This window comes from Nonomuraea endophytica, assembly GCF_014203235.1.
Classification (GTDB): Bacteria; Actinomycetota; Actinomycetes; order Streptosporangiales; family Streptosporangiaceae; genus Nonomuraea; species Nonomuraea endophytica.
Map to the genome: position 1 here is coordinate 1 of NZ_JACHIN010000002.1, position 55,146 is coordinate 55,146.

General features: G+C 70.9%; 56 protein-coding genes. 31 read left to right on the plus strand and 25 right to left on the minus strand.

Annotation, left to right across the window (positions count from 1 at the left end; translation table 11 throughout):
- Positions 1–170: 170 nt before the first annotated feature.
- Complete coding sequence (locus HNR40_RS08045) at positions 171–884, minus strand: FHA domain-containing protein (RefSeq protein WP_184959525.1); 714 nt, start codon at positions 882–884, stop codon at positions 171–173.
- Between the two features lie 124 nt (positions 885–1,008).
- Here HNR40_RS08045 and HNR40_RS08050 point away from each other — a divergent pair, with 124 nt between their 5' ends.
- The 8 genes from HNR40_RS08050 to HNR40_RS08085 are packed head-to-tail and all read left to right on the plus strand — an operon-like array spanning position 1,009 to position 9,058.
- Complete coding sequence (locus tag HNR40_RS08050; protein WP_184959528.1) at positions 1,009–2,127, plus strand: hypothetical protein; 1,119 nt, start codon at positions 1,009–1,011, stop codon at positions 2,125–2,127.
- The gene (locus tag HNR40_RS08055; RefSeq protein ID WP_184959531.1) at positions 2,127–3,629 is read left to right on the plus strand and encodes an Hsp70 family protein; all 1,503 of its coding nucleotides are present in this window, start codon (positions 2,127–2,129) and stop codon (positions 3,627–3,629) included. Before HNR40_RS08050 ends, HNR40_RS08055 begins: the two co-directional genes overlap by 1 nt.
- A complete protein-coding gene (locus tag HNR40_RS08060) occupies positions 3,626–4,060 on the plus strand; it encodes a nucleotide exchange factor GrpE (RefSeq protein ID WP_184959533.1) in 435 nt (144 codons plus the stop codon). The genes HNR40_RS08055 and HNR40_RS08060 overlap by 4 nt, the downstream gene beginning before the upstream one ends.
- Positions 4,057–6,555, plus strand: coding sequence for an FtsK/SpoIIIE domain-containing protein (locus HNR40_RS08065; RefSeq protein WP_184959536.1), 2,499 nt, complete (start codon positions 4,057–4,059; stop codon positions 6,553–6,555). Before HNR40_RS08060 ends, HNR40_RS08065 begins: the two co-directional genes overlap by 4 nt.
- Positions 6,552–7,043: a hypothetical protein gene (locus HNR40_RS08070; protein WP_184959539.1), complete on the plus strand. Its 492-nt coding sequence runs from the start codon at positions 6,552–6,554 to the stop codon at positions 7,041–7,043. Before HNR40_RS08065 ends, HNR40_RS08070 begins: the two co-directional genes overlap by 4 nt.
- Entirely contained in the window at positions 7,044–7,304 is a 261-nt protein-coding gene (locus HNR40_RS08075; protein WP_184959541.1) for a hypothetical protein, read from the plus strand. It abuts the gene before it with no gap.
- Between the two features lies 1 nt (position 7,305).
- Complete coding sequence (locus HNR40_RS08080) at positions 7,306–7,575, plus strand: hypothetical protein (RefSeq protein ID WP_184959543.1); 270 nt, start codon at positions 7,306–7,308, stop codon at positions 7,573–7,575.
- The gene (locus tag HNR40_RS08085; RefSeq protein WP_184959545.1) at positions 7,565–9,058 is read left to right on the plus strand and encodes a protein kinase domain-containing protein; all 1,494 of its coding nucleotides are present in this window, start codon (positions 7,565–7,567) and stop codon (positions 9,056–9,058) included. The genes HNR40_RS08080 and HNR40_RS08085 overlap by 11 nt, the downstream gene beginning before the upstream one ends.
- Here HNR40_RS08085 and ilvD read toward each other — a convergent pair.
- Positions 9,038–10,891, minus strand: a complete 1,854-nt coding sequence (gene ilvD, locus HNR40_RS08090; RefSeq protein ID WP_184959548.1) for a dihydroxy-acid dehydratase — start codon at positions 10,889–10,891, stop codon at positions 9,038–9,040. The genes HNR40_RS08085 and ilvD overlap by 21 nt on opposite strands.
- 119 nt (positions 10,892–11,010) lie before the next feature.
- Here ilvD and HNR40_RS08095 point away from each other — a divergent pair, with 119 nt between their 5' ends.
- Positions 11,011–13,740, plus strand: a complete 2,730-nt coding sequence (locus HNR40_RS08095) for a type 1 periplasmic-binding domain-containing protein (protein ID WP_184959549.1) — start codon at positions 11,011–11,013, stop codon at positions 13,738–13,740.
- Here HNR40_RS08095 and HNR40_RS08100 read toward each other — a convergent pair whose 3' ends face one another.
- Complete coding sequence (locus tag HNR40_RS08100; protein WP_184959551.1) at positions 13,741–14,544, minus strand: thioesterase family protein; 804 nt, start codon at positions 14,542–14,544, stop codon at positions 13,741–13,743.
- A 46-nt stretch (positions 14,545–14,590) separates the two neighbouring features.
- Between HNR40_RS08100 and HNR40_RS08105 the strand changes: the two genes are divergently transcribed.
- Positions 14,591–15,391 (plus strand): TetR/AcrR family transcriptional regulator, encoded by an 801-nt coding sequence (locus HNR40_RS08105; RefSeq protein WP_184959553.1) that lies wholly within the window; start codon positions 14,591–14,593, stop codon positions 15,389–15,391.
- On the opposite strand, the gene HNR40_RS08110 is transcribed toward HNR40_RS08105, so the two are convergent.
- Positions 15,318–16,151, minus strand: coding sequence for a nuclease-related domain-containing protein (locus tag HNR40_RS08110; RefSeq protein ID WP_184959554.1), 834 nt, complete (start codon positions 16,149–16,151; stop codon positions 15,318–15,320). The genes HNR40_RS08105 and HNR40_RS08110 overlap by 74 nt on opposite strands.
- A 140-nt stretch (positions 16,152–16,291) precedes the next feature.
- Here HNR40_RS08110 and HNR40_RS08115 point away from each other — a divergent pair, with 140 nt between their 5' ends.
- Positions 16,292–17,698, plus strand: a complete 1,407-nt coding sequence (locus tag HNR40_RS08115; RefSeq protein ID WP_184959556.1) for an amidase — start codon at positions 16,292–16,294, stop codon at positions 17,696–17,698.
- Between the two features lie 56 nt (positions 17,699–17,754).
- Positions 17,755–18,450 carry an FHA domain-containing protein gene (locus HNR40_RS08120; protein WP_184959558.1) on the plus strand — a complete coding sequence of 232 codons (696 nt, stop codon included), beginning with the start codon at positions 17,755–17,757 and terminating at the stop codon, positions 18,448–18,450.
- On the opposite strand, the gene HNR40_RS08125 is transcribed toward HNR40_RS08120, so the two are convergent.
- Positions 18,447–20,000 (minus strand): serine/threonine-protein kinase, encoded by a 1,554-nt coding sequence (locus tag HNR40_RS08125; RefSeq protein ID WP_281395104.1) that lies wholly within the window; start codon positions 19,998–20,000, stop codon positions 18,447–18,449. The two genes, HNR40_RS08120 and HNR40_RS08125, sit on opposite strands and share 4 nt — an antisense overlap.
- A 3-nt stretch (positions 20,001–20,003) precedes the next feature.
- Here HNR40_RS08125 and HNR40_RS08130 point away from each other — a divergent pair, with 3 nt between their 5' ends.
- The 6 genes from HNR40_RS08130 to HNR40_RS08155 all read left to right on the plus strand — a co-directional run bounded on the left by HNR40_RS08130 (position 20,004) and on the right by HNR40_RS08155 (position 27,087).
- Positions 20,004–20,294, plus strand: coding sequence for a hypothetical protein (locus tag HNR40_RS08130; RefSeq protein ID WP_184959562.1), 291 nt, complete (start codon positions 20,004–20,006; stop codon positions 20,292–20,294).
- A 4-nt stretch (positions 20,295–20,298) separates the two neighbouring features.
- Positions 20,299–20,661, plus strand: coding sequence for a TPM domain-containing protein (locus HNR40_RS08135; protein ID WP_184959564.1), 363 nt, complete (start codon positions 20,299–20,301; stop codon positions 20,659–20,661).
- A 162-nt stretch (positions 20,662–20,823) separates the two neighbouring features.
- Positions 20,824–21,777 carry a response regulator transcription factor gene (locus HNR40_RS08140; protein ID WP_184959566.1) on the plus strand — a complete coding sequence of 318 codons (954 nt, stop codon included), beginning with the start codon at positions 20,824–20,826 and terminating at the stop codon, positions 21,775–21,777.
- Between the two features lie 196 nt (positions 21,778–21,973).
- Positions 21,974–22,447, plus strand: a complete 474-nt coding sequence (locus HNR40_RS08145) for a helix-turn-helix transcriptional regulator (RefSeq protein WP_312896236.1) — start codon at positions 21,974–21,976, stop codon at positions 22,445–22,447.
- Positions 22,448–22,572: 125 nt separating this feature from the next.
- On the plus strand, positions 22,573–23,745 hold the full coding sequence (locus HNR40_RS08150; RefSeq protein WP_184959571.1) for a serine hydrolase: 1,173 nt from the start codon (positions 22,573–22,575) through the stop codon (positions 23,743–23,745).
- A 246-nt stretch (positions 23,746–23,991) separates the two neighbouring features.
- Positions 23,992–27,087 (plus strand): AfsR/SARP family transcriptional regulator, encoded by a 3,096-nt coding sequence (locus HNR40_RS08155; protein ID WP_246508765.1) that lies wholly within the window; start codon positions 23,992–23,994, stop codon positions 27,085–27,087.
- On the opposite strand, the gene HNR40_RS08160 is transcribed toward HNR40_RS08155, so the two are convergent.
- From HNR40_RS08160 to HNR40_RS08180, 6 genes are all read right to left on the minus strand, one after another.
- Positions 27,071–27,580: an ABC transporter permease gene (locus tag HNR40_RS08160; protein ID WP_221340166.1), complete on the minus strand. Its 510-nt coding sequence runs from the start codon at positions 27,578–27,580 to the stop codon at positions 27,071–27,073. The two genes, HNR40_RS08155 and HNR40_RS08160, sit on opposite strands and share 17 nt — an antisense overlap.
- A gap of 8 nt (positions 27,581–27,588) precedes the next feature.
- A complete protein-coding gene (locus tag HNR40_RS53505) occupies positions 27,589–27,831 on the minus strand; it encodes a hypothetical protein (protein ID WP_221340167.1) in 243 nt (80 codons plus the stop codon).
- Positions 27,828–28,772 (minus strand): ATP-binding cassette domain-containing protein, encoded by a 945-nt coding sequence (locus HNR40_RS08165; RefSeq protein WP_184959576.1) that lies wholly within the window; start codon positions 28,770–28,772, stop codon positions 27,828–27,830. The genes HNR40_RS53505 and HNR40_RS08165 overlap by 4 nt, the downstream gene beginning before the upstream one ends.
- Before the next feature lie 83 nt (positions 28,773–28,855).
- Positions 28,856–29,068, minus strand: coding sequence for an FmdB family zinc ribbon protein (locus HNR40_RS08170; protein WP_184959578.1), 213 nt, complete (start codon positions 29,066–29,068; stop codon positions 28,856–28,858).
- 9 nt (positions 29,069–29,077) lie between these two features.
- A complete protein-coding gene (locus HNR40_RS08175; RefSeq protein WP_184959582.1) occupies positions 29,078–29,890 on the minus strand; it encodes a GNAT family N-acetyltransferase in 813 nt (270 codons plus the stop codon).
- A gap of 47 nt (positions 29,891–29,937) precedes the next feature.
- Positions 29,938–30,444 (minus strand): HNH endonuclease, encoded by a 507-nt coding sequence (locus HNR40_RS08180; RefSeq protein WP_184959584.1) that lies wholly within the window; start codon positions 30,442–30,444, stop codon positions 29,938–29,940.
- Between the two features lie 265 nt (positions 30,445–30,709).
- On the opposite strand from HNR40_RS08180, the gene HNR40_RS08185 reads away from it, so the two are divergent.
- From HNR40_RS08185 to HNR40_RS08200, 4 genes are read left to right on the plus strand one after another with little or no spacing between them, the layout of a single operon-like run.
- Positions 30,710–32,746 carry a prolyl oligopeptidase family serine peptidase gene (locus HNR40_RS08185; RefSeq protein ID WP_184959587.1) on the plus strand — a complete coding sequence of 679 codons (2,037 nt, stop codon included), beginning with the start codon at positions 30,710–30,712 and terminating at the stop codon, positions 32,744–32,746.
- Positions 32,743–33,156 (plus strand): NUDIX hydrolase, encoded by a 414-nt coding sequence (locus HNR40_RS08190; RefSeq protein ID WP_312896237.1) that lies wholly within the window; start codon positions 32,743–32,745, stop codon positions 33,154–33,156. The genes HNR40_RS08185 and HNR40_RS08190 overlap by 4 nt, the downstream gene beginning before the upstream one ends.
- Before the next feature lie 7 nt (positions 33,157–33,163).
- Positions 33,164–33,946 (plus strand): AraC family transcriptional regulator, encoded by a 783-nt coding sequence (locus HNR40_RS08195; RefSeq protein ID WP_184959589.1) that lies wholly within the window; start codon positions 33,164–33,166, stop codon positions 33,944–33,946.
- The gene (locus tag HNR40_RS08200; RefSeq protein WP_184959592.1) at positions 33,943–34,293 is read left to right on the plus strand and encodes a VOC family protein; all 351 of its coding nucleotides are present in this window, start codon (positions 33,943–33,945) and stop codon (positions 34,291–34,293) included. The genes HNR40_RS08195 and HNR40_RS08200 overlap by 4 nt, the downstream gene beginning before the upstream one ends.
- 6 nt (positions 34,294–34,299) lie before the next feature.
- Here the strand turns inward: HNR40_RS08200 and purU are convergent, their stop codons facing one another.
- Genes purU through HNR40_RS08220 form a run of 4 tightly spaced genes read right to left on the minus strand, consistent with a single transcriptional unit; the run spans position 34,300 to position 39,528 of the window.
- Positions 34,300–35,139: a formyltetrahydrofolate deformylase gene (gene purU / locus HNR40_RS08205; RefSeq protein WP_184959595.1), complete on the minus strand. Its 840-nt coding sequence runs from the start codon at positions 35,137–35,139 to the stop codon at positions 34,300–34,302.
- Positions 35,136–37,502, minus strand: coding sequence for a GcvT family protein (locus HNR40_RS08210; protein WP_221340168.1), 2,367 nt, complete (start codon positions 37,500–37,502; stop codon positions 35,136–35,138). The genes purU and HNR40_RS08210 overlap by 4 nt, the downstream gene beginning before the upstream one ends.
- The gene (locus HNR40_RS08215) at positions 37,499–38,422 is read right to left on the minus strand and encodes a LysR family transcriptional regulator (RefSeq protein ID WP_184959597.1); all 924 of its coding nucleotides are present in this window, start codon (positions 38,420–38,422) and stop codon (positions 37,499–37,501) included. The genes HNR40_RS08210 and HNR40_RS08215 overlap by 4 nt, the downstream gene beginning before the upstream one ends.
- 5 nt (positions 38,423–38,427) lie before the next feature.
- Positions 38,428–39,528, minus strand: a complete 1,101-nt coding sequence (locus tag HNR40_RS08220; protein ID WP_184959599.1) for a pyridoxal-phosphate-dependent aminotransferase family protein — start codon at positions 39,526–39,528, stop codon at positions 38,428–38,430.
- A 267-nt stretch (positions 39,529–39,795) separates the two neighbouring features.
- Between HNR40_RS08220 and HNR40_RS08225 the strand changes: the two genes are divergently transcribed.
- A complete protein-coding gene (locus HNR40_RS08225; RefSeq protein ID WP_246508767.1) occupies positions 39,796–40,740 on the plus strand; it encodes an inorganic phosphate transporter in 945 nt (314 codons plus the stop codon).
- 343 nt (positions 40,741–41,083) lie between these two features.
- The gene (locus HNR40_RS08230; RefSeq protein WP_246508769.1) at positions 41,084–41,650 is read left to right on the plus strand and encodes a DUF47 domain-containing protein; all 567 of its coding nucleotides are present in this window, start codon (positions 41,084–41,086) and stop codon (positions 41,648–41,650) included.
- A gap of 5 nt (positions 41,651–41,655) precedes the next feature.
- On the opposite strand, the gene HNR40_RS08235 is transcribed toward HNR40_RS08230, so the two are convergent.
- Complete coding sequence (locus HNR40_RS08235; RefSeq protein WP_184959603.1) at positions 41,656–42,546, minus strand: LLM class F420-dependent oxidoreductase; 891 nt, start codon at positions 42,544–42,546, stop codon at positions 41,656–41,658.
- A gap of 37 nt (positions 42,547–42,583) precedes the next feature.
- On the opposite strand from HNR40_RS08235, the gene HNR40_RS08240 reads away from it, so the two are divergent.
- The gene (locus tag HNR40_RS08240) at positions 42,584–42,949 is read left to right on the plus strand and encodes an ArsR/SmtB family transcription factor (protein ID WP_184959605.1); all 366 of its coding nucleotides are present in this window, start codon (positions 42,584–42,586) and stop codon (positions 42,947–42,949) included.
- A 417-nt stretch (positions 42,950–43,366) separates the two neighbouring features.
- Here the strand turns inward: HNR40_RS08240 and HNR40_RS08245 are convergent, their stop codons facing one another.
- Positions 43,367–44,929 (minus strand): alkaline phosphatase family protein, encoded by a 1,563-nt coding sequence (locus tag HNR40_RS08245; protein WP_312896238.1) that lies wholly within the window; start codon positions 44,927–44,929, stop codon positions 43,367–43,369.
- 227 nt (positions 44,930–45,156) lie between these two features.
- Here HNR40_RS08245 and HNR40_RS08250 point away from each other — a divergent pair, with 227 nt between their 5' ends.
- Positions 45,157–45,591 (plus strand): NUDIX domain-containing protein, encoded by a 435-nt coding sequence (locus HNR40_RS08250; RefSeq protein ID WP_184959606.1) that lies wholly within the window; start codon positions 45,157–45,159, stop codon positions 45,589–45,591.
- Here HNR40_RS08250 and HNR40_RS08255 read toward each other — a convergent pair.
- Entirely contained in the window at positions 45,510–45,854 is a 345-nt protein-coding gene (locus tag HNR40_RS08255; protein ID WP_184959609.1) for a hypothetical protein, read from the minus strand. The two genes, HNR40_RS08250 and HNR40_RS08255, sit on opposite strands and share 82 nt — an antisense overlap.
- Positions 45,855–45,993: 139 nt before the next feature.
- Here HNR40_RS08255 and HNR40_RS08260 point away from each other — a divergent pair, with 139 nt between their 5' ends.
- The 3 genes from HNR40_RS08260 to HNR40_RS08270 all read left to right on the plus strand — a co-directional run bounded on the left by HNR40_RS08260 (position 45,994) and on the right by HNR40_RS08270 (position 47,864).
- On the plus strand, positions 45,994–46,812 hold the full coding sequence (locus HNR40_RS08260) for a helix-turn-helix domain-containing protein (RefSeq protein ID WP_281395106.1): 819 nt from the start codon (positions 45,994–45,996) through the stop codon (positions 46,810–46,812).
- Positions 46,809–47,057 carry a DUF397 domain-containing protein gene (locus HNR40_RS08265; RefSeq protein ID WP_184959616.1) on the plus strand — a complete coding sequence of 83 codons (249 nt, stop codon included), beginning with the start codon at positions 46,809–46,811 and terminating at the stop codon, positions 47,055–47,057. Before HNR40_RS08260 ends, HNR40_RS08265 begins: the two co-directional genes overlap by 4 nt.
- Positions 47,058–47,132: 75 nt before the next feature.
- Positions 47,133–47,864: an MBL fold metallo-hydrolase gene (locus HNR40_RS08270; RefSeq protein ID WP_184959619.1), complete on the plus strand. Its 732-nt coding sequence runs from the start codon at positions 47,133–47,135 to the stop codon at positions 47,862–47,864.
- Here the strand turns inward: HNR40_RS08270 and HNR40_RS08275 are convergent.
- Complete coding sequence (locus tag HNR40_RS08275; protein ID WP_184959620.1) at positions 47,861–48,649, minus strand: hypothetical protein; 789 nt, start codon at positions 48,647–48,649, stop codon at positions 47,861–47,863. The two genes, HNR40_RS08270 and HNR40_RS08275, sit on opposite strands and share 4 nt — an antisense overlap.
- A gap of 5 nt (positions 48,650–48,654) precedes the next feature.
- On the minus strand, positions 48,655–49,263 hold the full coding sequence (locus HNR40_RS08280) for a TetR/AcrR family transcriptional regulator (protein ID WP_184959622.1): 609 nt from the start codon (positions 49,261–49,263) through the stop codon (positions 48,655–48,657).
- A 90-nt stretch (positions 49,264–49,353) separates the two neighbouring features.
- Between HNR40_RS08280 and HNR40_RS08285 the strand changes: the two genes are divergently transcribed.
- Positions 49,354–50,274 (plus strand): zinc-binding dehydrogenase, encoded by a 921-nt coding sequence (locus HNR40_RS08285; RefSeq protein ID WP_184959624.1) that lies wholly within the window; start codon positions 49,354–49,356, stop codon positions 50,272–50,274.
- Here the strand turns inward: HNR40_RS08285 and HNR40_RS08290 are convergent.
- Positions 50,271–51,416, minus strand: a complete 1,146-nt coding sequence (locus HNR40_RS08290) for a pyridoxal phosphate-dependent aminotransferase (RefSeq protein ID WP_184959626.1) — start codon at positions 51,414–51,416, stop codon at positions 50,271–50,273. The two genes, HNR40_RS08285 and HNR40_RS08290, sit on opposite strands and share 4 nt — an antisense overlap.
- 46 nt (positions 51,417–51,462) lie before the next feature.
- On the opposite strand from HNR40_RS08290, the gene HNR40_RS08295 reads away from it, so the two are divergent.
- Positions 51,463–51,963 carry a GNAT family N-acetyltransferase gene (locus HNR40_RS08295; RefSeq protein ID WP_184959628.1) on the plus strand — a complete coding sequence of 167 codons (501 nt, stop codon included), beginning with the start codon at positions 51,463–51,465 and terminating at the stop codon, positions 51,961–51,963.
- A gap of 6 nt (positions 51,964–51,969) precedes the next feature.
- Here the strand turns inward: HNR40_RS08295 and HNR40_RS08300 are convergent, their stop codons facing one another.
- The 4 genes from HNR40_RS08300 to HNR40_RS08315 form a co-directional block, all read right to left on the minus strand.
- Positions 51,970–52,575 (minus strand): hypothetical protein, encoded by a 606-nt coding sequence (locus HNR40_RS08300; RefSeq protein WP_184959630.1) that lies wholly within the window; start codon positions 52,573–52,575, stop codon positions 51,970–51,972.
- A gap of 124 nt (positions 52,576–52,699) precedes the next feature.
- On the minus strand, positions 52,700–53,518 hold the full coding sequence (locus HNR40_RS08305; RefSeq protein ID WP_221340169.1) for a citrate/2-methylcitrate synthase: 819 nt from the start codon (positions 53,516–53,518) through the stop codon (positions 52,700–52,702).
- Positions 53,515–54,312 carry a CoA-transferase subunit beta gene (locus HNR40_RS08310; protein ID WP_221340170.1) on the minus strand — a complete coding sequence of 266 codons (798 nt, stop codon included), beginning with the start codon at positions 54,310–54,312 and terminating at the stop codon, positions 53,515–53,517. Before HNR40_RS08310 ends, HNR40_RS08305 begins: the two co-directional genes overlap by 4 nt.
- The coding region (locus HNR40_RS08315; RefSeq protein WP_184959634.1) for a CoA transferase subunit A at positions 54,309–55,146 on the minus strand (838 nt) is incomplete at its 5' end. The genes HNR40_RS08315 and HNR40_RS08310, both read right to left, overlap by 4 nt.

Sequence of the window (55,146 nt, forward strand, 5' to 3'; positions counted from 1 at the left end):
GTGCGCGGGGGTGATCAAGCCGGGGGTAGCAGGGATCAGGTGCGCGGGGGTGATCAGGCCGGGGGTAGCAGGGATCAGGTGCGCGGGGGTGATCAAGCCGGGGGTAGCAGGGATCAGGTGCGCGGGGGTGATCAGGCCGGGGGTAGCAGGGATCAGGTGCGCGGGGGTGATCAGGCTGGGGGTAGCAGGACCAGGTGCGCGGGGGTGATCAGGCCGAAGCGCAGCGCGTGCTTGACGATCGAGCGGGGTTTCCAGTCGACCCCGGCCCCCTGGCCCGGCGGCTGGAGCCGGAACTTCGTGCCGGCCAGGAAGTCCACGTGGTAGTTGACGGCCGAGCGGCTCAGTCCGAGCGCGGCCAGCCGCTGGCGTACCTCGGGGACGCTCGGCACGCGGTCGCGGGCGGGGTCGCGCAGCTGGGGCTCGCACAGTGCGGCGAGCACGAGGAAGTACTTGGCCGCGGGGTCGAGCGGGTAGGGCTGCGGGGTGCTGGTGGCGCCGCCGGGGTCGTGCTCGGTGGCCAGGCGGCGTTTGAGCGGCGCCAGCACGAGGAAGGTCAGCTGGTCCTGGCGGCCCGGCACGCGGACCCTGGCGGTCTCGAACGGGATCGGGGCGTCGACCGTGCCCGGTGACAGCCGGACGAATCCGCCGCCTTCCAGGTTCTCCACGACGTAGGCGTAGCGGCGCGACAGGTTGGAGATCTCCCAGTAGTCCTTGACCGCCCGCAGCTGCCCCGCCTTGCGTGAGACGGCCGGGTCGTCGAGCCGCAGGTCGACCGGGGTGTCGGCGGTGCCTCGGCCGAAGGTGATGGACTCTCCGGGCCGCAGGTGCCGGGTCTCGACGGCCGTGCTGCCCTGAAAGTCGCGCTGGACCGTGATCACTTCCACGACCGGAGCATAGGCCGCCGTCGCGCGTGACATAACGTCATCTTCTTGCCATTGGCCGTAACAGCACTGGCGGGCCGCGATCGGGCTTCCGAGCATGGAGATCCCTCGGTCATGGAGACGCGGCATGGACAACTACTACGCCATCGTCGGCGCGGAGCGTAACGACCCGGCCGACGTCATCAAGAAGAAGATCACCAACGAGCTCCGGCAGTGGCAGAAGCGCACCAACAGCTCCGACCTCAGCAAGCGGCAGGAGGCCGAGCAGAAGGTCGCTCTGCTGACCAAGGCCAGGGAGATCCTGCTCGACGACGCCCGGCGCAAGGGCTACGACATCCAGCTCGACGCGTTCCTGGCCGCGGGCGGGGGCGCGCAGGCGCCGGTCACCGCCTCCTCGGGGAGCGGCGACTGGTTGCAGCAGGCCCGCGACCACCTCGCCGTCGGCGACTACAACTCGGCCGCCTACTGCGGCCGCGAGGCGCGCAACACGCTCGGCGCGTCCGCCGAGGTCTGGAGCATCTTGGCACGTGCCAACGCGGGCCTGGGCAACCTCAGCGAGGCGCTGTACGAGGCGCAGCAGGCCGCCTCCCTCGACGTGGCCAACCCCGACCGGCAGCTGGAGCTCGGCGGCGTCTACGAGGAGCTGGAGCAGTGGGACCGGGCGCTGTCCTGCTACGAGCAGGTCAACCGGCTGACCGGCGGCTCGGAGGAGGCCGACCTCGGCATCGCCGGCTCGCTGGCGAACCAGGGCCGCTACGCCCAGGCCATCCCGGTGCTGGAGAAGCTCCACCTGCACGGCTCCAACAAGCGCATGGCCGCCTACTACCTGGCCGACGTGCTGCTCGCGTACGCCGAGACGATCCCGGTGGCCAAGCAGGAGGACGGGTACTACATCACCACGGCCGAGGAGATCGCGCAGACCCGCGCCGTGCTGAACCGGGTCAAGACGCTGAGCGACGACGAGCAGATCATGCTGCGCGTCATCGACCAGGAACAGTACCTGGCCACGATGGAGACCAAGCAGCTGTACGGCGTGACCGGCTGGAAGGTCACCAAGACGGTGATCCTGTGGGCGGTCATCGCCTTCGTCATCGCCGGCATCCTGAGCAACGCGGGGACCGGCGGGTTCTTCCTCGGCGTCCTGCTCGGCGGCGGGGTCGCCTGGCTGCGCATCCACCTCCAGATCCGCAACCACTATCTCCCGCGGTGGCGCATCAACGCCATGATCGTCCGGGGGCGGCTCTGATGGGGGTGATCGGCATCGACCTCGGCACCACGTACTCGGCCACGGCCATCGTGCGCGGGCCCTCCCCCGAGATCCTGGAGAACCGCGAGGGCGAACGGCTCACGCCCTCGGTCGTGGTGTTCGAGAACGGCACGCCGCTGGTCGGCGTGGAGGCCAAGCGGCTGGCCGCCGTGCTGCCCGACGACTGCGTGGAGTTCGTCAAGCGGAAGATGGGCGAGCCCGGGGCGGCGTACGTGGACGCGGACGGCAAGGAGTACCGGCCGGAGGAGGTCTCCGCGCTGGTGCTCAAGCGGCTGGCCGCCGACGCCTCCATGCAGCTCGGCGAGGAGGTCAGGGACGTGGTCGTCACGGTGCCCGCCTACTTCGACGACGCCCGCCGTACCGCGACCAAGGACGCCGGCGAGATCGCCGGGCTCAACGTGCTGGGCCTGATCAACGAGCCGACCGCGGCCGGGATCGCCTACGGGCTCAACAAGCAGCAGAGCGGCGTCTTCCTCGTCTACGACCTGGGCGGCGGCACCTTCGACGTGACGATCATGCGGGTGACCGGCACGGAGTTCGACATCATGGCCACCGGCGGCGACCGCAACCTCGGCGGCTTCGACTTCGACAACCTGCTCATGGGCCACGTCGCCACCCGCATCCGCGACCAGGGCGGGCCGGAGGTGCGCGAGTCGGACAAGGGCGAGGCCGAGTTGCGCGCCCAGTGCGAGCAGGCCAAGCGGCGCCTGACCAGCATGCCGCAGACGATCGTCCGGGTCAGCGCCGAGGGCGCCACCTTCCAGGTGCCGGTCACCAGGGCGGAGTTCGAGGAGCTGACCGCGAGCCTGCTCGCCCGCACCGAGGTGACGGTCGACGAGGTCATGGAGAACGCCGGCGTCGACTGGGACAAGATCGACCGGATCCTGCTCGTGGGCGGCTCGACCCGGATGCCGATGGTCAGCGCGATGGTGCAGCGCATGTCCGGCCGGATGCCGGACATCGGCATCAACCCGGACGAGGCGGTGGCGCTGGGCGCGGCCGTCTACGCCGACACGCTGGGCGCGGCGGCCGGCGGGGCGATCGCCCGCATCCCGGTCGCGGTCAGCGACGTGACCTCGCAGAGCCTCGGCACCATCGCGCTCAACGAGCGCAACATCGCGCAGAACTCCATCATCATCCCGGCCAACTCGAAGATCCCGGTGAAGCGGGAGAAGAGCTACTACACCGTCCAGCCCGGCCAGCGGGCGGTGGACTTCGAGCTGACCGAGGGCGACGACGAGGACCTGCGCTACGTGACGGTCCTGAAGTCGACGGAACTGCTGCTGCCGCCCGGCCTGCCGGACGAGGCCGAGATCCGCGTGGTCATGGCCTACGACATCGACGGCGTCGTGCACGCCGAGGTGTTCCTGGGCGCGACCGGGCAGTCGCTGGGCGCGGTCGAGCTGCAACGGGACAACAACCTGGGCGCCCACGCCGTCGAGCAGATGCGCAACGCGATGCGCGACCTGGAGATCCTATGAGTGAGGAACTGTCCGAGAAACTCGACGTCCTGACCGACCTGTTCAAGCGACGCCTGTCCGACGACCTGGACAAGCGCAAGCTGCTCGAGGAGCAGGCCCGCCGCATCCAGCAGGCGGAGGGCGCGCTCTTCCGCGACCTGCAGCTGCCGCTGGTGCTCGGCGTGGCCGCCGTCATCGACCGGATCGACCGCCACGAGGGCGAGGAACGGGAGTTCGCCCTGGCGATCAGGGACGAACTGCTCGAACTGCTCGCCGTCAACGGCATCCGCGAGGTGCCCACCGACACCGGCTTCGACCGCGCCACGCACGAGGCGGCGGCCGCCCGCGCGGAGGAGGGCAGCGAGCCGGGCACCGTCCTGGAGGTGTGGAACCGCGGTTACGCGCGGCACGGCTGGGTGTTCCGGCCGGCCAGGGTGGTCGTGGCCCTGTGAGCCTCGCCCATCGCGAGGCCGCGATCAGAGGACTGGTCGCGGCCTTCCGCGCCTACGCGCCCGTGGCCAGGAAGGTCGCGGCGGAGGCGCAGCTCGGGGCGGAGCGCGACAGGCAACAAGCCGTCCGGGAGGCCGAGCGTACGGCCGAGGCGGAACGGCACCGGATCCAGGCCGCGGTGCGGCGGGCGATGGACGGCGCGAGGGAGACGGCGGCTGCCACAACCGCGGAACTCGCGCCCGGCGTCGCCGGCCTGCCCTTCTCCGGGGCCGAGTGGGGGTCTCTCGGCACCGCGGCCCCTACACATGTGCGGGTCGGCGTCTGCGGCGAGGTGCCGGTCGTCGTCCCGCTCCTGCCCACCGCCGGCTGGTACGCCGTGGGGGACGGCGCCGCCGGCCTGGTCCTGGGCGCGGTGCTCAGGGCGGTGGCGGCCACGCCGGCCGGACGGGTCCAGGTGGACGCGTACGACCCCAGGCTGACCGGGGCGCTCGGGGTCTTCGGCGAGGCGCTGCCTCGTTCGCTGTCCGGCGTGGCCGAACTCGCCGAGCGGGTCGGCGATCTGGTCCACACCCTGCACACGCGGGCCCAGCGCATCGCCCAGTCGGGTGGGTGCGCGTTCGAGGACCTGGCGGAGCCGTACCGGCTGATGGTGGTGCTCGACTACCCGGCGGGTGTGGACGAGGGCGTGCAGCGGGACCTGCTGCGGGTGGCCGAGTCGGCGGCCGGGCGCGGCGTCTGCTTCCTCGTCCAGCACAACGCGGCGATCCAGCCCGAGCGCGGCGTGGAGCCCGAGCGGCTGGCCGCGCTGTTGCGGCGGGTGGAGGCGGGCCGCGAGCGGATCACGGTGGCCGGGCTGGAGAACGTGGCCTGCCGTCCCGACCCGCCGCCGGGGCCCGAGCTGTTCGCCGCGGTGGCGGGGGCGGCGGCGGGCGCGCAGTTGCCGAGGGTGCCGTTCGCCGGGACGCTGCCGCCGCGCCGCGACTGGTGGGCGCGGGTGGAGAAGGGCGACGGCCTGCGGATCGCGGTCGGCGCCGAGGGGCGCGAGCCCGCCTGGGTACGGCTGAGCAGCAGCAACCCGCCGCTGCCCAACATCCTCATCGGCGGCTCGGCCGGCCAGGGCAAGTCGAACCTGCTGCTGGTGCTCATCCACGGCCTGGCCGCCCGCTACTCCCCGGCCGACCTGGAGATGTACCTGCTGGACTTCAAGCAGGGCCTGGAGTTCGAGCGGCTGGGCGGCGAGCGCTGGCTGCCGCACGCCCGCGTGCTGGGCGTCTTCAGCGACCGCGAGTTCGGCCTGGCGGTGCTGCGGCACGTGCACGAGCAGATGGAGCTGCGCAGCGAGACGTTCAAGCGGCTGCGCGTGACCGACATCGCCGGCATGGACCCGGGCCCGGACCGCCCGCCGCGGCTGCTGCTGGTGCTCGACGAGTTCCAGGTGATGCTGGCCGAGGACGACCCGATCGCCGACGAGGCCACCGCCCTGCTGGAGAAGCTCGTCCGGCTCGGCCGCGCCTACGGTGTGCACGTGGTGCTGGCCACGCAGACCATCGAGGGCATCCAGCGGCTGGCGACCAAGCGTGAGGCCATCTTCGGGCAGGTGCCCAACCGGATCGTGCTCAAGACCACCGCCGCCGACTCCCAGTCGCTGCTGTCCTCGCACAACACGGCCGCCGTCGGGCTGCGCTTTCGCGGCCAGGCGGTGCTCAACGACGACTACGGCTCCCCTGAGGCCAACCGCGTCGCGCTGATCGCGCACGCCCGCGAGGAGGAGCTGGCGGCGCTGCGCGCCGAGCTGTGGCACCACGCCCGCGCCGAGCGCCGGCCGCGCGTGTTCAAGCAGGACGAGCCAGCCGACCTGACCGCCATGCTGCACCATCCGGTGGAGTCGGGGCCCGACCTGGTCCGGCCGTGGGTGGGCGTGCCGGTCGCGGTCACCGAGCGTCCCGCCGCCTTCGACGTGCGCCAGGAGCCCGGCGCCGGGCTGCTCATCCTGGGCGACGACGCGGCCGCGGCGCGCGGCGTGCTGGCCGGGCTCAGCGCCTCCATCGGCAAGGCGCGCCCGGCCGACCGGTTCGTCTGGCTGGACGGCCTTGAGGAGGCGCGGGCGATCCCCGGGCAGCTCGCCGAGCTGCGCGAGGAGATGCGCGAGCGCGACGGCGGCGAGCCGTGGGTGCACGTGCTCGGCTTCGGCATGCACCGCGCCAGGATGCGGATGGGCGACGACTTCACCTCGCCCGCCGACACGCTGAAGGAGATCGTCAAGGACGGGCCGGACGTGGGCGTCTTCTTCTACGGCTGGTGGAACCGCATGAATGTGTGCACCGAGCACCTCGGCTTCGACCGCTGCCACGTCAACTCCTACCTGTTCCTGCGCCACCCGGTCGAGGCCGTGCAGCAGGTGTGCGGGCCGCTGGTCGCCTGGTCGGCCCGGCCCGGCCGGGGGCTGCTGCACGACGGGCTGTCCGGGGAGCCGCTGCCGGTGGTGATCTTCGGGTGAGCGCGTGGGAGGAATACACCGAGGCGCTCGGGGTGCTGGCGCGGGCGGCCGAGGCGGGGCGGGGCAGGCTGGCCGCCGTCGAGGCCGCCGCCAAACGGGCGGTGTCGGCCGCGGAGAAGCGGCTGGCCACGGCCGTACAGGAGAGGCAGCAGGTGGAGCGGCGGCTCGGGCAGCTCGACGGGCTCTGCCACAAGGTCATGACCGAGGGCGCGGTGCCGTCCGAGGGTGCTGCGGACCGCTTCGACCTGGGGGTTCCCACCACGGCCAGGGCGGCGCTGGCCACGTTCGAGCGGGTGGAGGAGGGGCTGAACGAGAGCCTCGCCGAGCTTCTGGCGGCTCGTTCCATGGTCACGGCCAATCCGCCGCCGCCCCCTCCGCCGCCGCCTCGTCCGGTGGCGCCGCCGTCCCGGCGACCGGTCTGGATTTACGCGCTCATCGGGGCGGTCGCGCTCGTCATCGTGCTGGTCCTCGTGATCGGAGTCGTATAGATGTCCCAGATCCAGCAGGTCAAGCAGCAGCTGCACGACGTCGCCTACCAGTCCAGGCAGGCGGCGGGCGGCATCCAGGCCTTCGACGTGAAGTTCTCCCAGGCCGTCGCCCGCGTGCAGGAGCTCATCGGCGGCTCGGCCACCGCCGCCGACAAGCAGATCATCGCGGTGCTGCAGGAGGCCTCGCGGGCGGTCAAGGCGGCGGCGGGCTCGCTGCACAGCGCGGCCAGAACCGCGACCGACTACGCCAACCGGGTCTGAGATGAACAGCTCGGAGTTGGAGCGGATCGCGCAGGCCCTGGTGGAGAGCCTGGGGCAGGCCGACCGGATCGCGGCCGAGCTCTACGTGGCCGCCGGGCGGATCACCCGCCTGGCCGCGCTGGTGGGCTCGTTACCCGACCCCGGCGCGTGGGCCACCGCCTCGATGCTGAACGCCGCCGCGGCCAAGTGCGTGCTGGCCGCGAACCTGCTGCGGCAGGCCGGCAAGATCGGCGCCGACTGGGCGAGGCAGGCGGTCTGGCGTGCCGGCTGACCTGCGTCCTGGCGACGCCCGCCACGTCGGCGGCTACGAGATACTCCAACGGCTCGGCGAGGGCGGCCAGGGCCTGGTCTACCTGGGCCGCTCCCCCACCGGCGAGCTGGCCGCCATCAAGGTGCTGCGGGCCGGCTGGACCCACGACGCCGAGGCGCGCAGGCGCTTCGCGGGCGAGCTGGCCGCCGCGCTGAAGGTGCCGAGAGCGTGCACGGCGGTCATCCTGGACGCCGACATCGACGGCGACATGCCGTACATCATCAGCGAGTTCGTCAACGGCCCCTCGCTGGACACCGCGGTCAAGCGCGACGGCCCGTTCTCCGGCGCCGCGCTCGAACGGCTGGCCATCTTCACCTCGACCGCGCTGGCCGCCATCCACGGCGCCCGCATCGTGCACCGCGACTTCAAGCCCGCCAACGTGCTCATCGGGCCCGACGGGCCGCGCGTGGTGGACTTCGGCATCGCCCGCGCGCTGGAGGCCACCGACGTCTCCCGCCACACCCAGATCGGCACTCCGCCGTACATGGCGCCCGAGCAGTTCGGCGGGGGCCCGCTCGGGCCGAAGGCGGACGTGTGGGCGTGGGGCGCGACGATGGTCTTCGCCGCGTCGGGCCTGCCGCCGTTCGGCACGAGCGGCCACTTCGCCGCGCTGGCCAACCGCATCGCGCACGGCGAGCCCGAGCTCGGGCCGCTGTCCGGCACGCTGCGCACGCTCGTCGAGCGCTGCCTGGCCAAGCAGTCGGCGCGGCGCCCGACCGTGATGGAGCTCTTCCAGGCCCTCGTCGGGTACGGCGAGCCGCCCCGCCGATCAGGTCCCCCGGCCGCCGCCCCGGAGACGGTCTCGGCCACGCCGGAGCACGTGCTGCCGTTCTACTTCGTCTGCGACGAGTCGGTCTCGATGATCGGCGAGCCGCTCGACGCCGTCAACGCCGGCCTGGAGGCGCTGCGGCTGGAGATGGCCCGCGCCCCCGCCGCGACGAGGCTGTGCGTGATCGGCTTCTCCGGCACCGCCGAGGTGCTGCTCCCGCTGGCCGACCTGGGCGTGCTGGACGTGCTCCCCCAGCTGCGCGCCCGCGGCGGCACCCGCTACGGCCCCGCCATGGAGCTCCTGCGCGCCACCATCGAGCGCGACGTCTTCCTGATCAAGGCGGGCGGCGGCACCTGCTACCGGCCCACGGTCTTCTTCCTGTCGGACGGCCGGCCCAACGACGAGAGCTGGACCACCCCCTATCGGGATCTGCTCTCGCCCGCCTTCTCCGCCCGGCCGAACGTGATCGCGTTCGGGGTGGGCGAGTGCAACGCGGAGACGATCCGGCAGGTCGCCACCCACGGCGCCTTCCTCGCCGACCACACCCGCCCGGTCGGCGCGGCGCTGAAGGAGGTGGCCACGGCACTGACCACCTCCCTGCTGACCTCGCGGGGCAAGCTGGTGATTCCCGAGCAGGTGCCGGGCTTCGCCTCGCTACCGCTGGACGAGGTGTGACGACAGCTGCGTCAGGTCGCGCGAGGCGCCCGTCGAGGCCGACGTGGTCATCGCCGCGTAGGCCTGCAGCGCCGCGCTGACGGCGCGCTTGCGGTCGCGCGGGCGGTATCCGCCCAGCTCGGCCAGCAGGCGTTCGCGGCGGGCTGCCAGCTCGGCCTCGGGCACGCGCAGCTCCAGCAGGCGGTTGGGGATGTCGATGTCGACGATGTCGCCATCCTCCACCAGCGCGATCGCGCCGCCCTCGGCCGCCTCGGGCGAGGCGTGGCCGATCGACAGCCCCGAGGTGCCGCCGGAGAAGCGGCCGTCGGTGACCAGCGCGCAGACCTTGCCGAGGCCCTTGCCCTTCAGGAACGAGGTCGGGTAGAGCATCTCCTGCATGCCCGGTCCGCCCTTGGGGCCCTCGTAGCGGATGACCACCACGTCGCCCGCCTTGACCTTGCCGCCGAGGATGCCCTCGACCGCCTGGTCCTGCGACTCGAACACCACCGCGGGGCCGGAGAACTTCCAGATCGACTCGTCCACGCCGGCGGTCTTCACCACCGCGCCGTCGCGGGAGATGTTGCCGTAGAGCACGGCCAGCCCGCCGTCGGCGCTGTAGGCGTGCTCGTGGTCGCGGATGCAGCCTTCTGCGCGGTCGAGGTCGAGGTCGTCCCACTGGTTGTTCTGGGAGTACGGCTTGACCGTGCGCACGTTGCCGGGTGCGGCGTGCCACATCTCGACGGCCTCGGCTGAAACCGTGGGCGAGACGGGGTCCCATTCCTCGATGAGCGTGCCGAGCGTGCCGCCGTTGACCGTCGGGACGTCGCGGTGGAGCAGCCCGGCGCGGTCGAGCTCGCCCAGGATGCCCGGGATGCCGCCGGCCCGGTGGACGTCCTCGACGTGGTACTTGTTCGTGGCCGGGGCCACCTTGCACAGGCACGGCACCCGCAGCGAGATCTCGTTGATCTCCTTGAGCCCGAAGTCGACCTCGCCCTCGCGGGCCGCGGCCAGGATGTGCAGGATCGTGTTGGTGGAGCCGCCCATGGCCACGTCGAGCGCCATCGCGTTCTCGAAGGCCTCGCGGGTGGCGATCGCGCGCGGCAGCACGCTGGCGTCGTCGTCCTCGTAGTAGCGCTTGGCCAGCTGGACGATCGTGCGGCCGGCGTCGCGGAAGAGCTGCTCGCGGCGCTTGTGCGTGGCCAGGATGGTGCCGTTGCCGGGCAGGGCCAGGCCGATCGCCTCGGCGAGGCAGTTCATGGAGTTGGCGGTGAACATGCCCGAGCACGAACCGCAGGTCGGGCAGGCGTTCTCTTCCATCTCCAGCAGCTCGGCGTCGGAGACGCTGTCGTCGGCGGAGGCGATCATCGGGTCGATGAGGTCGAGCTTCTTGCCGGGCGTCTTGCCCGCCTCCATGGGCCCGCCGGAGACGAAGACGGTCGGGATGTTGAGCCGCATGGCCGCCAGCAGCATGCCCGGCGTGATCTTGTCGCAGTTGGAGACGCAGATCAGCGCGTCGGCGCAGTGGGCCTCGACCATGTACTCCACGGCGTCGGCGATCAGCTCGCGGCTGGGCAGCGAGTAGAGCATGCCGCCGTGGCCCATCGCGATGCCGTCGTCGACGGCGATCGTGTTGAACTCCCGCGGGATCGCGCCCGCCTCCCTGATCGCCCCGGCGACCACGTCGCCGACCTCGCGCAGGTGCACATGGCCCGGCACGAACTGGGTGAAGCTATTGGCCACCGCGATAATCGGTTTGCCGAAGTCGCTCCCGGCTACGCCGGTCGCCCGGAGGAGGGCCCGGGCTCCGGCCATGTTCCTACCGTGGGTGACCGTACGTGACCTGAGGGCGGGCATTGAGCTTCTCCCATCGTGAGTGTCTTCACATGGTACGGCTATCGCCCGACAGCTGAGACGCATGTCCACAGCTCGGGATAACCGTGACAAGATCGCCAGACGGTGCTATCGAGGTGCGCATGACTTCGGGGCGCGTCGAGTCCGACCTCACGGCCAGGGTCGGCAACTTCATCCACACGATAGACCGGCTCTGCCGGCGACCGGCCCGCGGCGAGGGCGTGCAGGACTCCCCGCACGTCCCGGCCGGCTTCGAGCGGCAGGAGGAGGAGCCGCAGGAACGCCCCCAGCACACCGGCCGCCGCGGCATCCCGATCATGCGCCTGCGCAACGCCGGCGACTGGCCCGAGTTCCTGGTCAGGGACGCCGTCGCGTTGCGCCCGGTGATCTCCACCCGCATCCGCCGCTCCAAACCCGAGATCGCGCCCGGCGACACCGTGCCCGTCATCCTGGCCAGGATCGTCGGCGACCTGAGCGCCGACGCCGAGCGGCGCTCGTCGGCCGATGGCAAGCTCAGGCGCATGCCGGGGCTGCGCTTCCCGCGCTACCGGATGACGGTGAAGGTCCTGGCCGCCTGGACGGCCCGGCACGCCGACGCCGGTCCCGACACCGAGGAGGCGGCCCGCGAGGCGCTGCGCGCGGTCGACCGCACCTGGGGCTGGGGCATCGAGGCCGCCGAGCGGGGCGGCGAGAGCGTGCCGTTCCCGTTCAACGTGCTGCTCAAGCTGGCTCCGCCGTTCCTGCACGACTGGCGGCTGAGCGGGAAGGCGCCTCTGCTCAGCGGCCGGCTGCGCGCGTTGCGGGCGGCGCTGGCCCAGGACGCGGCCAAGGCCGGGCTGCCCGCGCTGCTGGCCGACCTCGACCCCGCCGACTCCGGGCGGGTCGACCGGCTGCTGCTGTCGGCCTTCCTCGACGACCTGAGCCGGCAGTACCGGCGCACGCCCCTGCACGTACGCGGCGCCGGGCACGTCTTCTACCCGCTGCTGCTGCTCAACGAGCACGGCGGGGAGCTGGTCGAGCTGATCGCGGAGCGGCGCTCCAACCTGGAGTCGTTCGATCCGGTCGTGGTGGTGACCTACCTTCCCGGCGGGGACCCGCCCACCGCCGAGGAGGAGGATCCGGTCTCGGCGCTGATCCGCTGGCGGCGCGAGCTCGTCGCCACCGGGCGGGCCGCCGCCCTGCAGGTGCTGCGCGAGCCGCTCGACGTGCGGGCGCCCGGCCTGCCGAAGGACCCGGTCGTGCTCAGCACCGCGAGCCGCTTCTGGGTGCCGCCCACCAGGAAGCCGCCCTGGTGGTCCACGCCGCTGGCGATCGCGTTGTTCTGGAGCGTGCTGGCCGGGGCCGTCGGCGCGTACGCGGGGCAGACCGTGGCCTGGCAGCGCAACTCGTGCGCCACCGGGCCGTGGACGCCGTGGGCGGAGTCGGGCAGGCAGCTGATGGGCGCGGAGTGCGTCGGCGTGGCCGAGCCCGGATACCTGTTCACGCCGAGCACCCCGGAGATCGCCCAGGTTCACCGGCGCATCCACGAGGAGAACCAGCGGGCCGCGACCCTCCATGCCGACCAGGCGCAGGCGGCGCGGCCGTATGTCACGATCGTCTATCTCGCCGCGCTCACCTCCAGCAACCGCGACTCGCTCGCGGCGGTGCGGGAGGGTCTGGCGGGCGTGGCCATCGCGCAGAAGAACCAGAACGACTCCTCCGGCGCCAGCGAGCCCATCGTGCGGCTGCTGGTCGCCAACGGCGGCGGTCGCATGCAGTACGGCGAGGCCATCGCCCGCCTGCTGGTCTCCTCCAGCGAGGCCGAGGCGCCCATCGTCGGCGTCGTCGGACTCGACCAGAGCCGCCGGCAGACCGTCGCCACCATCCACGCGCTCGGCAAGGCCGGGCTGCCCATGGTCGCCTCGACGTTGTCCGCCGACCGGCTGGTGGAGGAGTCGCCGTTCTACTTCCAGGTCGCGCCGCAGAACAAGCGGCAGGCCGCCGTCGCCGCCGCCTTCGCCACCACGCTCGGCCTGCCGGCGCGGGCGCGCGTCTACTACTCCCACGATGTCAGCGACTACTACAGCGACAACCTCCGCAAGCAGGTGTCCGCGCGCTTAGCCGAGGCCGGGTTCGCGGTGGAGAACCGGCGCTTCACCGCCATCGGCAGCGCCAAGCCCGGCCCCGGGGACCCCAACGAGCACCCCTACGCCGGCGAGCCGCGCCAGGCCGGGGTGAGCGCGTGCGACGCGAAGGGCCTGGTGTACTTCGCCGGGCGCGGCATCCCCGACTTCCAGTCCTTCATCAAGGGCGTGAACGAGACCTGCCCCGGCGCCCCGCCGACCATCCTGGCCGGGGATGACATCTCCCGATACGCCGCCGACGTACGGCTGCGCGGCGAGGTGGGCCAGGTGCCCTTCTACTACCAGTCGTTCGCGGTGGCGCCCAACCGGTGCGGCCAGCCGCAGCCGCACGACTTCTACGACCAGCTCTTCCGCACGTTCACCTTCGAGTGCCAGGAGCCGGGCGCCGGGCGCACGCTCGACGGGCACGCCGCCCTGTCCTACGACGCCGCCGAGACGTTGATCACCGCGATCCGGCGGCTCGGCGGACCGGTACGGCACGCGGTGCCGGTGAACTCGTACACGGTATGGCGGCAGCTCAGCATGTTGCACACCGCCTCGGGCCCGGCGATCCAGGGGGCGACGGGCGGCATCGACTTCGGCGGCGGGACGGCCCGGCAGTACCCGCGCGACAAGCCGGTGCTGATCCTGCGCGCCAAGGGCGCGGAACGCCCCCAGCAGGTGGGCGCCTGCGGCCCGCCCGCCGGGTCGAGCCCGTGGTGTGCCAAGGTGGCGGAGAAGTACCGGTGATCAGGCGGGCAGCCGGACGGCGGCCAGCTGGGTGGACTGGGCGACCAGCCGCCCCTTGTCATCCCAGACGTGGGCGACCTGGTCGATGCGGTCACCGCCGACGTCGGTGGCCTCCAGCTTGACGCGGACCGGCCCCGGCGCGGGCAGGCGGCGGATGTAGGCCGACAGCTGGATCGTGGGCATCCAGCCGGGCAGCCCCAGGTCGAACGTGACCGGCGGCACCGGGTCGAGCGCCACGAGCAGGCTGAGCGGGTCCCAGTCGGAGCCGTCGCCGAGTCGCTGCCAGGTGGCGATCACGCCCTTCTTGCTGGGCCGGCCGAAGGCGAAGGCGAGGTGCTCGGGGTTGACGCGCTCCTCGACCACGCCCATCAGCGGCACGGGGAACGGCGCGCCGGGCGGGTCGACCGGCGAAAGGAAGCACTCCTGCTCGGGTGGCAGGTCCACCGGCTCCGAGGCCGTCCACCAGGGGTCGGAGTCGTCGAGGCGGCCCAGCGTGATCAGAGCGGAGACGCGCGGCCGGCCCTCCTGCGACAGATCGGCGCGCACCTGGGCGACGCTCTTGCCCACGCGCAGCCTGGTCACGCTCACCTCGGCGGGGCCGAAGTCGGGCGGCTCGACGAAGGCGCCGCTGACGGCGGTCACGTGGGGATGCCCGGCGCCGGCTTCGGCCACCGCGGCGCGGCCCAGGACGGCCAGCAGGTAGCCGCCGTGCAGCTTGGTGCCCACGGCCCACTGCGGGTCAAGGCTGACGGCATATCCGCCACCTTGGGGGGTCACAGCGGTCGCATCACGAAATATCGTCATGCGCTCAGGTTGACATCGTTAACTTAACAACGTCAATGTGAGATGCATGACCAGGACCAGAGCCCGGCGCGGCGAGGGAGCGCTCCTGCGCGAGGACATCCTGCGGGCGGCCGAGGACCTGCTCGCCGAGTCCGGCACCGAGGAGGCGCTGACCCTGCGGGCCGTCGCCGCCCGCGCCGGCATCTCGACGCCCTCGGTCTACCTGCACTTCGCCGACAAGGAAGCCCTGCTGGAGTCGGTCTGCCTGCGGGTCTGGGACGAGCTGGGCCGCCTGTTCCGGGAGAACGACCACGGCGACCCGTTCCGCGCACTCGGCCGCTGCGGGAGGGCCTACGCGCGCTTCGCGCTGGCGCATCCCGTGCAGTACCGGGTGCTGCTCATGAAGCCGCCCCTGAGCGACCGCGCCGCCGTACCGGAAGCCGCGACGGCCGCACCGGAGACTGCGGCGGCCGTACCGGAGACCACGACGGCCGTGCCGGAAGCCGCGGCGGCCTGTTTCGGGCACATGGTGGCCGTCGTCGAGCGATGCGTGGAGTCGGGCGTGCTGCGCGGGGATCCGAAGCGGCTGGCGCTCACGCTGTGGTCCTCGATGCACGGGTGCGTCGCGCTGCTGCTGGCGCAGCCGGGCTTCCCGTGGCCGGACGTGGACGAGCTGATCGACCAGGCGGTGATCGTCGCGGGCTTCGGCAGCACGATGCTGTCCAGGGTGCCGCGGACCGGTGTCCCGGCCAGCGAAGAACTGGCCGGGGACCTGGACGAACTGGCCGAACGCCTCAGCCGTCGCCGTAGCGAGGAGGAAGGACGCTCTCGGCGATCTCGTACAGGCGGTCGATCTCTTCCTCGGTGAGCGCGTGCTCCCGCTTCGTGATCCACTTGCGCGCCCTGGTGCCCTCATAGACGTCCACGCCGCGGATGGTCATGACCTTCCACGGCACCGGCGGCCCGTAGATCGCCAGCGAGGGCACGACGGCGATCTCGCGGCCGAAGGCCTTGCTGATCAGCTCACCGGCCTGCGACGCCTCCAGCTTGGCCTCGGTGATCCTGGGCTTCATGTCGAAGGGGCCGTGGAAGAGCTTCTTGCCCATCTGCACGCGCACCGGCAGCCGCTTGTCCCACTTCTCGGAGTCGACCGCGTAGACGCCGGTGGGGCCGATGACCAGGTGGTCGATCTGGGCCTCGCTGCCGGGGATCGCGCGGGCGTGGAGCGTGCGGTAGCCGCTGCGTTCGAGCCGCTTGAGCTGGCCTTCGGTGCGGCGCTCCGCCACGGAGGAACGGCGCCAGGCGGGCACGGACGAGGCTGAGCGGGCACGGTAGACGGTGTCGGCGATGGCAGCGGCGATGGCAGCGGTGACGCCGATACGCCAGTCCTGGACGAGGATCCCGACGACCACGCCAACGCCGATCGCCAGCAGCGCACGGTTGCGCAAGCGGCGATATCGAGGCTGCCGCAGCAGCACGCGCACGGAGGCGCGCTCGATGGGGGCATACGTCGACGCGGGCGTCGCGGCCGGCGACTTCTTGGCCGCGGGGGCCTCATCTTCCGGCCTGTCGCTCACCCAGATCGGTGACGTATTGTGACCGTCTTCTCGCTGGAGGTCGGAGTCCACGTAACTCAAGGTAGCTTGCTGATCGTCGGGTTTCCTAGTGTTAGGGCGTCCATACTTTTATGGCCCAGGTCATCGTGTTCCTCGTCCGATTTCCGGGTATCTATTACATTCTCTGCTAGAGATCCCTACTGTTCAGTAGTGTGAGTGCGATTCACGATCTCTCGGCGCTTGACCAGGGGAAAGCGATCAGGAACGGCGAGCTGTCGCCGGTCGAGCTGACCCGTCATTACCTTGATCGAATCGATCGGCTGGACGCCGAGGTGGGCGCGTACGTCACCGTCACGGCGGAGCGGGCGATGGCCCAGGCACGGGCGCTGGAGAAGGCGCTGCCCGACGGCCCGCTGGCCGGCGTCCCGGTGCCCATCAAGGACCTGAATCTGGTCAAGGACGTGCCGATCATGTTCGGATCGGGCTGCTACCAGGGCTTTGTCGCGCCGGTCGACGACACCGTGGTGGAACGGCTGCGCGAAGCCGGCACGGTCATGCTTGGCAAGACCGCTACGCCCGAATTTGGGCTGCCTTGCTACACAGAGACATATTTGTCACCCCCGTCCAGGACGCCGTGGGACCTCACGCGTTCGGCGGGCGGTTCGAGCGGCGGCGCGGCGGCCGCCGTGGCCGCCGGTCTGGCGCCCGTGGCGCAGGGCAGCGACGGCGCGGGCTCGATCAGGATCCCGTCCTCGGTGTGCGGCCTGTTCGGCATCAAGCCGACCCGCGGCCGCATCAGTTTCGCCCCGATCATCCCTGACCTCGCAGGAATGTCGACAAACGGGCCGATCGCCCGGAACGTCGCCGACGCCGCGGCCCTGCTCGACGTGATGGCCCACAACAACCCCGGCGACCTCTACCTCGCCCCGCCGCACGCGGGCACCTTCCTGGAGTGCGCCACCCGGCAGCCCGGACGGCTGCGCATCGCCCGCTACGCCGAGCCCGTGGTGCCGGGCACCGAGGTGGACCCCGAGGTCATGGCGGCCTACGAGGAGGCTTCGAAGACGCTGACCGCGCTGGGGCACGAGGTCGTCGACATCGCGCCGCCGTTCGGGCCGGAGCTGGTGCCGCAGTTCGTGACGCTCTGGTACGCCTTCGCCTGCATGCATCCGGTCGCCGACGACCAGCAGGAGGCGCTCAGGCCGCTGACCAGATGGCTGCGCGAGCGCGGCTTCGCCACCCCGGCGCCCTCCTTCCTCCAGGCACAGTCGGCGCTCCAGCTCGCCACGAGGATCGCGCTGACGGTCACGAACGCCTACGACGCCATCCTCACCCCGACCGTCACCCAGCCGCCCCGGCCCGTCGGCTGGTTCGAGGAGGGCGACGACCCCGAGCTGACGTTCGAGCGGATGAAGCGCTTCGCCGCCTTCCCGGCGATCTACAACGTCTCCGGGCAGCCGGCGGTCAACCTGCCGCTCTACTGGACCGAGGACGCGCTGCCGATCGGGGTCATGCTGGCGGGCCGTACCGGGGAGGAAGGGGTTTTGATCTCCTTGTCGGCCCAGGTCGAGGCTTACCGGGGCGGATTCTGGGGTGATCGTCGGCCCGAGGTCTGGTAAAACCCTGGAACCTTACAGATGGCCGCACAGAGGGCGAGGACGTTACAACCATGGCCATGCGCACCGTTCTCATCCAGACCGACACGGCCGTGGCGGCCGAGCTCAATCCCGGTGAATCCGCCACGTTCGGCCGCGGCGCCGACGACGTCCCCGTGGACATCGTGATCGCCGACCGGGCCGTGTCGCGCATGGCCGGGCGCATCACCGCGGTCGACGACTACTGGCTGATCGCCAACCTCACCACCGACCGCACCTACGTGGTCGAGAACCCCGAGGGCGGCGGCGAGTTCGTCAAGGTGCCGCCGCAGCGGATGGGCATGCCGGTGCCGTTCGAGTTCTCGCGGGTGATCCTTCCCGCCGAGCACGGCACGACCGGCTTCCTCGTCTTCGCCCCCGAGCACGTGTACGGCAAGGCCGCCACCGTGGCCGGATCGGGGGCGACCACGATGGGCGTCTTCCCCCTCGACCGGACCGCCAAGTACTTCCTCATCCTGGTCGCGCTCTGCGAGCCCCGGCTGCGCGACCCGTCCAGCACGGTGGTGCCGACGGTGCCGCAGCTCATCGAGCGGCTGTCGGGACACGGCCTCACCAGGAGCGGAGCCAACTTCCACATCGACTATCTGGCCAGGACGAAGCTCCGGGTGAAGCAGGCCGACGAGGGAGGCAAGGCCGACTGGCAGCGTGCCTCCCTGATCAACCTGGCGCTCCGCTTCAACCTGGTGATCGACACAGATCTACGGCTGCTGCCCTAGCTCTTTCGGTATTCGTTCCGATATTTCATGATCAGGTCCACCCGCTCCTTCGTGAACGAAGGGATGCCCTTGGAGCGCTTCATCGGCTCCACCCCCGACAGGAAGAGCGCGGCAAGGTTGGCCGCCGGGTCGCCCTTGATGTTGGAGATCTGCGGCCCGAGCACGCAGAAGAAGCGGCCCATGGACTGCACGGACAGCTCCACGCTGTACGGCGGGCGCGGCTCGGGCTGGTTGAGACCGTACGGCTGCCAGTGCCGCAGCACTCTGGGGGTCCAGCGGGCGATGCCGAACTCGTCCTTCTCCTTGTCGCTCAGATCGGGGTCGAAGTCGCTCATGACCTTCAGCACCGCCGCGATGAACGCGGGCGAGAGGCCCTTGATGTCGGCGCACCACGTGCCCGCCTCGACGATCACCTGGCGATACTGCTGCGGCACCGGGGCGTCGTCGCGCAGGTCGTTCTGCGGCCCGGCCTCAGCGCTCGCGGTCGTGCCGCCGCCCGTGCCGGGCAGTTGTTCGGGTACGCCGCCACCGCCGCGGGTCAGGATGACGGCCACGACCGCGCCCGCGAGCACCAGGGCCGTGCCGCCCGCCAGCAGCGCCCTGGCCGGTGGCGTGCGTGGCCTGGTCGCCGGTCCCTCGTCGCGCGGCCCGTGATCCTGGAAGTCGGCGGGCAGGTCCGGCTCGGTGCCGCGCAGGGCCGCGTCGAAGTCGGCCACGCTCGGCCAGCGCCGGTCCGGGTCCGGGTCGATGGCCTTCATCACCGCCGCGCTGATCCGCTCGGGCACCTCGGGGCGCAGGCGGTGTGGCGCCAGCCGTACCGCGCCGGAGCCCGGAACCTGGCCCGTCAGCAGGTGATAGGCGAGGGCCCCCAGCCCGTGCACGTCGGCGCGCTCGTCGGGCGCGCCGTCGAGGCGCATCTGCTCGGGCGCCATGTAGCCGGGTGTGCCCGCGGCGATCGTGTGGCTGGTGGCGTCGGCGAGCGCGCGCGCGACGCCGAGGTCGGCCACCATCGCCCGCTCGCCGCCCCCCGTCGCCGTGCGGAACAGCACGTTGGACGGCTTGAGGTCACGATGCACGATGCCCAGTTGGTGGAGCTCGCCGACCCCGCCGGCGATCTCGCCGAGCAGCCGCAGCGTCTCCGGCACGGGCAGAGGTCCGTCCGCGAGGCGTCCGGCGAGTGTCCCCATGTCCGCATAGGTCATGACGAAGTACGGCCGGCCATCCGGAAGCTCGCCGATGTCATGAACCTGGACGATGTGCGGCGAGTCAGCCTGACGGAGAAGCCTGGCCTCCTTGACGAAACGCTCCCGCACCGCGGGCTCCACCGACCAGTTCTCGGCGAGCACCTTGATGGCGACATAAGACTGCAACTGGTCATCACGCGCCAGCCACACCGACGCGAAGGCGCCGGCACCGAGGGCACGCTCAACCGGGTAACGACCGATCGATTCTGGTGTGTCCACAGCAGTTTTGACCTCTTGTGGGGGATCTTGGTTCACGACTCTCTCATATGAGGTCTGGCCGGGCAGCCGAACCGGGATTACGGTCATGGTGTGAGCAGCGCGTGGCAGATCCTCGGCTTCCTCATCGGTGCTTCCCTCGGCATCTTCGTGCTGATCAGCCTGCTGGTCCTGGCGCCGGGTCGCGGCAGCGCCCGCAGGGCGGCGGAAGGGCCGGTCTGGCTCGGCGGGCCGTCCAGAAGTGAGCACGGCGTCAGCACCTCCGACCTGGTGCTGGCCGACCGGGCCGCCCACTGGGCGCAGACGCCGGACGTCGACTGGGTGAGCGCGGCCGAGACCGCGGAACCGGGCAGGAACATCGGCGGAGCGACGGCGGGATGGTGACACGATGCGCGTACTGACCGCGGCCCAGGCCGACGACCTTCGCCAGGCCCTCCTGCTCGCCGAACGCCGCAGCGGGCTGCGCTTCGGCGTCTTCCTCGGCAAACCCGTCGGCGGCCGCCGCCACTTCGCCGAACGCCTGCACGCCGCGCTCGGCGACGACGCCGTCGACGGCGTGATCGTCCTGGTGGACCTGGAGGGCAGGGCCCTGGAGATCGTCACCGGCGAGAGCGCCCGGCTGCGGCTGTCGGACGGGGCCTGCCGGCTGACCGCGATGTCGATGGCGACCGCGTTCAGCGTGGGCGATCTGGTCGGCGGCCTCCTGTACGGCATCGCCGCCCTGGGCGAACAGGCGACCGCCCGCCGCTGACAGTTCCCCGGCCTCCCCTGAAACCCTCCAGGCTGTGCGCCTTCCCGGCCTCTCCTACAAAGGACATGTCAGGAAGTTCCACATAGATACGGGGGAGGAAGTCATGCTGTGGTTCGACGACGGCGTGGGCTGGGGCTGATCCCACGTCCATAGGAGGGTCCGATGGCGGAAAACAGCCTCGCCGGGCTGGTAAGCCCGCAGGCACAGGCGCTTTACGACCGGCTCACCTCCAGCGGGGCGCTGGAACTGGACGTGGACGTCGACGGGGACGCCCCCGAGACCCTCGAACTGCTCTCGATGGGCGTCGCCTTCCGCGGAGGCGAGGGCGACGCCCTGCTCAGACCGGTCGGCATCGCCGCCGCCCTCCGCACGCTCCTCGACCGCGAACACGCCGAACTCACCGGCCGCCAGGCCCGCCTCGCCGCCGGCTGGCGAGCGCTCGCCGCCCGCTGGAGCGCCCACGACGACCACCCCGCCTCGGCGCCGATCAGCGGCGTCCAGGTCATCCCGACGATGGCGGAGGCCGCCGCCAAGGCCGTGGAACTGTACGCCGCCGGGACCCGCCTCGTCCGCGCCGCCTTCACCATCGCCTTCGAGACGGAGCCCACCCCGCACCGCCTCCTCCTCCCGCCCCCGGCCGCGCTGGAGGGCGGCGCCCGCTACCTCGGCCTGTACGACGCCGCCTACAGCAACGTGCCCTGGGGCCGGCGGCTGATGAGCGACTCCGCCGTGGCCGGCGAGACGGTACGCATGCGCAGAGCCATCCCCACCAAAATGATCCTGGTCGACGACGCGATGGCCTTGGTCGCCGCCACCGCGACCGGCCTGCCCGCCCTCCTCGTCACCTCGCCCGACCTGCTGCGGATGCTGGCGGACTGGTTCGACCTCATGTGGCGGGACTCGGTGGACGCCGAAGGCGAGGACATCCCCCTCACCAGGGCCCAGCGCCGGGTGGTGCTGCAGTTGGCGGCGGGCAAGACGGACGAGCAGATCGCGCACGAGACGGGCATCAGCGTCCGCACGGTCCGCCGGCACATCGCGGTGGCCATGAGCGCCCTGGGCGCCGAAACCCGCTTCGCCGCCGGCGTGACCGCCAGCCGTAAGGGCTGGATCTGACCTCTCGCGTACGGCACGCCCCACCCGAGCTCCGGGGCGGGGCACGATCGGAACAGGCGAGCTCCTGGGGCGGGCACGATCGGGACAGGCGGCACAAATCGGGGCATCCCACGACCGAGACAGGGGCCCGCGATGTCCGTACAGGCTTTCGAAAATTGTCGGTGGCAGGAGCTAGTGTTTGGGTATGGGTATTGATGTGAAGTCTCACACCCGCCCGCTGACGACCGCCGAAATCGCCGCCCTCGCCCTCTCCCTCGCGCACCTGGGAGCCGGCCCGCAGGCTGTCACCGCCCGGCGCGGCCTGCGCAACGTCTTCGAGCACCTCGACCTCGACGACGACGTCATCGCCACCACCCTGGCCACGCTCACCGATCCCCTGCCTGCCGACGTGGCCTCCCGCGCCCGCGTCATCGCCGACGCGATCACCAGCCGCCTCATGATCCGCCTGCACTACCAGGACGCCTCCGGCCACGTGACGATCCGTGACGTGGAGCCGGTGACCTGCCTGGTCCACCGGGAATACTGGTACCTCGTGGGAGTGTGCCGGATGCGGCGCGGCATCCGGGCGTTCAGGTTCGACCGGGTGCTGGCCGTCGAACCCACCCTCACCCCGTCCCGCCCCCACCTGGCCGACCGCTTCCTCCCGTTCCAGCGCCGCAAGGTCGCCTGACCGCCGGCCCCGTGCCCCGGCTGCCCGCCAGCCGGGGCACGCCCCATGCCGGGTGGGGAATCTTGGGGGTTGGGTGACCTACTCCGCCCATGGTCGTTGGCGTGGTGGCTGGCAGGCTCGCGCTCATGCGCGTTCGGGGGATCTCGCTCATCACCGCCTTCACGGTCACCATGGCCGCCTGTTCCGGCGTGGAGGCCAACCTCCCGGCATCCGCACACCGGCCCGCGGCCCTGGCCGGGATGCCCGTCATCGCCCGGCATCCCGGCAACACGGTCACCGCAGGCTTCGAGCCGGCACTCCGATGGCCGCCGACAGGCCTGGTATCCGGGTCGCCGGTCGGCCTGGCCGCCGTCCCTCTTGCCGACACGACCGCACCTCTTACCGCCGGCGGGGTGATCGGCCCTGCTGTCTCGCTGGTGGCTGGGCCTCCTGCCGACGCGACCTCCGCCGGGCACGCGCCTGGGCCTCCTGCTTCCGTGTCTCCTGTGGGCGGGTCGGGGAGTCAGGAGGAGGGCGGGCGGCCGTTGCCGGACGGGGTGCGGGGGAAGCTGGACAGGGCGTTGGGGCGGTATCTGGCTTCGCGGCCCGGCCGGGCGGCCGTGGCCGTGTACGACCGGGTGGCGGCCATCCGGTACGCCTACCGGGAGCGCGAGCCGTTCATGCTGGCCAGTGTCGCCAAGGTGGACATCCTCCTGGCGCTCGCGCTGAAGGCGCAGGAGGAGGGGCGGCGGCTGACGAAGCGCGAGCGAAGCGTGGCGAGCAGGATGATCCGGGTCAGCGACAACGACTGCGCCCACGATCTGTACCGGGCGATCGGCGGCCGCGACGGCCTGACCGCTGTGCTGCGCGAGCTGGGGATCCGGCGTACCTGGCCGGAGCACTCCTGGGGCACCACCCGCAGCCGGCCGTCGGACCAGGTGAAGGTGCTCGACCGGCTCACCGATCCGGAGGGTCCGCTGACGGCGGCCAACCGGCGGTTCGTCCTGGAGCTGATGTCGGGTGTGGTGCCCGACCAGGCCTGGGGGGTGAGCGCGGCCGCCGGTGACGGGCAGGTGGCGCTCAAGAACGGCTGGCTCCCCGCCAGCGCCCACGACGGCCTCTGGACGGTCAACAGCGTGGGCCGCCTCCAGACCGGCGGTCACGACCTGCTGCTCGCGGTGCTGTCCGAGCGCAGCCCGGCCATGGGGTACGGCGTGGCCACGGTCGAGGCGGTGGCGCGGATGGTGGTCAAGACGATGACGAAGCCCGCTCCACCCACGACATCCGCTCCACCCACGACATCCATGACATCCCGATAAAGCCGGATAAAACCACCCGGCCGGGGAACGCCACAGCCCCGCCGTACAGGGGAAAACCGCGGACAAGCACAGGTGACCGGCACACTCACCGACTGCCCGAAACGGACGTAACGATCCGATGAAGGTCGGCCGTGTTTACGGCCTGCATGCACCGGCGATTAGTAGCTGGCCGTCAAGTTCGGCACAATGACCGATGTGCGAGTTGGATTGCTTGGGCCCTTCGAGGTCCGGAACCACGATGGGTCCATGGTCGAGGTCCCCGGAATTCGGCTGCGCGCGCTTCTCGCCGCACTCGCCCTCGAACCCGGCCGGATCGTCACCCGGGCCCGGCTCGTGGACTGGATCTGGGGGGAACAACCGCCCGCGGACGAGGTGAACGCCCTGCAGGCGCTGGTGTCCAGGCTGCGCAGGGTGCTGCCGGACGGGGTGATCGAGGCGGACGCTGGCGGCTACCGGCTGGCCGTGCCGCCCGATGCCGTGGACGTGTCCCGGTTCGAGCAGCTGGTCGCGCAGGCCCGTGCCGCCGAGCCGGCCGCGCGGGCGGATCTGCTGCGCTCGGCCCTGGAGTTGTGGCGGGGTGCGGCGCTGGCGGACATCGCGCTGCAGGACAGCGAGGTGTTCGACGCCGTGGTCGCCCGCCTGGACGAGCTCCACGTCGCCGCGCTCGGCGACCGGGTGGACGCCGACATCCGGCTCGGCCGCGGCTCGGAGCTGGTGTCCGAGCTGACCGATCTGGTCGCCACGTACCCGCTGCGGGAGGGGTTCGTGGCCGCCCTCATGCGGGCGCTGGCCGAGGCCGGGCGGGGCAACGAGGCGCTGACCGTGTTCCAGCGCACGCGCGAACGGCTCGCCGACGAGCTGGGCGCCGATCCGTCGGCCGAGCTGTCGGCGCTGCACACGGCGTTGCTGCGGGGCGAGCTGGGCGAGCGGACGGAGAACCGCAGGACGAACCTGCGCGCCGAGCTGACGAGCTTCGTCGGCAAGGACGGCGACGTCGGCGCGGTCGCCGGGCTGTCCATGGGGCACCGGCTGGTCACGCTGACGGGATCGGGCGGCTCCGGCAAGACGAGGCTGGCTACCGAGACCGCGCGGACCATGCTCGGTGAGCTGCCCGATGGCGCGTGGCTGGTCGAGCTGGCCTCGGTGCAGGCGGGCGGTGAGCTGGCGCAGGCCGCCCTCACCGCGCTCGGCCTGCGTGACCAGCCGTTGCTCGGTGGCGCCCGAGGCGGAGAGCCGATGGACCGGCTCCTCACCGCGCTCCGCGAGCGCACGATCCTGCTCATCCTGGACAACTGCGAGCACGTGATCGAGGCGGCCGCGGCCTTCGCCGACCGGCTGCTCGGCGAGTGCCGGCGGCTGCGGATCCTGGCCACCAGCAGAGAGCCGCTCGGCATCACCGGCGAGGTCCTGTGGCAGGTCGAGCCGCTCGCGCTGCCCACGAAGGGCGCCGAGCCCGCCGAGATCGGATCCTCGCCCGCGGTGCGGCTGCTGCGCGACCGCGCGGATCTGGTCCGCAAGGACATCGGCTCCGACCCGGACACCTTGGCGGCCATGGAGCGGATCTGCCGGGCGCTCGACGGGGTGCCGCTGGCGATCGAGCTGGCCGCGGCGCGGCTGCGCACCATGTCCATCGATCAGCTGGCCCGCCGCCTCGACGACCGCTTCCGGCTGCTGACCAGCGGCAGCCGTACCGTACTTCCCCGGCACAAGACGCTGCGCGCGGTCGTCGACTGGAGCTGGGACCTTCTGACCGAGGCCGAGCGGAGCGTGCTGCGGCGGCTCTCGGTGTTCTCCGGCGGCGTGAGCCTGGAAGCGGCGGAACGCGTGTGCCCGGAGGAGGCGCTGGACGGCGAGCTGGTCTTCGACGTGCTGAGCGCGCTGGCCGAGAAGTCGCTGCTGCTCACCGACCACGCCGGCGCGCCGCGCTACCGGATGCTCAACACCATCAGGGAGTACGCCGCCGACCGCCTGGCCGAAGCCGGAGAGAGCGAGTCGGCCCGCCGGGCGCACCTCGCCTACTTCACCGAACTGGCCACGACCGCCGATCCGCACCTGCGCACGATCGCGCAGCTGGAGTGGCTGACCGTGATCACCCCCGAGCACGACAACATCAGTACGGCCCTGCGCGGGGCGATCGCCGAGGGCTGGGCCCAGGAGGCGATGCTGCTGGTCGGGGCCGTGGGCTGGTACTGGTTCCTGGCCGGGCACCGGGCCGAGGGCGCCGAGCTGAGCATCGCCGCGTGCTCCCTGCCGGGTGAGGCCACCGACGAGGTGCGGGCGCTGGCGTACGCCATCGTGACCATGTTCCTGACCTCCGGGGTCGGCCGCGACCAGTATCAGGCGGAGGAGTGGATCCACGAGGCGCACCGGTTCACCCAGCTCAGCGAGTCGCGCCACCCCATTCTCGGCTTCGTCGAGCTGTGGGAGCAGATGCTGCGGGAGCCGTCGGGCGGGTTCCTGCGTTCGCTGGAGCCGCTCATCACCGGCGCCGATCCCTGGGTGCGCGCGCAGGCCAGGCTCACCCGCGGCCGGCTGCGGCTCACGCTCGGCGCCGACGAGACCGACGTGGACACCGACGTCGAGATCTCCCTGGCCGAGTTCCGCGGGCTGGGTGAGCGGATGGGGACCTCGCTGGCGCTGACGTTCATGGCCGATCGGCTCGCCATGCGCGGCGAGTTCACCCGCGCGTGTGAGCACTACGAGGAGGCGGCGACCGCGCTGCGCGACCTGGGCGTGCGGGAGGAGGTGGCCAGCTTGCGGGCGCGGCAGGCCCAGCTGTACTGGCTGCTCGGCGACGAGCGGTCCAGCACGTCCGCGATGGCCGAGGCGGAGCGGAGCGCGAGCGGGATCACCTGGCCGGAGGAGCTGGCCGATCTGGAGATCTCCAAGGCGCAGCTCGCCCGCTGGCGCGGCGAGCCGGACGTGGCCCGCAGGCACCTGGACGCGGTGCGGACGCTGATGGGCGAGGAGGGCCCGAGCCTCCTGACCCGGGTCAAGTCCACGGACCTGCTCGGCTATCTCGCCGAGGATCTGGAGGAGTCGCGGGCGCATCGCCGCGAGGCGTTCGGCGCGGCCGTGGAGGCGACGTATCCGCCGCTGATCGCCGAGGTGCTGATCGGGATCGCGGACCTCGCGCTGCGCCTGGGACAGAACGAGCAGGCGGTGCGGTTGCTCGCGGCCAGCGACGGTGTGCGCGGCACCGGGGACCTATCGCAGCCGGACGCTGCCAGGATCACCGCGGAGACGCGCGATCGCCTCGGTGAAACGGAGTTCACCGAGGCGGTTCTGGCCGGACAGCAGCGGGACTGGCGGGAGCTGGCCGAGGTCACGCTCGCTTCGTGAACGCCGCGCGCGCCCACAGGTAGCCGACCAGCGAGAGGCCCACGCACCAGGCGACCGCCGCGATGGCCGAGCCCGTCGAGGGCGTGCCGGTCAGCAGCCCGCGCAGGGTTTCGATGATCGGGGTGAACGGCTGGTACTCGGCGAACTCCCGCACACCGGGACCCATCTTGTCGGCCGGGACGAACGCGCTGCTCAGGAAGGGAAGAAGCATCAGAGGGACACCGGCGAGGCCCGCGCTCTCCGGGGTCTTCGCGGCGAGCCCGGAGGCCACGGTCAGCCAGCCGATCGCCAGCACCGTCAGCGCGACGATGCCGATCGCGCCGAGCCACTGCGGGAAGCTCGCCGTCGGGCTGAATCCCATGAGCAACGCCACCCCGATGATGATCGCGATGGACACCAGGGTCCGCAACATGATCGCGATCACGTGCGCGTTCAGCACCGCGGCCCGCGACACGTCCATGACCCGCAATCTGTTGATGAATCCGGTCGTCATGTCGGAGTTCACCGCGGTGGCCGTGGGCCGATGCCGTAGCCGATGGTCAAGATGATCAAACCTGGCGTCGCGTAGTCGACGTAGTCGGTGCCGACGCTGAACGAGCCGCCGAAGACATACACCATGAGGAACATCACGAAGACCGGCACGATGATGGCGTTGAACAGCGCCAGCGGGTTGCGCATCGTGTGCCGGAAGTTGCGCCGCATCATGGTCGCGGAGTCCGCGAAAGTGGCTGAGATGGCGTTCATCGGGCGCTGACCTCCTTGTTGCCGTGGCCGGTGAGAGCGAGGAAGACGTCGTCGAGGTCCGGTGTGTGCACCGACAGCTCCTCGACTTCGATGGACTGGGCGTCGAGCCGGTCGAGCAGCGCGCGCAGCGAGCGCACCCCGCCGTCGCCGGGCACCCGCAGGGCCAGCTCGTCGTCGTCCCGCGTGGCGCCGCGCAGGACCTGCGCCGCGACGTCGAGGGCGCGCCGGTCGGCGAACCGCAGCCGGATGTGGCTGCCGGGGATGCGGCGCTTGAGCTCGTCGGCGGTGCCCTCGGCGACCACCCGGCCCTGGTCGAGTACGGCGATGCGGTCGGCGAGCTGGTCGGCCTCTTCGAGGTACTGGGTGGTGAGGAAGATCGTGGTGCCTTCGGCGACCAGCTCCCGGATGATCTCCCACATGGTGCGGCGGCTGCGCGGGTCGAGTCCCGTCGTGGGCTCGTCCAGGAAGATGATCCGCGGCGCGCCGACCAGCGTCATGGCCAGGTCGAGCTTGCGGCGCATGCCGCCGGAGTAGGACACCGCCCGCTTGCCCGCCGCCTCGACCAGGTCGAAGCGCTCGAGCAACTGGGCGGTGACGCGCCTGCCGTCCCGCTTGGGCAGGTGCAGGAGATCCGCCATCATCAGCAGGTTCTCCTCGCCGGTGAGGAGCTCGTCCACCGCGGCGAACTGGCCGGTGACCCCGATCGCCGCGCGCACCGCCTTGGTCTGCGTGGCGATGTCGTGCCCGGCGACGAGCGCCGTCCCGGCGTCGGGGGTCAGCAGCGTGCTCAGCACGTTGACCGTCGTCGTCTTGCCGGCGCCGTTGGGGCCGAGCAGGGCGAAGATCGTGCCGGTTCGGACGTTCAGGTCGATGCCGTCGAGGACGACTTTGTCTTTGTAGGCCTTTCGCAGCCCCTGGGCGGCGATGGCGGAACCGTTCATGACCGCAACGATCGCCGACCGCTCTGATACGGAGCCGTCACCGTCCTGACGCGGCCGCTGACACGGCCCGGGAGGTCAGGAGGTCAGCCGCAGCAGCCGCCTCCGCAGCACCCGCCCCCGCCGCCACCACCGCCGCGCGGAGCGGCGGCGCCGCCGGTCATCGCGACCGTGGACAGCAGTTTGACGGTGTCCTCGTGCCCGTCAGGGCAGGTGGCCGGGTCGTCGGAGGCGGCCATCGGGCGCGACACCTCGAACGTGGAGCCGCATGCGCGGCAGCGGAAGTCGTAACGCGGCATGCTCCTACATTAGGGCGCGTAGGTCACGTGGGCGTAGTCCGCGTGCGGTTCGTAGCCGATCGACTGGTAGATCGCGTTGCTGGTCGGGTTGCCGAGGTCGGTGAAGAGCACGATCTCCTTGGCCCGTTCGTCGAGGCCGGCCCGGCTGGCGTGGGCGGTGACGGCGGCGCCGTACCCGCGACGACGGCAGGACGGCGGCGTGTACACCGGCCCGATGCGGCTGACCCCGCCCTGTGCGGGCGAGAGCGCCGCGAACGACACCGGAGCCCCGTCGGACACCCAGAGGAAGATGTCACCGGCGGCGATCCTGCGCAGCACCCGCTCGGTCATGTCGCCGCGGTCGGCGGAGATGCTGATCTCCTCGCCGAACGCGTGATACCAGCTCACGAGCAACGGCAGATCTCCCGGTACGGCACGCCGCGCCTGCCCCGGCACGTCGGGAAGGGTGAGGCCGCCGAGCCGGTAAAGCCGCTCCTCGACGGTGTGCGCGAGCACCGCCCCGCGGGCGCGGGTGAAGACGGAGACCAGTTCGCGCGGTCCCATCACCTCGGGAATCTCCCGGTCGGCCAGCGCCCCGGCCAGTTCCGCGACGGCCTCGGCGGGCATCACGGCCAGCCCGAGCGGCGCCGGAGGAGTGCGGAAGGCGGCCCCGCGGACCTGCCCGTCCACGCTCCACCACCCGTAGTAGGCCCCATCGGACGGCATGCCGGCGCGGATGCCCGCCATGACCGTGAGCGGCACGGTGTTGCGCAGGGGATCGTCGAGCAGGAAGGCGGTGGCGGCGTCGGGGAAGGCCGCGAGGTCCGCCGTGAAAGACCACATGCCGCGATCCTCGCAGGTCGCGGCATGTGGCCTCAAAGCGGTTTTCGTCAGGCAGCGGCTTCCAGATAGGGCGCCCACTGCGGGTCGCCCACCATGGAGGCGCCGATGAGCCGCCAATGGGCACCGCGCGGAACCGCCGGGGACACGCGCAGCGACCACCCCAGCTCCTCCAGGAACTTGTCGGCCTTGCGATGGTTGCACGGGGTGCAGGAGGCGACGCAGTTCTCCCACGTGTGCGTGCCACCCCGCGAGCGCGGGATGACATGGTCGATCGTCTCGGCCTTCTGACCGCAGTAGGCGCAACGGAAGTCGTCGCGGCGCATGAGTGCGGCCCTGGTCAGGGGGATGCGGGACCGGTAGGGAATACGGACATATCTCCTGAGCCTGATCACCGAAGGCACCTCCAGCGTACGGCTGGCCGAGCGGAGCACCGCTCCCCTGCCGTCACGGTGGACGACGTCCGCCTTCTCCCTCAGCACCAGCACGATGGCGCGGTGCAGCGAGAGCGTGGTCAGTGGCTCATAGGTGGCGTTCAATAGCAGGACCTGGCGCATCACGAGGACTCTCCCCGCTGGGCGCGTATCAAAGGGGACATGCCGTGGCATGTCCCGGCTGGCGGCCCCTCCTGGGGCACTGATGCTTCCGTCACGTGGACCTCCGCCGGACGGCCCGACGGATGGTGTCACCACGGCGCCGCCCTCTGCCCAAGTCTGTCGTCAAAGGCGCACATCCCGCCACCTCTTAACGAACTAGAGGGACGCACGGTGTGTTTTATGCCCGGATCACCTGCGCTTTACGCCCCGCCGGTAGGGTCAAGGCATGTATCCGACCGCACGCCGAGAAGAGCTCGTCGACGATCTGCACGGCACCCCGGTGCCCGACCCCTACCGCTGGCTCGAGGACCCGGACAGCCCGGAGACCCAGGGCTGGCTGCTCGGGCAGGAAGCGCTGTACGAAGAGCAGGTCAAGCCGCAGCGCTTCCGCGAGCGGATCGAGGAGCTCCTGCAGTCGGGTTCGGTCGGCGTCCCGGTCTGGCGCGGCGAGCGGTACTTCTTCTCCCGGCGCATGCCCGGCCAGGAGCACGCGGTCTATTACGTGGTGGATCCCGACGGGACCGAGCGGCCCCTGATCGACCCCATGCGGATCGACCCGTCCGGGCTGACGACGCTCGACGCGGTGCAGCCTGACAAGGAAGGGCGGCTGCTGGCGTACCAGATCTCGGTGGGCGGCGACGAGGAGTCGGTGCTTTACCTCATCGACGTGGCGACGGGCGCGCGGCTGGAGGGGCCGATCGACCGCTGCCGCTACTCCCCCATCGCGTGGCTGCCCGGCGGCGAGGCCTTCTACTACGTGCGCCGCCTGCCGGGCACGGAGGTTCCGGAGAACGAGCGGCAGTTCCATCGCCGCGTCTACCTGCACCGCGTCGGCACCTCCACCGAGGACGACGTGATGATCTTCGGTGCCGGGCTGAAGATGACGAACTACTACGGTGTCTCGGTCTCGCGCGACGGCCGCTGGCTGCAGATCTCCGCCTCAGAGGGTACGGCTCCGCGCAACGACCTCTGGGTGGCCGACCTGACCGCCTCCCCCCTCGACGACCCTGACCTGGTCGTCGTCCAGGAGGGCGTGGACGCGCAGACCGGGCTGCACTTCGGCCGCGACGGCCGCCTGTACGTGCACACCGACCGCGGCGCCCCGCGCGGCCGGATCTGCCTCGCCGACCCCGCCGAGCCACAGGTCTGGCGCGACCTGATCCCGGAGGACGCCGAGGCGGTCCTGTCGGACTTCGCGATCCTCGACGACCTCACCAACCCGGTCATGCTGGTCGGCTGGACCCGGCACGCGATCAGCGAGATCAGCGTGCACCGCCTGGAGGACGGCGAGCGCCTGGGCGAGGTGCCGACGCCGGGGCTGGGCTCGATCGGCGGCATCTCCGAGCGGCCCGAAGGCGGCTACGAGGCGTGGTTCGGCTACACCGACAACACCACCCCGCCCACCATCCAGCGCTACGACGCGCGCACCGGCGAGACCACGCTGTGGGCGGCCTCCCCCGGCGCGGTCGACGTGCCGCCGGTCAAGACCTCGCAGGCCGTCTACACCTCGAAGGACGGCACCGAGGTCCGCATGCTGATCATCGAGCCGGTCGACCGCGACGGCCCACGCCCGACGATTCTCAACGGCTACGGTGGCTTCGGCATCTCCATGACGCCCGGCTACTCGGCCTCGATCCTGACCTGGGTCGAGGCGGGCGGCGTCTACGCCATCGCGAACCTGCGCGGCGGCGGCGAGGAGGGCGAGGACTGGCACCGCGCCGGGATGCTCGGCAACAAGCAGAACGTCTTCGACGACTTCCACGCCGCGGCCGAGCACCTGATCGCCACCGGCGTCACCACCTCCGCGCAGCTCGGCATCTCCGGCGGCTCCAACGGCGGCCTCCTGGTCGGCGCCGCCCTCACCCAGCGGCCGGAGCTCTACGCGGCCGTGGTCTGCTCGGCGCCGCTGCTCGACATGGTGCGTTACGAGCTGTTCGGCCTGGGCGCGACGTGGAACGTGGAGTACGGCTCGGCCAACGACCCCGAGGCGTTCGGCTGGCTGTGGAGCTATTCGCCCTATCACCATGTGCGGGAGGGCGTGCCGTACCCGGCGACGCTGTTCACCGTCTTCCAGTCGGACAGCCGCGTGCACCCGCTGCACGCGTGGAAGATGTGCGCGGCCCTGCAGCACGCCAGCGGCGGCTCGCGGCCGGTGCTGCTGCGCAACGAGACCGAGGTCGGGCATGGCGCGCGTTCGCTGAGCCGCACCATCGACCTGTCGGCCGACACCCTGACGTTCCTGGCGCGGAACACGGGGCTGTGAACCGGCGGCGGCTGGCCGCGTACGCGATGATCGTGCGCGGCGAGGACATTCTGCTCGCCCACTACGTCAACGCGGAGACCCGGCACTGGACGCTGCCGGGCGGCGGCGTCGAGCACGGCGAGGACCCCTACGACGCGGTGGTGCGCGAGGTCGAGGAGGAGACCGGCTACACGGTCGTGCCCGAGGTGCTGATCGGCGTCAACAGCTTCCATCCCCAGCCGGAGTTCCAGGCGGTGCGGCTGTTCTGGGAGGCGCGCGTCGTCGGCGGTGAGCTGCGCTTCGAGGTGGGCGGCAGCACCGACCGGGCGGAGTGGTTCCCGCTGGCCGAGGTGGCGGGGCTGGAGCGCTCGGAGGTCGTGGACCGCGGGCTCGAACTGCTGCGCGCGCGGCCAAAGAGCGGGCACCTATAGTCGGAGTGTGGACGACCTGACGGTGGTCGAGCGGGCCCCCGGGCCCGCGCTGCGGCCGTACGTCATGGGGCTGTACGCCTACCGCGAGCGGTACGCGCAGCCCCACGTCCGCCTGGAACCAGCCCTGCCGGGCGCGGTGCTCATCATCGGGTTCGGCGCGCCCATGCAGGTCGACGGCGGCCGGTTCACCTCCTTCACCGGCGGCCTGACCGACCGCTACACCGTCACCACGACCCAGGCGCCCACCGAGGGCGTGGAGGCGCTCCTCACCCCGTTCGGGGCGCGTCGCCTGTACGGCGTGCCGATGCGCGAGCTGACCAACCTGATCCTCCCGGCCGACGACCTGCTCGCGGGCTGGACCCAACGGCTCGGCCAGGTGGAAGGCTGGCCGGAACGGCTGGCGCTGTTCGAGTCGATGCTGACCACGCGCATCCACGGCGGCCCCGAGCCGCGCGGCGAGGTCGGCTGGGCCTGGGCGCGGCTGCTGGAGTCCGGTGGCTCGGTGAGCGCGGCGGCCCTGTCGGAGGAGCTCGGCTGGAGCCACCGGCATCTGGTCGCCCAGTTCCACGACGAGGTCGGGCTGGCGCCCAAGGCGGCGGCGCGGCTGATCAGGTTCGATCGTGCGCGGCGGATGTTGCGCTCCGGCGTCCCGCCCGCGCGGACCGCGGCGGTGTGCGGCTACTACGACCAGGCGCACATGAACAGGGACTTCCGCCTGCTCTGCGGCGAGACGCCCGGTCATATTTTTCCAAGACCCGCGGCGGCGGCCACGCCAGACTCGGCCCCATGACACGCACTGTTTTCGCGCTCGCGCGCTACGAGGACCCGGCCAAGGCGATCGAATTCCTGGCCGCCGCCTTCGGCTTCACCGCCCACGAGGTCAGCAAGGACGACTCGGGCGCGGTCGTGCACGCCGAGCTGCTGGTCGGGGATGACATGATCATGATCGGCAAGGGGCAGCCGGGCGGGCCGGGCATCTACGTCGCCGTCGACGACCCCGACGCCCACCACGACCACGCCAAGGCGGCGGGCGCCACGATCACCATGGAGCTGGTCGACCAGTCCTACGGCTCCCGCGAGTACGGCTGCGCCGACATCGAGGGCAACACCTGGTTCTTCGGCACCTACCGCCCTTAGGTGTCCTCAGGGGAAGACGATGGTCTTGTGGCCGTCGAGCAGCACCCGCTGCTCCGTGTGCCACTTCACCGCCCTGGCCAGCGCCACGCACTCCACGTCCCGCCCGATCCGCACGAGATCCTGCGGCGTGTTGCTGTGACTGACCCGCGCGACCTCCTGCTCGATGATGGGGCCCTCGTCGAGGTCGGAGGTGACGTAGTGGGCGGTCGCGCCGATCAGCTTGACGCCGCGCGCGTGCGCCTGGTGGTACGGCCTGGCGCCCTTGAACGACGGCAGGAACGAGTGGTGGATGTTGATCGCCCGCCCGGCGAGCTTCTCGCACAGATCCTCCGACAGGACCTGCATGTAGCGGGCCAGCACGACCAGCTCGGCCTGGTAGTGCTCGACCAGCGTGAGCACCTCGGCCTCCTGCCTGGGCTTGGTCTCGGGGGTGACCGGCAGGTGGTGGTAGTCGATGCCGTAGGACTGGGTGAGCGGCCGCAGGTCGGGGTGGTTAGAGGCGACGCCGACGATCTCGATGTCCAGGGCGCCGGAGCGCACCCGGTAGAGCAGGTCGTTCAGGCAGTGGTCGAACTTGCTGACCATGATGAGCACCCGCATCTTGCGCGCCACGTCGCGCAGCGTGAACTCCATGGCGAATTCGGGGGCCAGGGCGGCGAAGGCCGCCCTGAGCTCGTCCTCGGCCAGGGGTGCGGTGAACTGCACCCGCATGAAGAACCGTTCGTCACCGAACTGCTGGCTCTCCTTGATGTTGCAGCCGTGCTCGGCCAGCAGACCCGAGACCGCGGCGACGACGCCGGGCCGGTCGGGGCAGGACAGAGTCAGGACGAATTCGGATGTGCTCATGCCTTCACTCTCGAAGAGGTGGGATCGTAGGGTGCCTTGCGGCTGATCTGGGCAGAGTACATCTCTCCGGCGACATCCACCTGAGCCTTCTCCATCGTGGCATCGCTCACGAAACCGAGCGCGACCGAGGCGCCGAGCGTCGGGCTGTAGGCGGCCGAGGTGACGTAGCCGACGGGCTCGCCGTCGCGCAGCAGCGACTCGCCGCCCCACAGGTGGGCCTCGGGGTCGTCGAGCACGATGGAGACGACGTGGCGGCCCTGGTCGTCCATGGCCCGGTCCGCGCCTCGGTAGCCGCCGGTCTTCTTGCAGGCGAAGCGGAGTCCGGCCGCGGCGGGCGTCACCTCGGGGCCGAGCTCGCGGCCCCACGCGCGGTAGCCCTTCTCGATGCGCATGGCCTCGATGGCGTAGTAGCCGGCCTGGGTGAGGCCGGTCGTGAGCAGGGTCTCGTAGACGGTGACGGCGAACTCGGACGGGACGTACAGCTCCCAGCCCAGCTCACCCACGTAGGTCATCCGGGTGGCGCGCACGGTGGCGTAGCCGAGGTCGACGAGCCGCGAGGTGCCGACGGCGAATGCCGAAAAATCCGCCTTCGACACGCTTTGCAGGATTTCTCGCGATTTAGGGCCCATGACGCTGAAGACGGCGTATGTACCGGTGACGTCCACCAGCACGGCGTGGTGCTCGCCCAGGCCCTTGGAGATGACGTCGAAGTCCCGCGTGCTCTGCGCGGAACCCGTCACGATCAGGTACTCGTCGTGCGCCACCCGCGTCACCGTCAGGTCCGACTCGTAGCCGCCCCGGTCGTTGAGCAGGCCCGTGTAGACGACCCGGCCCACCTCGACGTCCACGTCGGCCGTGCACAGCCACTGCAGCGCCGCCGCCGCGTCCCGGCCCTTGAGCGTGAACTTGCCGAACGACGTCTGGTCGAACAGCGCCGCCTGTGTCCTGCACGCGTGGATCTCCGCGTTCACCTGCGGCTGCCATTCGGGCCTCGCGAAGGTGTACGGCGCCGCCGTGCCGAAATAGTTGGCCCGCTCCCAGCCCATCTTCGAGCCGAAACACGCGCCCGCGGCGGCGAGCAGGTGGTGCACCGGCGAGCGGCGCAGCGGTCTGGCCGTCTCCAGCTCCTTGTTCGGCCAGGACATGGCGTAGTGCAGGCCCAGCGTCTCGGTGACGCGGTCGCGCAGCCAGGTGTCGTTGTCCGCCCAGCGGGCGAAGCGGCGCAGGTCGGCGGGCCACAGGTCGCTGGTCGGCGCGCCGTTCACGATCCACTCGGCCAGCGCCCGGCCAGCGCCGCCCGCCGAGGCGATGCCCGCGGAGTTGAAACCGGCGCCGACGAAGAAGCCGCGCACCTCGGGCGCCGCGCCGAGCAGGAACATGTTGTCCGGCGTGAACGACTCCGGGCCGTTGTAGAACATGCGCACGCCGGTCGTCTCCAGGGCGGGGACGCGGTGGATCGCGTTCTCCATGATGATCGAGAACTGGTCCCAGTCCTCCTCCAGCAGCTGGAACTCGAACGGGTACGGGATGCCGTCCATGCCCCACGGCTTCGCGTCCGGCTCGAACCCGCCCACGACCAGGCCGCCGACCTCCTCCTTGAAGTAGGCATAGCCATCCGGGTCCCGCAGGACGGGCAGATCTGGACGGACGCCTTCGATCTGCTCGGTGACCACGTAGAAGTGCTCGGCGGAGTGCAGCGGGACCGTCACCCCGGCCATGCGCCCGATCTCCTTGGCCCACTGGCCGGCGCAGTTGACGACGTAGTCCGTCTCGATCTCGCCCTCGGAGGTGCTGACCGACTTCACCACGCCGTCCTTGACGGTGACGCCGGTGACGCGGACCCGCTCGACCACCTGCACGCCGCGCCGCTGGGCGCCCCGGGCCAGCGCCTGGGTGAGGTCGGACGGGTTGGCCTTGCCGTCGCCCGGCAGCCAGACGCCGCCCACGACGTCGTCCACTCGCATGACCGGCCACAACTCCTGGGCCTGGGTCGGGGTGATGATCTCGGCGGTCACGCCGTAGTTGCGGGCCTGGGCGGCGGTGCGCCTGAGCTGCGTCATACGTTCGGCGGTGCGGGCGACGCTCACGCTGCCGCACTGCTTCCAGCCGGTGCCGAAGCCGGTCTCCGCCTCAAGCCTCGCGTACAGGTCGGTGCTGTACTGGATCAGCCTCGTCATGCTCTCGGTGCTGCGCAGCTGGCCCACCAGCCCGGCCGCGTGCCAGGTGGTGCCGCAGGACAGCTGCCCCTGCTCCAGCACCACGACGTCGGTCCAGCCGAGCTCGGCCAGGTGATAGGCCACGCTGGCGCCGACGATGCCGCCACCGATGATCACAACCTGCGCGCGGGAGGGCAGCGCCTTCAAGAAATGCTCCTCAACCTGTTGATCCCCGGCCAGCTGCGCACGTTCCGCAGCATGGCGATGAAAGCCTGCTCGGCCGGGCCGAGCAGGCGGTCGCGGCGGTGGGCCAGCACGATCGGGCGCGGCTTCGGCACCGGCGCGACCGCCACCGCCGCCAGCCGCCCGTCGGCGAGCTCCTGCTCCACGCAGTGCTCCGACAGCAGCGAGACGCCCAGCCCGGCCGCGACCGCCTGCTTGATCGTCTCCGGCCCCCATATCTCGGTACGGCCGGCCGCCTCCAGCCCCCACGTCTCCAGCGCCTCTTCCTGGAGTTCCCGGGTGGACGAGCCCGGCTCGCGGATCAGGAACAGCTCGCCGGCCAGCTCGTGCGGCTCCGCCGTACCGGTGGAGGAGAGCTTGTGGCCCGGCTGCGTGATGAGGACGAGGCGATCCTCCAGGATCGGCTCGCTGACCAGCTGTGCGGCGCTCGGTTCGCCCGCCAGCACCGCGACGCCGATCTCACCGTCGACCAGCCCGCGCTCGACCTGCTGCGCGTTGCCGACCTGGATGCCGATCTCGATGCCGGGGTGCCGGTCGCGGAAGGCGGCCAGGAGCGGGGGCAGCAGGTACGTGCCGACCGTGGTGGTGCCGCCCGCCACCAGCGTGCCCGTCTGCAGGCCCGACACCTGGCGGATCGCCGCCACGGCCTCGTCGGCCAGGAGGAAGACGCGCTTGGCGTACTCCAGCATGACCTCGCCCTCGGGCGTCAGCCTGATGCGCGCGCCGCTGCGGTCGATCAGCGTGGTACGAAGCGACTGCTCAAGCTGCCTGACCTGGTGCGACACCGATGGCTGGCTCAGGTAGAGCTTCTGCGCGGCCGCCGAGAAGCCGCCGCATTCGACCACGGTCATGAAGATCCAGAGCCGGTGCAGGTTGAGCTGCATCGTCGTTAACCCCTAGCTGCCTCGATGGACTCCCGGAGCGCGTCCTCCAGCTGCTCCAGCCGGTGCCAGGGGATCTCCCCCATCGTGCAGATCCGGAAGAAATCTCGCGAAAGCTGCCCTTGACCAGCGTAGATAACGTACCCACGCTTTTTGAGCTCGTCGTGAAGGGATTCGTACGTCACGCTTTCCGGCAGGTGAAGCATCGTCACCGTGTTGGACCGGAATTGTTCATCAACCAGGATCCGCAGCCCGAGGCGCTCGAACTGCCCCCGCACCAGCGCCGCCCGCTCCCGGTACAGCTTCGTCCTGGCCGCGAACCCGCCCGCCTCCTCGTACTCCTTGATCGCCTCGTCCAGCGCGTAGCAGACCTGGACCGCCGGGGTGAACGGCACGTCACCCTTGCGCTGCCCCTTGAGGTAGCTGGCCGCGTTCAGGTAGAGGCTGCGCTCAGGCACTTCCTGGATGCGTTCGATCGACCGCTCGCTGCACAGGATGAACGACATGCCCGGCTGCCCATGGAGCCCCTTGTTGGCGGTGCCGCAGACGACGTCCGCCTTGACCTCCGACAGGTCCTGATCCTCGATCGCGGTGCCGGAGATGGCGTCGATCACGAACAACGCCCCGTGGGCCGCCACGACCTCGCCGATCTCCTTGACCGGGTTGATCAGGCCGGTGGTGGTCTCGTGGTGCACACAGACGACGGCATCGACGTGCGGGTACTCCGCGAGCGCCGCCTCGACCGCCCCGGGATCGGCCGGAACCGTCCACTCACTCCTGACCTCGTGGAACGGGATGCCGTGCGCCTTGGCGATCCTGATCATCCGGTCACCGTAGACGCCGTTGTTCACGATGATCACGCCGCGGTCCGGGCGGACGGAGCTGATGACCGCCATCTCCATCGCCGCCGTCCCCGACCCGGTGACCAGGAGCGCTTCGTGGGTGCCGCCGAGGTTCAGGGAACGGGGCAGCGCCTCCCGGATCCTGAACAGCAGCTCGGTGAACTCCGGCTCGCGATGGCACAGATCGCCGCGCAGCAGGGCGTCCTTGACCCGCTTCGAGGTACAGGCCGGACCGGGATTCAACAGAATGAGCTCTTCGTCCATCATCCACTCGATCTTGGGAAGGTATCGGGCATTACGGACGCTACTTGGCCAGCTCACCGTAGTGACAGCCGCCTTTCCCTATACCCCCCATAACCCTTTCCCCCTTGCCCACCCCACCCCGGCCTCCCCACGCCCGACCTCGCCACCGGAGCAACAGCGCGCGACGAGACCCGAGGCTGTGGCACGTGGGGCAGAGGGGTGAGGGGGCTATGGGCGCCATAACCGAATGCCTCTTGCCCGGGCAGGTGTGGGCGGAATGGGATGGAGCGCATGCCGTTGGACGTCGTCGTGTTGGCCGTGGTCGCGGGCCTGTTCGCGATCGTTTCCGGCATGAACGACGGCGGCTCGATCCTGGCCACCGGCCTCAAACTCCCGACGGTACGGCCCGCCACCGGGATCCTCACCCTCGTCGCGATGGTGGCACTGATCCCCCTGGCAACGCACCAGGTGGCGCTGACGTTCGTCAACCGTCTGGCCACGTTCCACGATCCGGGCGGCAGATATGCGATGACGATCGCCGTCATCTGTTCGCTGGCAGTCGTGCTGGTGTTAAGCGCGAAGGGCCGTCCCACCAGCCTCACTCTGGCCATCGTCGGCGGCCTGACCGGCGCCGGGCTCGGCTGGGGACTACCGGTGTCAGCCGGTTCGGCGGCACTGGTGCTGGGCTTCGGCCTGGCAGCCCCGGTGGTCGGCGCACTGACAGCGTGGGCGGTGACACTCCTGCTGCTCCGCCTGGCCAACGCTCACACCCTGCCCAGCTGGCACCGGGTGGCGTTCATCGTGCAATGCGTGGCCTACGCCGCCAACGACGGTCAGAAGATGCTGGCGGTCTTCATCATCGCCATCGGCACCACTGACCCCGGCCTGGGCATGACCATCCTGACCGCTGCCCTCTTCGGGTTGGGCGCTCTTTACGGCCTCCCGAGGGCGGGTCGCCTGCTGTCGCGCGAGATCATCGTCTCGCGCCCCCTGCACGGGGTTGCCGCCGAACTCGCCGCCGGCGGCGCGGTCATCGCCAGTGCCGCGGCCGGCATGCCGGTCAGTATGACCCAGGCGGTGGCCGGTGCCCTCATCGGCGCCGGCATGACCCAGGGCGGCGGCCGAGTCCGCTGGTACGCCGCCGTCAAAATCGTCACCGCCTGGCTCCTGACCCTCCCCGCCAGCGCCCTCCTGGCCGGGATAACCGCCTGGACAGCCAAGGCGGCCCTCCCATGAACCTCACCTACTCAGTGACCTCACACCTCCGAACCCGCTTGAGCCGCGGGAGCGTCCAGGCACCAAGACGACCGCCCTGACGCCAATTTGGCCACGAGCGACCCGCGTTGGGCTCCCGGGCGGTCGAGGCGTTGAAGTGGCGGGCTATCGGGCCGGCCTGCGGCGACCCAGGGCGTTGAGGGCAGACCCGGTGACGGAGCAGACCGGGAGTCGGGGCTGGGCCGGGGGTGGGGTGGTTTTGTCGGTGGGCGGTTGGGTCTAGTGGAGGGGTGGGTTGGTGGGGCGGTTGCGGTGGGTTCGGGATCTTGTTGCCGGGCGGATGGATCGGGCGCTAGCTGAGGCGTTGCTGGGGCAGCTTGAGGCGACCAAGGCCGGGGCTTGGCTGGCCATGGCGATGATCGGTGGGGAGGTGGGGCGGACGGGGGCGCATGAGCAGATGCGGGCGATTGAGCATCTGGGGGATGCGGAGCGGCGCAGGCTTGTGGACGAGTTGAAGAGTGCGCTGGTCACGCCTATTGATCGGGAGGATCTGTTTCGGCTGTCCCGGTCTATTGATGATGTGCTGGATTCTTTGCGCGACTTTGTGCGGGAGTCGCATCTTTATCGGGTGCCGGATCAGATTCGGTTTTCGCCGATGCTTGATCAGGTGATTGTGGGAATTGACGCGCTTGAGGATGCGGTGCGGAATCTCGCGGCTCGGCCTTCTTCCGTTGCGCATGACGCGCTGGAGGCGAAGAAGGCGGGTGGCGCGATTCGGCGGATGTACCAGTATGAGATTTCGCGGATCTTCTCCGGGGAGGTCACTTCTCTGGCGCTCAAGGAGCGGGAGCTCGTACGGCGGCTGGAGATTGTCGGGATGGCGATCGGGGACGCGGCCGACGCCATCGCCGACGGGGGTATGAAGCGGTGAAAACCCTAGGGATGCAGGGCCAGGGCTGGGGCCAAGCTTTCCAGCTGGGTCAGGGCGTGGTCCAGGTTGGGGCGTTCTGGGGACAGGGGCTGGAGGGCCACGTGGTCGGCGCCTGCGTCCCAGTGGGCTTGGATGCGCTTCACCACCGACTCTTCCGTGCCCCAGGCGACGATGGCGTCCACCAGGCGGTTGCTGCCGCCGTCTGCCAGGTCGGACTCGGTGAAGCCGAGGTCGATCAGGTTGTTGGTGTAGTTGGGGAGCTTCAGGTAGTGGTGCATGTGGGCGCGGGCGATCTGGCGGGCCTTCGACGGGTCGGGCTCCAGGACTACGGCCTGCTCCGGGACCAGGAGGCGGTCCTTGCCCAGGATGGCGCGGGCCTTCGCGGTGTGCTCCGGCGGGACGAAGTAGGGGTGAGCGCCGGAGGCTCGATCGCGGGACAACTCCAGCATCTTCGGGCGCAACGCCGCCAGGAGGCGTGGGGCCGGGTGCTCCGGGGTGGGGACGTCGGTGACCGTCTGGTCCATCGCGTCCAGATAGGAACGCATGGCGCTGATCGGCTTCGCGTACGTGTGGCCTCTGTCCTCTACCAGGACGCCGTGGCTCACGCCGATGCCCAGGATGAACCTGCCTTCGAAGGCCTCGCCCAGCCTGGCGGCACCGGCGGACATGGCCGTGGCGTCTCTGGCCCAGATGTTGGCGATGCCGGTGCCCACTGCCACCCGTCGCGTGGCGGCCAGGAGGATCGCGGCGGCCGCGAACGGCTCCCGGCTGCCTGGTCCCTCGTTGACCCACAGTGTGCCGTAGCCCAGGGACTCGAGCTTGGCTGCGGCCTGCCGCGAGGCTTCCGCGGGGCCGCGGCCCAGGAGCGGGTGCCAGACGCCGATGCGACCGTCCATGGACGGGGCCTCCTTAGGGGTAGAGTGTTCGACTGAGATGGAACAGTACACGAGTGTTCGACCGCAGTCGAACAGAACACGGTCGCTCAACCACACCTCTCCGGTCGAGGTGAGCCTGCAGGCCGCCCTCGATGCCCTGGCCGATCCCATGCGGCGGCGGATCGTGCGGGAGCTCGCGTCGGTGCCCGACTGGACGCGGCCCTGCGGCACGTTCCACGACCTGCCGATCGCCAAGTCCACCCTCAGCCACCACTTCTCGGTGCTGCGCGGCGTCGGGCTGCTCGAACAGCGCGACGAAGGCTCCCGCCGCCTCAACCGGCTCCGCCGACCCGAGTTCGACGCCCGGTTTCCCGGGCTGCTGACGCTCGTGCTGGGCGAGGACGAGGACCCGCCGGGACCGTAAGCGCGGGGATCTCAACGGCACAGGTCTGCACCGGCCGCAGTGGGGGGCGACCGCGTGGCCGTCGCCGGAGAGAGCGCCTGGGCGTGCGGGCATCGGGCATGTGGGCGTCGAGGGGAGTAGGCGCAAGCGCGGATTTGGCGCCGGGCAGTGCGGGGCGAGGCGAGGGCCGGTGCCGCCGGGCCGGTGAAAGGCACGCGCCACTCAGCGCACGCAAAGGTGTGCGCGGTTCCGGGGGGCTCGGCGCGGGTCGAGTGCGGGGGCGGGCGTGCGGGGGCGGGCGTGCGGGGGCGGGGTGGGTCGGGGCTGGTGTGGGTGGTGCCGGGTGAGTGAGGGGGCGTGGGTTTGTGGTGGGTAACCGACCCAGCAGGTACGGCGGAGCCTGCCCAACCGGCGGCCCCGCCGTACCGGAAAAGGGTGTTAGGAGACGGTGACCTGGTCGATGGCCCAGTACCAGTTGTTGGCGGCGTCGAAGTACCGGAACTTCACCCTCATCGTCGAAGCTCCGGCCGGAACGCCCACCATCAGGCTCTCGACCTGGGAAACGGTTTCGGCGGTGTAGTTCTTGACGAGCACGTCGGCTCCGCCGTCGAAGGACACCAGCACCTGTGCCTTCTGGGCGCCTTCCGGACGGTAGTGGGTGGTGTAGCCCAGCCGGACGGACGGCTTTCCGGCCACCGGATAGCCTCCGGTGACGAGGGTGGAGTCATAGGTGCCGGAGCCATGTGACTTGTCGTCCCACTCGTCGGAGTCGGCGACGGCGAAGGTGCCTCGGCTGCGGACGTTGAGCTCGCGCCACTGGTCTCGCTGTGCCCGTGACCAGAACTCGTCGGTGGTCAGCGACCATCCTCGCCACTCCTGCATGCCTCCGCTGGGCATCCGGGAGGTGTCCAAGGTCCAGGAGGCGGGCAGGGTGTGGCTGAAGCCCAGTACTCCTGCCGGTATGCCGGTCTCGTCGACCCTGCCCGACAGGGGTACGTTCTCGAACGGGTCGCCGGTCCGCTGGTTGATCCGCCTGCTGTCGATCCCGGCGGGCACGCCCAGACCGAGGGCGTTGAAGGCGGTGGCGGTAACGTCCACGAGCCTGGTGTCGAGGGGGCGGGCTCCGGCGGTGATGCCCGGTCCGGCGGCGAGGACGAAGGTGCGCCGTTCCTCGATGGCCGAGCCGCCGTGGCCGCCGCCGTCGGTGTGGCCGTGGTCGGTGGTGACGACGATGGTCCAGCGTTCGCTCGGGTAGCTGGGGCGGGCCTTGACGGCGGCCAGGAGGCGGCCGACGTAGGCGTCCTGGGTGGCTATGGCGCGCAGGTAGGCCTGGCTGGCGGCGCCGCTGTTGTGGGCGACGATGTCGGTGTTGCCGAAGTAGACGAACGCGGCGTCGGGGTTCTGCTGGCGCAGGACCGTCTCGGCGGCGGTGGCTATGCGGGCGTCCTCGGCGGGGTAGCCGTTGGCGTCGCCGTCCAGGATCACTCTGGAGTCGATCTTGCTGCTGAAGGTGCCCTGGTCGCCTAGGGGTTTCCAGTCGAGGGCGGCGAAGGTGGAGTAGGCGGGGTTGAGGTTCTCCAGGCGGGTCAGGAAGTCGGGGTAGAGGTCGTAGCGCTTGCCGCTGAAGGAGTTGTCCTTGACGCCGTGCCTGTCGGGCCAGACGCCGGTGGCGATCGTGGACCAGCCGGGGCCGCTGGAGGTGGCGGCCATGGGGTTGGTGTACAGGAGGCTGGCGCCGAAGGTTCCGGTGGCGATGAGGGTGTCGAGGTTGGGGGCGTCGGCGGCGGCTATGCGGTCGTGCCGCAGGCCGTCCATGCCGATGACCAGCACCTTGTCGGAGCTGATGCCGTCGGCCACGGCCGGTACGGCGACCGCGCCGAGAGGGGCGTCGCTGGAGTTGAGTACTTTGTTCTCCGGGGTTCCGGGATCGGCCGAAGCGGCGGGTGCCGGGACGACCACGGCGGCCAGGACCAATAAGGCGGCTGACACGATTCTGCGCACGGGCGTTTCTCTCCTCGCTCGGGACTCCGATCGAGTCGCCGAGGGCTCCCGATCGGGTCACTGGGGGTTCCGGTCGAGTCGGCTCGGGACTCCGAGCTTGGGGCTCCGAGCTTGGGGCTCCGAGCTTGGGGCTCCGAGTTAGGGGCTCCGATCGAGGATCTCCGGCGGCGGGAGAGACGTGAAGACCATCTTTCCGATGCTCGCCATCAAGGATTCAGGGGGCCCAATTGACCACCAGCGACCGTCCTGCCGCGCGCGTCGTCTGCCTGGACCGCGAGGGCTCGGTGCTGCTCATGCACTGGCGCGACCATGTCAGCGGCCGTGATCTCTGGGAACCGCCGGGTGGCGGACTCCACCCGGGAGACGAGCCGATCGACGCGGCCCGGAGGGAGTTGTCCGAGGAGACCGGGCTGCCGGGGGACGTCGTGACCGACCGCTATGTCGACGTGGCCCGCGACTTCACCTGGCTGGGGATCCGGTATGTGAAGACGGAGCCGTTCTTCCTGGCGCGATTGAGGTCGGTGTCGCCTGTATGCACCGACCAATCGCTGACTCTCGAGGAGCGTCAGACCTACCTGGGTTACGGGTGGTTCGCCGTGGACGCGCTACCCGATTCGGTCGAGCCGCCGGAGCTCGCCGAGGTGATCAGGGAACTGATGTAGTCGACGGTCTCGCCGACCTCGCCGAGGACGGCGACCGTGTCGGCGCACCGGACGACGTATCCGCCGTCGACGCTGATGGTGATGGGTCCGGCGAGGAGCACGGGCCCTTCGGATTCGGGCGGGTGGTAGCGGTTCTGCGCGAGGGTGAGCCGCAGCCGGCGTACGAGAAGGGCCCGCACGCCCAGAGCCGACAGGCCCTCCTGGACCCAGCCGAGCAGCTCGAGCTGTTCGTCCTCCGACCGTTCTGTGTGGACAGCAGACATTGGTACCTCATGTCCTTGTCGTTGGCGCATTCTTGATACCAGAGTGCACTCGGATGACTACCCTAGGTACAAGGAAGAACAAGACTGTATGGCTCGAGGCGTCGTTTGTAGAACCGTGTAGAACCCCCTGGAGCACCCGATGCCATCCGCTCGCGAACTCGATCCTGGTTCGAGCCCGCTTGCCTTTTTTGGCGCGGAACTCAGAGAACACCGCATTCGTATGGGTTTGTCGCAAGAGCAGCTCGCCGAGCGGCTCAATTACTCGCTGTCGCTGGTGTGCGCGGTCGAGCTGGCCAAGCGCACGCCCTCGCGGGACTTCGCCGAGCGGGCCGACGAGGTCCTCGACACCCGCGGCGAGCTGATCCGGCTGTGGCCGCTGGTGCGTCAAGCGGCCTACCCGGCCTGGTTCCGTCCCTGGCTGGAGATCGAGGAGTCGGCCAGCACCCTGCAGACCTGGCAGCCGCTTCTGGTGCCCGGCCTGCTGCAGACCGAGGACTACGCCCGCGAGGTGCTGATGCGCGAGCCCGCCGCCACGGCCGAGCAGGCCGAGGAGGCCGCGGCGGCGCGCATGACCAGGAAGGCGATCCTGCACCGGCCGGACCCGCCGATGTACTGGGCGGTGCTGGACGAGTGGGTGCTCCACCGGCAGGTGGGCTCGTCGGCCACGATGCGCGGGCAGGTGCGCGCGTTGCTGGAGACCGCCGACCTCCCCAACGTGAGCGTGCAGGTGGTTCCCAAGGAGTCCCCGGCGCTCGCGGGCCTCACCGGGGCGTTCGTCATCGCGAAAGTCCCCGGAGAACCTGATCTCGTCTACGTGGAATCGGCCAGGGAGGGGTACGTATCCGATCGTCCTCCGGATGTCGAGTCGATCGTACGGAGGTATGACGTCATCCGGTCACTCGCCTTACCCGTTCACACAAGCCTAGATTTGCTGTCGAAGGTAGAGGAGGAGATATGAGCGCTCTCCAATGGCGTAAGTCCCGCCGAAGCGGTAGCAACGGCGGAGACTGCGTTGAAGTGGCCGTCCTCGCCGCAACCGGGGACACCGCCACGCACAAGTCCGACCAGGACCGGCTCTTCGTCCTGCGTGATTCCAAGGACCCCGACGGACCACGGCTGTACTTCACCGAAGCCGAGTGGGAGGCCTTCCGCCTCGGCATGAAGGACGGCGAATTCGACGATCTGATCCAGCCGATTCCGTAGCCGGGCCCATCCCCCACCAGACATGTCCATCCCATGTGTGGGCACGCGTGTGCCCGCACATGGGACCATGATCTGATGCGACTGACCGTTCTGGGGGGATGTGGGGCCTGGCCCGCGGCGGGCGAGGCGTGCAGCGGCTACCTCGTCGAGCACGAGGGTTTCCGGGTGCTGGTCGATCCCGGTTATGCCACGTTGCCGAGGCTCCTGGAGATCGTTCCGGCCGAGCAGATCGACGCCGTGCTGGTCAGCCATGGTCATCCCGACCACTGCGCCGACCTCAATCCCCTGCTGCGCGCCCGCGCCCTGGGCGACCGGCCGCCCGCCGCGCTACCCGTGTACGCGCCGCCCGGCGCGCTCGACGCGGTGCTGGCGCTGGACAAGGCGAGCATGCTGGCAGGAAGCTTCCGCCTGAACGAGGTGGCCGACGGCGAGGTGGGCCCGTTCCGGCTGCGGGTCTTCGACCTGCCGCACCACGTGCCCAACTCCGGACTGCGGCTGAGCGCCGGTGGCGCCACGCTCGCCTACACCGGCGACACCGGCCCGAGCCCGGCGCTGGTCGAGCTGGCCGGGCAGGCTGACGTCTACCTGGCCGAGGCCACCTATCCGGAGACGGTGCCCGAGGAGGACGCGCCCTACCTGTCCAGCGCGCGCCAGGCCGGGACGGTCGCCGCGACGGCCGGAGTGGCCCATCTCGTGCTGACGCACCTGTGGCCCGGCCACACCGACCGGCCCGCGCTGGAGGCCGCCGGAGCGCAGTTCGCCGGAAAGGTCTCGGTCTCCCGTGCCGGGCTCGTGCTGGACCTCTAGGCGGAGCGGTCGCCCAGCTCGGACAGGGTGGTGGCCATCAGGCCGCGCAGCAGCTCGCCGCCGACCTTCTCGTGCTCGGCCTCGACCGCGAGCCCCTCGGCGACCCTGGCGTGGTAGATCTCCCGCTCCATCTCATCGGTGTACGGCTGCGCCGTCAGCGCCACCACCACCGCGACCCGCGTGCCGGGGCCGGGCAGGACGCCGACGGCATGCGTGCGCAGGCAGGTCTCGTCGGCCGCGCCGTACCAGCCACACTTGACGGCGGCGCCGGGATCGCCCAGCGCCTCGCGCGCGCCATAGGTCTGCCCGCTCCCGACCTCGCGCATCCAGCCGAGGATCGCGGCGGCGATCGGCTCACCGGCGAGGGCGGCCTGGGCGAGTACGGCGTAGGCGGTGGCCACCTCGTCGGCGGCGATCTCGACGGAGCCGAAGCGCGACGGGTCGGAGTTGGGCGGCGACCAGGCCACTCCGGTACGGCGGGCGATCGTGTCGAGGATGACCCGGGGCCCGACCGACAGCCAGAGGTTGAGCGTGTCGGCGTTGGAGGAGACGACGACGGCGGGCTCGGCGTGGCGGCGCCAGCGCTCGTCGTCGCCGATGTGATCGGCGGCGGCCCAGGCGTAGAGCGGCTTGAGCAGGGAGGCGCAGCGCAGCCGGTCGAGCCCGGCCTTGGCGGCGATGGATCTGGCCGGTGGACCGGCATAGCCCCGGGCGATGCCGGCGGCCTGGGCGCTGGCGCCCGGCGCGAGGTCGCGGAAGAGGTCGTCGAAACTGGTAACCGGCACGTGTCTTACGGTAGCCGTTCACCCCATCGGGATTCATACCATTGACGATCTGGCGCGGGGCCGGGCAGCGGTGTCGTCTCGGGGGCGCGCAGCCCGTCGAGGGCGATGGCGAGCAGCCGGTCCCTGAGGTGCGGCACACCGGCGACGGGCCGGTTGAACTGCTCGATGAGCAGCGCGATGTCCAGGTCGGTGACGTCGGCCCGCAGCGCGCCGGAGGTGCGGGCCCGGCCGATGAGCTCGCCGATGGCGGCGTCGGCCCGCTCGCTGACCTGCCACATCTCCTCGGTGACCACGATCGTCCCGGCCACCGGCGCCAGGCTGCCCGAGCCGAAGTCCACGCAGGCCCGGATGTATCCGGCCAGGCCCAGCCAGGGGTCCTGCTCGCGCAGCCCCTCCTCGGCCGCGCCCGCCGCGCGCTCCATGGAGATCACCGCGAGCCGCTGCAGGAGCTCCTCCTTGGTGCGGTAGCGCCGATAGAGGCTGCCCATGCCGACGCCGGCCCGCTTGGCGATGGCCGAGACGGGCGCGTCGAAGCCCTGGGTGGTGAAGACCTCCATGGCGGCTTCGAGGAGCTTGAGGTCATTTCGCCGGGCTTCGGCCTGCCTGCCTCTCATGGGGATCAGGATAGCGGCTTGCGGAGCGCTGCGCTCCGTTATAGCTTTCCTTCCGGAGCGTTGCGCTCCGCTATTGAGGTGAGGTGTGCGATGAAGGCGATCGTCCTGCGTGAGTACGGCGGGCCGGACCGGCTGACCGAGGAGGAGGTTCCCGATCCGGTGCCGGGACCCGGCGAGGTGCTGGTCGAGGTGGCGGCGGCCGGGGTGACGTTCGTGGAGACGCAGGTGCGCGCCGACCGGGGGCCGCGCCGGGTCGAGCTGCCCGCGGTGCTGGGCAACGGCGTGGCCGGGCGCGCGCTGACCGGAGAGCTGGCCGGGCGCCGCGTGGTGACGACGCTGGGTGGTACAGGCGGCTACGCCGAACTGGCCGTGGCTCCGGCCGAGCAGGTGATCCCGGTTCCGGATGGGCTGTCGGCCGAGGAGGCGGTGGCGCTGCTGGCCGACGGCAGGACGGCCATGGGGTTGTTCACCGCCGCCGCGCCCCGGCCCGGCGAGTGGGTGCTGGTCGAGGCGGCCGGCGGTGGAGTGGGCAGCCTGCTGGTGCAGCTGGCCGCGGCGGCGGGGGCCCGGGTGATCGGCGCGGCGAGCAGCGCGGGTAAGCGAGCACTGGCGGAGGAGCTCGGGGCCGAGCTGAGCGTCGACTACACCGATCCGGGCTGGACCGAGCGGGTGCGCGCGGCCGTACCGGATGGGCTGGACGTCGTCTTCGACGGCGTCGGCGGCGAGATCGGCGCGGCGGCGCAGGCGCTGCTGCGCGACGGCGGCCGGATCAGCGCCTACGGGATGGCGGGCGGGCCCATGACCGTCCCCGACGCGCGCGTCACCGCCGTCGCGTTTCCCACGACTGACCTGCGTGAGCTGGCCGGGCTGGCGATGGCCGAGGCCGCGGCGGGACGGCTGCGGCCGGTCATCGGTCAGCGGCTGCCGCTGGCGCGCGCGGCCGACGCGCACGCCGCCATGGAGGCCAGGACGGTCACCGGCAAGACGCTGCTGCTCCCCCGGTCGGGTTAGGGGAGGGCTGCGGTGAAGCGGTCGCGCAGTTCGTTGAGGCGCTTGACCGGCTCGTTGCTGTACACCAGCCGGACATACCGCCGGGCGACCTCCTCGCCCCAGGCGGTCATCGGGGTGGCGGCGATCCTGCCGTGTGACAGCAGGCGGTCGGACAGCTCCCTGGCGCCGATGCCGAGTTCCTCGGCGTCCACCAGGCACGCCCAGCCGCCCGCCGCCCTGACCAGCGGGAGCCCGTCGAGCTGGCGGACCACGGCCTCGTGCCTGGCCTGGTACTCGGCGACCGCCTCGGCCACCCCGCTGGGCTCGCTGAGCGCGACGGCCGCGCCGATCTGGGCGAAGCCGCTGGCCACCGTGGTGTTGTAGGTGACCGCGGTCAGTACGCGGGACAGGATGTCGGCGGGTCCGGCCACCCAGCCGATCCGCCAGCCGATCATCCGGTACTCCTTCGACACCGAGCCGATGACGATCGTCCGCGCGGCCAGGCCGTCCACCCGGCACGGGTTGATCCTCGGGTGGCCGTCGAAGACGATGCGCTCCATGGCGGCGTCGTAGATCAGGTAGGCGTCCAGGCGTTCGCACGCCTCGGCCACGGCGGTCCAGTCCTCGTGGGTGAGGACGACGCCGGCGGGCATCGACGGGCTCATCATGATGATCGCCGCCGCCTCGGTGACCTGGGCGAGCGCGTCGCGGTCCAGGCGCCACATGCCGCCGTCCACGCGCAGCGGCACCAGGTACGGCCGCGCGTCGGCCAGCCGTACACGCTGCAGGAGGCCGGCGTAGGTCGGGTCGGTGAGCACCACGCGCTGGCCCGGCTCGGTGGTGGCGAGCAGGACGGGCATGACCGCGGCGGTGCCGCTGGAGGTCACCACGATCTGGCGGGCGGGGTCGTAGTCGTGGCCGGTGCGCTCGCGCAGGTCGGCGGCGATGGCCTCGCGCAGCACGGGCAGGCCGTTGAAGGGCAGCCAGCTGTTGCCCTGGCCGGTGGCCAGCGCCTGCGCGGTCGCGGTGACGGCGTTGGGCGGCGGTGGCACGTCGGTGTCGAGGTTCTCCATGCGCAGCACGTCGGGGTCGGCTCCGGCGGCCGCGGCCACCCGGTCGATGTCGAAGGTCTGGACATGGGCAAAGCGGGAGTTGTTCCGCATATGGAACACGGTCTCTCCGCGCGGCTCGGCTGTCAATACTGGGATCATGGAAACCGAACGGCTGATCATGCGCCCGCTGACCGGATCCGACTTCGACGCCTACGCCGCCATGCTCGCCGACCCCGACGTGGCCGGCGGGCTCGCCGAGAGCGTCGGCACCTCACCGGCGGACGCCTGGCGCAGCCTGGCCACGTTCATCGGCCATCGGGAGATTCGCGGCTACTCGCACTGGGCGCTGGTGGAGAAGTCGAGCGGCAGCTTCGTCGGCCGGGCGGGACCCTGGCAGCCGCACGGCTTCCCCGGCCTGGGCGTCGGCTGGTGCCTGGCCCGCGACCACTGGGGCAAGGGGTACGCCACCGAGGCGGCCGGCGCCGCCCTGAACTACTGCTTCACCGAACTCGGCGCGGAGCAGGTGATCTCGGTGATCCTGCCCGGAAACACCCGCTCGATCTCGGTCGCCGAGCGCATCGGCCACCGCCACCTGCGCGACCTCGACTACGGAGGCCGGCGAGTGCACCTCTACGGCAGTGATCGCCGGCCCAGTTGATCGACGTCAGCACCACCAGCGCACGCCGCACGGCCTGCCGCCCCGGTTCTCGCCCACGATGAACTTGACCGGCTGGCCGATCACCAGCGGCGTGCCCGGCTGGGGCGACTGCAGCAGCACCCGGTCGGTGCCGCGCGGCAGGCCGCGCTCCGGCTGGGTCGCCACGTCCACCAGGCCCATGACCGGCTGGAACACGATCGCCGCCCAGGCGCCGCTCCGGCCGACGACGCGCGGCATGCGCGGGTGCTGGCGGTAGAAACGGGACTCGGCGGAGGTCAGGAACGAGACCTCGACCTTGGCGCCCCAGGCGAGTTTGGTGCCGGGGGCGGGCCGTACCGCGAAGATGCGGCAGACCTCGTCCGGGCGGCAGACCGACAGCGGCGAGACTCCCTTCGGCGCGAGGACCAGACCGAGGCCCTGCACCTCACGCTGGACCACCGCGAGCTGCCGTCCCACGAGGTCGGGCACCGCGACCTGCGGCAGGAAGGACAGGGCGGCGGTCTCGGGGACGCGGGCGCCCGGCCGGTCGGCGTGGCCGCACCCGCTCACCGTCCCGAGTCCGAACGCGATCATCGTCGAGATCACCGCGGACACGGGAGACCTCACCGCCATGCGTGCCTCCAGGCCTGAGCGCGAAGCCCCCCGACCCCGAAGCGATCACGCTATCGCCTACCGGGAGCACCAGAATGCCCTTTGTCCGCTAATGGACACCACTGGTCCCAGGCGTCACCGCTGGTTAGCCGAGCGTGCGGTCGGACGGACCGTCGTAGTTGTCCGGACCCTGCATCGACAGGTCCAGCGGCTGGACCATGTGCGAGTTCGACGAGGCGCGCCAGCCCTTCTCCCTGGTCATCTCCTCGATCGAGTGCGCGCACAGCGACAGCGACCTGCACACGATGAACAACGCCTTCAGCTGCGCCGGCTCGTAGCCCATGTCGAGGCCGATGCAGCCCATGGCGCCGGGGCCGTTGATCCAGATCCGGCGGCCGAAGACCGCCTCGGTGGCGTCCTCCATCGCGCGGGCGATCGTGACGTACCGGCCGGTGACGCCGAGTTTGTCCGACAGCTCCATCAGGCGGACCGTGCGCGGGTCGCGGATGTGCTGGGCGTGGTGGAATCCGGGCATGCGCTCCTTGACCGCGCGCATCTCGGCGACGACCTTCGCGGCGGCCTCGGTGTCGGCGATGCCCTCGGCCTCGGCTCTCGCGGCGACCTTCAGGAACAGCTCGGCCGGGCGGTCGGCGGTGCCGTGCAGGCGGCCGATGCCGGCGACGCCGGCGGCCACGGCGGAGTTGAGCTCGGCGCCGCCGCTGGTGGCGAAGCGGACCGTGGCCGAGGAGGGCGACATGGCGTGCTCGGCCATGTTCACCATGATCGCGTCGGTCATCCTGCCGACCTCGGGCGTGGGCAGCTCACCCTTCAGCACCAGGTGGAAGTGCTCGGCGAAGGAGATGTTGCCGGTCAGCTCGTTGACGTCGTAGCCGCGTACGACGATGCGGTCCTTGTTCTTCCAGGCGATCGCCGTTTCCCAGGCGAAAGGCTTCTTGTCGGTCAACGGGGTTTCCTCTCTGGGAAGTACACACATGCCGGGTCGATCTCCTCGCGAAGGAGGCGGATCTCCTCGGGGTCCGGCGGGACCACAAGGTCCAGCGATTCACGAAATTTCGGGATAAAACCGGTGTGCTCCAGTACGGCGTCCGCCGTCGCGCCCGGCATCAGCGCCGTGACGGTGAGGGCGGAGTCCTCGGCCTCCATCACGCACAGATCGGTGACGACCTTGACGCGCAGGGGGCCGAGCCCGGCCTTGGCACGCTCCCCCGGCCCGCCCAGGAATCCCGGGCTGGTGATGTAGTCACACCGGGCGGGGAACCGCCGCTTTTCATGATTTGTCAGGATGACGACCTGCGAGCAATGGCTGGCGATGTCGTTCGCCCCACCGCTGCCCGGCAGCCGCACCTGCGAGCCGTCCGGCCTCGGGACCCAGGTGGAGTTGATGTTCGCGTACTCGTCCACCTGCGCGCCGCCCAGGAACCCGGTCCTGACCAGCCCCCGCTGCACGAGCCCGCCGAGGGCCTCGAACAGCGAGCCGTGCCGGGCGGCGCCGCGCATCAGCCTCGGGTCCACGACCGAGACCGGCGTGGGCACCACCTTCGGGAACACCACCCCCGACTCGATGACCAGCTTGGCCTCGGGGGCGTGCGTCTTCTGCGCCAGCGTGGCGGCCAGCAACGGCAGCCCGGTGCCCACGATGACCAGGTCGCCGTCGCGGATCTGCCGGGCGCCCTCGACCACGAGCAGTTCGCGCGGCAGCGCCGCGCCGGTGACGCCGCCCAAGGTCAGGTCGCTCACACCAGTCTCCGCATCTGCTCCACGAGGCCGTCGCGCAGGGCGCCGGACGCGTCGCGGTTCTTGAGGTAGTCGTCGAAGCTGCCGCCGAGGTTCGCCGCGATCCAGGCGCGCAGTTCCTCGTCCCCGGTACGGCCCAGCGCCTGGTACTCCTTGATCTCCGGCTCGGCGAAGTCGTAAGCCCGGTACACCGAGGTCGGGAAGGCGCCGAAGGGCTGCTCGACGACGGCGGTGACATAGGCCTCGGGGATGGTCACCTGCTCGGGCCGGTCGGCGAAGGCGCCGGCGGGCAGCACCTGCTCGGCCGAGACGATGGTGACGCGGGCCGCCCGGACCATGTCCACTTCATGCGACGTAACCCCCTCAATCACGATATTTCCGGAAGTATCGGCGCGGTTGGCGTGAATCACCGCCACGTCCGGCGTCAACGCCTTAAGCAGCACCACGGGCCTGTTCGTCCACGGATCCGCCGACTCGACCGCCACCCCGGAGGTCACCAGGTCCTCCAGCAGATCCGTCCCGAGCAGGCTGCGCGTCGGCAGGAACGGCAGGCCGAGCGCCCCCGCCGCGAACCGCGTGGCCATGGCCAGGTGGGAGTGGTCGCCGACCGACACCTCGCCCCGCTCCACCGCTCTGCGCCAGGCGAACAGCGTGCCGTACCGCTCAAGGTTGCCCGTGCCCTGCTCGGTCCGGGCGACCAGCCCGGACGCGACCAGCATGTCCAGCGGCAGCGACAGGTTGCAGCCCACCACGGTGAGCCCGCCGATCCCCTGCCTGATCACCTCGTGGACCAGCGCCATCGGACACCGGTTGATGTTCTGGCCGCCCATCCCGACA

Bases quoted from the DNA above. Each gene is read 5' to 3' on its own strand.
- ilvD (WP_184959548.1), bottom strand. From the start codon at position 10,891: ATGCCCGCCCTCAGGTCACGTACGGTCACCCACGGTAGGAACATGGCC.
- HNR40_RS08080 (WP_184959543.1), top strand. From the start codon at position 7,306: ATGAACAGCTCGGAGTTGGAGCGGATCGCGCAGGCCCTGGTGGAGAGC.
- HNR40_RS08125 (WP_281395104.1), bottom strand. From the start codon at position 20,000: ATGACCGTAATCCCGGTTCGGCTGCCCGGCCAGACCTCATATGAGAGA.
- HNR40_RS08235 (WP_184959603.1), bottom strand. From the start codon at position 42,546: ATGGACGGTCGCATCGGCGTCTGGCACCCGCTCCTGGGCCGCGGCCCC.
- HNR40_RS08120 (WP_184959558.1), top strand. From the start codon at position 17,755: ATGCGCACCGTTCTCATCCAGACCGACACGGCCGTGGCGGCCGAGCTC.
- HNR40_RS08260 (WP_281395106.1), top strand. From the start codon at position 45,994: ATGCCATCCGCTCGCGAACTCGATCCTGGTTCGAGCCCGCTTGCCTTT.
- HNR40_RS08155 (WP_246508765.1), top strand. From the start codon at position 23,992: ATGGTCGAGGTCCCCGGAATTCGGCTGCGCGCGCTTCTCGCCGCACTC.
- HNR40_RS08225 (WP_246508767.1), top strand. From the start codon at position 39,796: ATGCCGTTGGACGTCGTCGTGTTGGCCGTGGTCGCGGGCCTGTTCGCG.
- HNR40_RS08075 (WP_184959541.1), top strand. From the start codon at position 7,044: ATGTCCCAGATCCAGCAGGTCAAGCAGCAGCTGCACGACGTCGCCTAC.
- HNR40_RS08185 (WP_184959587.1), top strand. From the start codon at position 30,710: ATGTATCCGACCGCACGCCGAGAAGAGCTCGTCGACGATCTGCACGGC.
- HNR40_RS53505 (WP_221340167.1), bottom strand. From the start codon at position 27,831: ATGAACGCCATCTCAGCCACTTTCGCGGACTCCGCGACCATGATGCGG.
- HNR40_RS08060 (WP_184959533.1), top strand. From the start codon at position 3,626: ATGAGTGAGGAACTGTCCGAGAAACTCGACGTCCTGACCGACCTGTTC.
- HNR40_RS08055 (WP_184959531.1), top strand. From the start codon at position 2,127: ATGGGGGTGATCGGCATCGACCTCGGCACCACGTACTCGGCCACGGCC.
- HNR40_RS08095 (WP_184959549.1), top strand. From the start codon at position 11,011: ATGACTTCGGGGCGCGTCGAGTCCGACCTCACGGCCAGGGTCGGCAAC.
- HNR40_RS08180 (WP_184959584.1), bottom strand. From the start codon at position 30,444: ATGCGCCAGGTCCTGCTATTGAACGCCACCTATGAGCCACTGACCACG.
- HNR40_RS08285 (WP_184959624.1), top strand. From the start codon at position 49,354: ATGAAGGCGATCGTCCTGCGTGAGTACGGCGGGCCGGACCGGCTGACC.
- HNR40_RS08165 (WP_184959576.1), bottom strand. From the start codon at position 28,772: ATGAACGGTTCCGCCATCGCCGCCCAGGGGCTGCGAAAGGCCTACAAA.
- HNR40_RS08160 (WP_221340166.1), bottom strand. From the start codon at position 27,580: ATGACGACCGGATTCATCAACAGATTGCGGGTCATGGACGTGTCGCGG.
- HNR40_RS08290 (WP_184959626.1), bottom strand. From the start codon at position 51,416: ATGCGGAACAACTCCCGCTTTGCCCATGTCCAGACCTTCGACATCGAC.
- HNR40_RS08255 (WP_184959609.1), bottom strand. From the start codon at position 45,854: ATGTCTGCTGTCCACACAGAACGGTCGGAGGACGAACAGCTCGAGCTG.
- HNR40_RS08140 (WP_184959566.1), top strand. From the start codon at position 20,824: ATGGCGGAAAACAGCCTCGCCGGGCTGGTAAGCCCGCAGGCACAGGCG.
- HNR40_RS08105 (WP_184959553.1), top strand. From the start codon at position 14,591: ATGACCAGGACCAGAGCCCGGCGCGGCGAGGGAGCGCTCCTGCGCGAG.
- HNR40_RS08215 (WP_184959597.1), bottom strand. From the start codon at position 38,422: ATGCAGCTCAACCTGCACCGGCTCTGGATCTTCATGACCGTGGTCGAA.
- HNR40_RS08100 (WP_184959551.1), bottom strand. From the start codon at position 14,544: ATGACGATATTTCGTGATGCGACCGCTGTGACCCCCCAAGGTGGCGGA.
- HNR40_RS08050 (WP_184959528.1), top strand. From the start codon at position 1,009: ATGGACAACTACTACGCCATCGTCGGCGCGGAGCGTAACGACCCGGCC.
- HNR40_RS08295 (WP_184959628.1), top strand. From the start codon at position 51,463: ATGGAAACCGAACGGCTGATCATGCGCCCGCTGACCGGATCCGACTTC.
- HNR40_RS08175 (WP_184959582.1), bottom strand. From the start codon at position 29,890: ATGTGGTCTTTCACGGCGGACCTCGCGGCCTTCCCCGACGCCGCCACC.
- HNR40_RS08135 (WP_184959564.1), top strand. From the start codon at position 20,299: ATGCGCGTACTGACCGCGGCCCAGGCCGACGACCTTCGCCAGGCCCTC.
- HNR40_RS08280 (WP_184959622.1), bottom strand. From the start codon at position 49,263: ATGAGAGGCAGGCAGGCCGAAGCCCGGCGAAATGACCTCAAGCTCCTC.
- HNR40_RS08150 (WP_184959571.1), top strand. From the start codon at position 22,573: ATGCGCGTTCGGGGGATCTCGCTCATCACCGCCTTCACGGTCACCATG.
- HNR40_RS08300 (WP_184959630.1), bottom strand. From the start codon at position 52,575: ATGGCGGTGAGGTCTCCCGTGTCCGCGGTGATCTCGACGATGATCGCG.
- purU (WP_184959595.1), bottom strand. From the start codon at position 35,139: ATGAGCACATCCGAATTCGTCCTGACTCTGTCCTGCCCCGACCGGCCC.
- HNR40_RS08265 (WP_184959616.1), top strand. From the start codon at position 46,809: ATGAGCGCTCTCCAATGGCGTAAGTCCCGCCGAAGCGGTAGCAACGGC.
- HNR40_RS08170 (WP_184959578.1), bottom strand. From the start codon at position 29,068: ATGCCGCGTTACGACTTCCGCTGCCGCGCATGCGGCTCCACGTTCGAG.
- HNR40_RS08240 (WP_184959605.1), top strand. From the start codon at position 42,584: ATGGAACAGTACACGAGTGTTCGACCGCAGTCGAACAGAACACGGTCG.
- HNR40_RS08270 (WP_184959619.1), top strand. From the start codon at position 47,133: ATGCGACTGACCGTTCTGGGGGGATGTGGGGCCTGGCCCGCGGCGGGC.
- HNR40_RS08220 (WP_184959599.1), bottom strand. From the start codon at position 39,528: ATGATGGACGAAGAGCTCATTCTGTTGAATCCCGGTCCGGCCTGTACC.
- HNR40_RS08200 (WP_184959592.1), top strand. From the start codon at position 33,943: ATGACACGCACTGTTTTCGCGCTCGCGCGCTACGAGGACCCGGCCAAG.